The 57,671-nt window shown below is 41.9% G+C and carries 55 protein-coding genes and 3 tRNA genes (2 of these 58 cut by a window edge); 31 read left to right on the top strand and 27 right to left on the bottom strand.

Annotated features, from left to right (window positions below; translation table 11 throughout):
- The 5 genes from mdlD to M2419_RS06585 form a co-directional block, all read left to right on the top strand.
- Nucleotides 1-224 carry the 3' end of an NAD(P)-dependent benzaldehyde dehydrogenase MdlD gene (gene mdlD, locus M2419_RS06565; RefSeq protein WP_153848196.1) on the top strand. It extends 1,096 nt beyond the left edge of the window, so the window shows 224 of its 1,320 coding nt (coding positions 1,097-1,320); its start codon lies beyond the left edge, outside the window; the stop codon is at nt 222-224.
- 439 nt (nt 225-663) lie between these two features.
- A complete protein-coding gene (locus M2419_RS06570; RefSeq protein WP_153848195.1) occupies nt 664-1,419 on the top strand; it encodes an SDR family oxidoreductase in 756 nt (251 codons plus the stop codon).
- 185 nt (nt 1,420-1,604) lie between these two features.
- Nucleotides 1,605-2,447 carry an AraC family transcriptional regulator gene (locus tag M2419_RS06575; RefSeq protein WP_159726369.1) on the top strand — a complete coding sequence of 281 codons (843 nt, stop codon included), beginning with the start codon at nt 1,605-1,607 and terminating at the stop codon, nt 2,445-2,447.
- 392 nt (nt 2,448-2,839) lie between these two features.
- A complete protein-coding gene (locus tag M2419_RS06580; RefSeq protein ID WP_153848193.1) occupies nt 2,840-3,415 on the top strand; it encodes a Crp/Fnr family transcriptional regulator in 576 nt (191 codons plus the stop codon).
- A 63-nt stretch (nt 3,416-3,478) separates the two neighbouring features.
- The gene (locus M2419_RS06585; protein WP_259254588.1) at nt 3,479-4,489 is read left to right on the top strand and encodes an NAD-dependent epimerase/dehydratase family protein; all 1,011 of its coding nucleotides are present in this window, start codon (nt 3,479-3,481) and stop codon (nt 4,487-4,489) included.
- On the opposite strand, the gene M2419_RS06590 is transcribed toward M2419_RS06585, so the two are convergent.
- The 7 genes from M2419_RS06590 to M2419_RS06620 all read right to left on the bottom strand — a co-directional run bounded on the left by M2419_RS06590 (nt 4,486) and on the right by M2419_RS06620 (nt 10,608).
- The gene (locus M2419_RS06590; RefSeq protein WP_153848191.1) at nt 4,486-6,816 is read right to left on the bottom strand and encodes a GAF domain-containing protein; all 2,331 of its coding nucleotides are present in this window, start codon (nt 6,814-6,816) and stop codon (nt 4,486-4,488) included. The two genes, M2419_RS06585 and M2419_RS06590, sit on opposite strands and share 4 nt — an antisense overlap.
- A 20-nt stretch (nt 6,817-6,836) precedes the next feature.
- The gene (locus M2419_RS06595; protein ID WP_259254589.1) at nt 6,837-7,007 is read right to left on the bottom strand and encodes a hypothetical protein; all 171 of its coding nucleotides are present in this window, start codon (nt 7,005-7,007) and stop codon (nt 6,837-6,839) included.
- Nucleotides 7,008-7,013: 6 nt separating this feature from the next.
- Nucleotides 7,014-7,202 carry a hypothetical protein gene (locus tag M2419_RS06600; protein WP_259254591.1) on the bottom strand — a complete coding sequence of 63 codons (189 nt, stop codon included), beginning with the start codon at nt 7,200-7,202 and terminating at the stop codon, nt 7,014-7,016.
- Between the two features lie 306 nt (nt 7,203-7,508).
- A complete protein-coding gene (locus M2419_RS06605; RefSeq protein ID WP_182331810.1) occupies nt 7,509-8,180 on the bottom strand; it encodes a phosphatidate cytidylyltransferase in 672 nt (223 codons plus the stop codon).
- Between the two features lie 10 nt (nt 8,181-8,190).
- Nucleotides 8,191-8,901 carry a phosphatidate cytidylyltransferase gene (locus M2419_RS06610; RefSeq protein ID WP_182331812.1) on the bottom strand — a complete coding sequence of 237 codons (711 nt, stop codon included), beginning with the start codon at nt 8,899-8,901 and terminating at the stop codon, nt 8,191-8,193.
- A gap of 2 nt (nt 8,902-8,903) precedes the next feature.
- The gene (locus M2419_RS06615; RefSeq protein ID WP_182331814.1) at nt 8,904-9,485 is read right to left on the bottom strand and encodes a CDP-alcohol phosphatidyltransferase family protein; all 582 of its coding nucleotides are present in this window, start codon (nt 9,483-9,485) and stop codon (nt 8,904-8,906) included.
- Nucleotide 9,486: 1 nt separating this feature from the next.
- Nucleotides 9,487-10,608 (bottom strand): hydroxymethylglutaryl-CoA reductase, encoded by a 1,122-nt coding sequence (locus M2419_RS06620; protein ID WP_182331816.1) that lies wholly within the window; start codon nt 10,606-10,608, stop codon nt 9,487-9,489.
- A gap of 125 nt (nt 10,609-10,733) precedes the next feature.
- Here M2419_RS06620 and M2419_RS06625 point away from each other — a divergent pair, with 125 nt between their 5' ends.
- Entirely contained in the window at nt 10,734-11,687 is a 954-nt protein-coding gene (locus M2419_RS06625; RefSeq protein ID WP_259254592.1) for a hypothetical protein, read from the top strand.
- 141 nt (nt 11,688-11,828) lie between these two features.
- Nucleotides 11,829-12,425: an FMN-dependent NADH-azoreductase gene (locus tag M2419_RS06630; RefSeq protein WP_259254593.1), complete on the top strand. Its 597-nt coding sequence runs from the start codon at nt 11,829-11,831 to the stop codon at nt 12,423-12,425.
- Nucleotides 12,426-12,513: 88 nt separating this feature from the next.
- On the opposite strand, the gene M2419_RS06635 is transcribed toward M2419_RS06630, so the two are convergent.
- The 13 genes from M2419_RS06635 to pfkA form a co-directional block, all read right to left on the bottom strand.
- Nucleotides 12,514-13,749 (bottom strand): RNA polymerase sigma factor, encoded by a 1,236-nt coding sequence (locus tag M2419_RS06635; protein WP_259254594.1) that lies wholly within the window; start codon nt 13,747-13,749, stop codon nt 12,514-12,516.
- 5 nt (nt 13,750-13,754) lie between these two features.
- Nucleotides 13,755-14,093, bottom strand: coding sequence for a YciI family protein (locus M2419_RS06640; protein WP_259254595.1), 339 nt, complete (start codon nt 14,091-14,093; stop codon nt 13,755-13,757).
- A gap of 163 nt (nt 14,094-14,256) precedes the next feature.
- Nucleotides 14,257-15,165, bottom strand: a complete 909-nt coding sequence (locus tag M2419_RS06645) for an SMP-30/gluconolactonase/LRE family protein (protein WP_259254596.1) — start codon at nt 15,163-15,165, stop codon at nt 14,257-14,259.
- 45 nt (nt 15,166-15,210) lie between these two features.
- Entirely contained in the window at nt 15,211-16,284 is a 1,074-nt protein-coding gene (gene arsB / locus M2419_RS06650) for an ACR3 family arsenite efflux transporter (protein WP_259254597.1), read from the bottom strand.
- A gap of 22 nt (nt 16,285-16,306) precedes the next feature.
- Nucleotides 16,307-16,726, bottom strand: coding sequence for an arsenate reductase ArsC (locus M2419_RS06655; RefSeq protein WP_075992911.1), 420 nt, complete (start codon nt 16,724-16,726; stop codon nt 16,307-16,309).
- A gap of 15 nt (nt 16,727-16,741) precedes the next feature.
- On the bottom strand, nt 16,742-17,311 hold the full coding sequence (locus tag M2419_RS06660; RefSeq protein ID WP_259254599.1) for a DUF6428 family protein: 570 nt from the start codon (nt 17,309-17,311) through the stop codon (nt 16,742-16,744).
- A gap of 39 nt (nt 17,312-17,350) precedes the next feature.
- Nucleotides 17,351-17,680: a helix-turn-helix transcriptional regulator gene (locus tag M2419_RS06665; protein WP_075992909.1), complete on the bottom strand. Its 330-nt coding sequence runs from the start codon at nt 17,678-17,680 to the stop codon at nt 17,351-17,353.
- Between the two features lie 190 nt (nt 17,681-17,870).
- Nucleotides 17,871-17,955, bottom strand: a tRNA-Leu gene (locus tag M2419_RS06670).
- A 5-nt stretch (nt 17,956-17,960) separates the two neighbouring features.
- Nucleotides 17,961-18,033: transfer RNA gene (locus tag M2419_RS06675), tRNA-Gly, on the bottom strand.
- Nucleotides 18,034-18,083: 50 nt separating this feature from the next.
- Nucleotides 18,084-18,159 (bottom strand) — tRNA-Phe (locus M2419_RS06680).
- 176 nt (nt 18,160-18,335) lie between these two features.
- Entirely contained in the window at nt 18,336-19,334 is a 999-nt protein-coding gene (gap, locus tag M2419_RS06685; protein ID WP_070561154.1) for a type I glyceraldehyde-3-phosphate dehydrogenase, read from the bottom strand.
- 4 nt (nt 19,335-19,338) lie between these two features.
- Nucleotides 19,339-20,190: a hypothetical protein gene (locus tag M2419_RS06690; protein ID WP_153844740.1), complete on the bottom strand. Its 852-nt coding sequence runs from the start codon at nt 20,188-20,190 to the stop codon at nt 19,339-19,341.
- Nucleotides 20,191-20,207: 17 nt separating this feature from the next.
- Nucleotides 20,208-21,185: a 6-phosphofructokinase gene (gene pfkA / locus M2419_RS06695; protein ID WP_075994837.1), complete on the bottom strand. Its 978-nt coding sequence runs from the start codon at nt 21,183-21,185 to the stop codon at nt 20,208-20,210.
- 185 nt (nt 21,186-21,370) lie between these two features.
- On the opposite strand from pfkA, the gene M2419_RS06700 reads away from it, so the two are divergent.
- The 7 genes from M2419_RS06700 (at nt 21,371) to M2419_RS06730 (ending at nt 32,681) form a co-directional block, all read left to right on the top strand.
- Complete coding sequence (locus tag M2419_RS06700; protein ID WP_075992906.1) at nt 21,371-22,042, top strand: NrtR DNA-binding winged helix domain-containing protein; 672 nt, start codon at nt 21,371-21,373, stop codon at nt 22,040-22,042.
- Between the two features lie 169 nt (nt 22,043-22,211).
- Nucleotides 22,212-22,811: a TetR/AcrR family transcriptional regulator gene (locus tag M2419_RS06705; RefSeq protein ID WP_153844738.1), complete on the top strand. Its 600-nt coding sequence runs from the start codon at nt 22,212-22,214 to the stop codon at nt 22,809-22,811.
- A 28-nt stretch (nt 22,812-22,839) separates the two neighbouring features.
- Nucleotides 22,840-24,183, top strand: a complete 1,344-nt coding sequence (locus tag M2419_RS06710) for a TolC family protein (protein WP_153844737.1) — start codon at nt 22,840-22,842, stop codon at nt 24,181-24,183.
- A gap of 14 nt (nt 24,184-24,197) precedes the next feature.
- Complete coding sequence (locus M2419_RS06715) at nt 24,198-25,253, top strand: efflux RND transporter periplasmic adaptor subunit (RefSeq protein ID WP_153844736.1); 1,056 nt, start codon at nt 24,198-24,200, stop codon at nt 25,251-25,253.
- A 64-nt stretch (nt 25,254-25,317) separates the two neighbouring features.
- Nucleotides 25,318-28,500, top strand: coding sequence for an efflux RND transporter permease subunit (locus M2419_RS06720; RefSeq protein ID WP_153844735.1), 3,183 nt, complete (start codon nt 25,318-25,320; stop codon nt 28,498-28,500).
- Nucleotides 28,501-28,650: 150 nt separating this feature from the next.
- A complete protein-coding gene (gene glmS / locus M2419_RS06725) occupies nt 28,651-30,492 on the top strand; it encodes a glutamine--fructose-6-phosphate transaminase (isomerizing) (protein ID WP_182331832.1) in 1,842 nt (613 codons plus the stop codon).
- Nucleotides 30,493-30,500: 8 nt separating this feature from the next.
- A complete protein-coding gene (locus M2419_RS06730; RefSeq protein ID WP_153844733.1) occupies nt 30,501-32,681 on the top strand; it encodes a DUF4954 family protein in 2,181 nt (726 codons plus the stop codon).
- 167 nt (nt 32,682-32,848) lie between these two features.
- Here the strand turns inward: M2419_RS06730 and M2419_RS06735 are convergent, their stop codons facing one another.
- From M2419_RS06735 to lgt, 4 genes are all read right to left on the bottom strand, one after another.
- Nucleotides 32,849-33,415, bottom strand: coding sequence for an AraC family transcriptional regulator (locus M2419_RS06735; RefSeq protein ID WP_120334066.1), 567 nt, complete (start codon nt 33,413-33,415; stop codon nt 32,849-32,851).
- A 466-nt stretch (nt 33,416-33,881) separates the two neighbouring features.
- A complete protein-coding gene (locus tag M2419_RS06740) occupies nt 33,882-34,424 on the bottom strand; it encodes a murein L,D-transpeptidase family protein (protein WP_153844732.1) in 543 nt (180 codons plus the stop codon).
- Nucleotides 34,425-34,518: 94 nt separating this feature from the next.
- Nucleotides 34,519-35,709 carry a tryptophan synthase subunit beta gene (gene trpB, locus M2419_RS06745; protein ID WP_220801536.1) on the bottom strand — a complete coding sequence of 397 codons (1,191 nt, stop codon included), beginning with the start codon at nt 35,707-35,709 and terminating at the stop codon, nt 34,519-34,521.
- A 155-nt stretch (nt 35,710-35,864) separates the two neighbouring features.
- A complete protein-coding gene (lgt, locus tag M2419_RS06750) occupies nt 35,865-36,680 on the bottom strand; it encodes a prolipoprotein diacylglyceryl transferase (protein WP_120334068.1) in 816 nt (271 codons plus the stop codon).
- Between the two features lie 271 nt (nt 36,681-36,951).
- Between lgt and M2419_RS06755 the strand changes: the two genes are divergently transcribed.
- From M2419_RS06755 to M2419_RS06830, 16 genes are all read left to right on the top strand, one after another.
- Entirely contained in the window at nt 36,952-38,070 is a 1,119-nt protein-coding gene (locus M2419_RS06755; protein WP_088161775.1) for a M42 family metallopeptidase, read from the top strand.
- Nucleotides 38,071-38,106: 36 nt separating this feature from the next.
- Entirely contained in the window at nt 38,107-38,448 is a 342-nt protein-coding gene (locus M2419_RS06760; RefSeq protein WP_153844730.1) for a DUF3467 domain-containing protein, read from the top strand.
- Between the two features lie 418 nt (nt 38,449-38,866).
- A complete protein-coding gene (locus M2419_RS06765; RefSeq protein ID WP_075992894.1) occupies nt 38,867-40,375 on the top strand; it encodes a carbon-nitrogen hydrolase family protein in 1,509 nt (502 codons plus the stop codon).
- A gap of 29 nt (nt 40,376-40,404) precedes the next feature.
- Nucleotides 40,405-42,447 carry a M13 family metallopeptidase gene (locus M2419_RS06770; RefSeq protein WP_153844729.1) on the top strand — a complete coding sequence of 681 codons (2,043 nt, stop codon included), beginning with the start codon at nt 40,405-40,407 and terminating at the stop codon, nt 42,445-42,447.
- A 160-nt stretch (nt 42,448-42,607) separates the two neighbouring features.
- The gene (gene rplU, locus M2419_RS06775) at nt 42,608-42,919 is read left to right on the top strand and encodes a 50S ribosomal protein L21 (protein WP_028068281.1); all 312 of its coding nucleotides are present in this window, start codon (nt 42,608-42,610) and stop codon (nt 42,917-42,919) included.
- A 44-nt stretch (nt 42,920-42,963) separates the two neighbouring features.
- Nucleotides 42,964-43,227: a 50S ribosomal protein L27 gene (gene rpmA / locus M2419_RS06780; RefSeq protein WP_046672918.1), complete on the top strand. Its 264-nt coding sequence runs from the start codon at nt 42,964-42,966 to the stop codon at nt 43,225-43,227.
- 323 nt (nt 43,228-43,550) lie between these two features.
- Nucleotides 43,551-44,294, top strand: a complete 744-nt coding sequence (locus M2419_RS06785) for a hypothetical protein (protein ID WP_153844728.1) — start codon at nt 43,551-43,553, stop codon at nt 44,292-44,294.
- A 5-nt stretch (nt 44,295-44,299) separates the two neighbouring features.
- Nucleotides 44,300-44,890: a hypothetical protein gene (locus M2419_RS06790; protein ID WP_120334071.1), complete on the top strand. Its 591-nt coding sequence runs from the start codon at nt 44,300-44,302 to the stop codon at nt 44,888-44,890.
- Nucleotides 44,891-45,126: 236 nt separating this feature from the next.
- Nucleotides 45,127-46,095 (top strand): SUMF1/EgtB/PvdO family nonheme iron enzyme, encoded by a 969-nt coding sequence (locus M2419_RS06795; RefSeq protein ID WP_153844727.1) that lies wholly within the window; start codon nt 45,127-45,129, stop codon nt 46,093-46,095.
- Between the two features lie 26 nt (nt 46,096-46,121).
- On the top strand, nt 46,122-47,435 hold the full coding sequence (locus tag M2419_RS06800; RefSeq protein WP_153844726.1) for a Gfo/Idh/MocA family oxidoreductase: 1,314 nt from the start codon (nt 46,122-46,124) through the stop codon (nt 47,433-47,435).
- Nucleotides 47,436-47,546: 111 nt separating this feature from the next.
- Entirely contained in the window at nt 47,547-48,470 is a 924-nt protein-coding gene (locus M2419_RS06805; RefSeq protein WP_159726393.1) for an FAD:protein FMN transferase, read from the top strand.
- Nucleotides 48,471-48,485: 15 nt separating this feature from the next.
- Nucleotides 48,486-49,409: a hydroxypyruvate isomerase family protein gene (locus M2419_RS06810; RefSeq protein ID WP_075992889.1), complete on the top strand. Its 924-nt coding sequence runs from the start codon at nt 48,486-48,488 to the stop codon at nt 49,407-49,409.
- Between the two features lie 95 nt (nt 49,410-49,504).
- On the top strand, nt 49,505-50,749 hold the full coding sequence (locus M2419_RS06815) for an MFS transporter (protein WP_159727138.1): 1,245 nt from the start codon (nt 49,505-49,507) through the stop codon (nt 50,747-50,749).
- A gap of 42 nt (nt 50,750-50,791) precedes the next feature.
- Nucleotides 50,792-52,477, top strand: a complete 1,686-nt coding sequence (locus M2419_RS06820) for a GMC oxidoreductase (protein WP_153844724.1) — start codon at nt 50,792-50,794, stop codon at nt 52,475-52,477.
- Nucleotides 52,478-52,496: 19 nt separating this feature from the next.
- Nucleotides 52,497-53,930 carry a Gfo/Idh/MocA family protein gene (locus M2419_RS06825; RefSeq protein ID WP_182331844.1) on the top strand — a complete coding sequence of 478 codons (1,434 nt, stop codon included), beginning with the start codon at nt 52,497-52,499 and terminating at the stop codon, nt 53,928-53,930.
- A 19-nt stretch (nt 53,931-53,949) separates the two neighbouring features.
- Nucleotides 53,950-54,579, top strand: coding sequence for a gluconate 2-dehydrogenase subunit 3 family protein (locus M2419_RS06830; RefSeq protein ID WP_153844723.1), 630 nt, complete (start codon nt 53,950-53,952; stop codon nt 54,577-54,579).
- Between the two features lie 46 nt (nt 54,580-54,625).
- Here the strand turns inward: M2419_RS06830 and M2419_RS06835 are convergent, their stop codons facing one another.
- A complete protein-coding gene (locus tag M2419_RS06835; protein WP_153844722.1) occupies nt 54,626-55,351 on the bottom strand; it encodes an acyl-[acyl-carrier-protein] thioesterase in 726 nt (241 codons plus the stop codon).
- Between the two features lie 324 nt (nt 55,352-55,675).
- Here M2419_RS06835 and M2419_RS06840 point away from each other — a divergent pair, with 324 nt between their 5' ends.
- A complete protein-coding gene (locus M2419_RS06840; protein ID WP_172462508.1) occupies nt 55,676-55,942 on the top strand; it encodes a hypothetical protein in 267 nt (88 codons plus the stop codon).
- 121 nt (nt 55,943-56,063) lie between these two features.
- On the opposite strand, the gene M2419_RS06845 is transcribed toward M2419_RS06840, so the two are convergent.
- Together M2419_RS06845 and M2419_RS06850 are read right to left on the bottom strand one after the other, a co-directional pair.
- Nucleotides 56,064-57,365: a TolC family protein gene (locus M2419_RS06845; protein WP_259254601.1), complete on the bottom strand. Its 1,302-nt coding sequence runs from the start codon at nt 57,363-57,365 to the stop codon at nt 56,064-56,066.
- A 7-nt stretch (nt 57,366-57,372) separates the two neighbouring features.
- Nucleotides 57,373-57,671, bottom strand: partial view of an efflux RND transporter permease subunit gene (locus M2419_RS06850; RefSeq protein WP_120334078.1) — the final stretch only. The gene runs 2,785 nt beyond the window's last position; only the last 299 of its 3,084 coding nucleotides appear in the window; its start codon lies off the right edge, out of view; it ends in the stop codon at nt 57,373-57,375.

Consider the following 57,671-nt stretch of genomic DNA (forward strand, 5'->3'; position numbering starts at 1 on the left):
CCAAACCATTGGCGCTGTACGTGTTTTCTGAAAGTCAACAATTTGCAGATGATGTGATCGCAAGAACCACCAGTGGCGATGCGGAGATCAATAGTACATTGATCCACGTCGGATCGCATTACCTTCCTTTCGGTGGCGTAGGTGCTTCGGGAATGGGAAAATATCACGGCAGATTCAGTCTGGAAAACTTTAGTCACCAGCGTTCGATCCTGCAGGTAAAATAGCGATAATTTACGCAATGGCTATAATTTACGCACACAATTAATCAATTAATCAGGGGCCACCTCAACGGGTGGTCCTTTTTTTTGATATTTCCGGACGTTATATTTCCGTTTCATCCTCAGATCGGGTTAGTTAACTGTTTAATCCTCAGATCAGATTAGTTAAGTGTTTAATGAAAATCACTTCGACCGAGCTACTCTTTCTAGCTATCGAAGCATATGGATTGATAACCACGGGACTACCTGCTATTTTGATAAGTGTGATAGCATTGTGAAACCCTGTTTTTTTTGATTGGCAGCTCAATTATTGATATTTGGTTTGAGAGATTCTAGCGGGGTAAAATAGCTTTGAGAGGCCAGAATAAGCGCTGATAGAATCTAAACCTGTAATCCAGCGCATCCACGGCAAATCAGTGGGCGATGGATTCAAATTTTCAAATTTATGGCAAATCAAGAAGTAAATGGAAAAGTAGTTTTGATCGCAGGTGGTGCGAAAAACTTAGGGGGGCTGTTGAGCCGGGATTTTGCGGCAAAAGGAGCAAAGCTTGTCATTCACTACAATAGTGAGAGCACAAGAGCCGAGGCAGAAAAAACATTGTCGGATGTACAGGCGTTTGGTGCCGAGGGACTGCTTGTCCAGGGCGACCTTACACAGCTATCAAATATAAAAGCGCTATTTGACAAAGCCGAAGAAAAGTTCGGTAAGGTTGATATCGCAATCAATACAGTCGGTAAAGTACTGAAAAAACCGTTTGTAGAGACGTCAGAGCTTGAGTACGACAGCATGAGTGATATTAATTCGAAGGTCGCTTATTTTTTTATTCTCGAAGCCGGCAAGCGGATAAATGATAACGGCAAAATCTGTACTGTCGTTACGTCTTTATTAGCAGCCTATACAGGCCTTTATTCGACATATGCGGGAATGAAAGCCCCTGTAGAACATTTTACAAGGGCTGCGTCTAAGGAATTCGGACCGCGTGGAATTTCAGTTACGGCGGTAGCTCCTGGTCCGATGGATACACCTTTCTTCTACGGACAGGAATCTGAAGATGCTGTAGCCTATCACAAGTCGGCGTCTGCACTGGGTGGACTTACCGATATTAAGGACATTGCACCACTGATTGAGTTTCTGGTAACTGATGGCTGGTGGATAACCGGACAGACTATTTTCGCCAATGGCGGGTATACCACAAGATAAAATATGTAGGCAAAAGGCAGTCAAAGCTGACTGTCTTTTGATACACAGATAACAGCGCATGATAACATAGCACAGCTTCCAATCCGATTTGGGTTCCAAACAGGATCAGCTTATGATCTCAGACAAGTGAAGATGAACTGCAGGAGGTTTTAGTGCTGATAACTGTATAAACGCTTATCAAGACGATGATGAATAGTAAGGACCTAGAAATAGGGCTACAGGATTTTGGGATTTGTACACTCGCCGAATTCCAACAAACCGAAAGTGATATAGCAAGTGATACTTATTACATCATAAAAATAGATGAACCGATCGTCATTGCTGTAAATAGGGAGTTTTATACGCTGGATAGCGGACAGCTACTATTTGTAGGGCCGAGAAAGCGAATCAAATTCATGAACGATGCGCCAATAGGGGGCTATGTGCTATCATTTACCGCAGCGTTTTATCTGAGATCGAAATCCGACGTGAAGATTCTCAACTCCATATTGTTCTATGGCATTCAGAATGCCATACAGATTGAGGGTAAAATGGGAAATCAGGTCTATTTTGATACGGCTATTATTGAACGCATAAAAATGGCGCGGGTACAGGGACCGGAAATATTGGATCTGGTCGCTCATCACTGTGTCGAGTCAATTTTGCTTGAAGGGCATTACAGGCTCTCTCTTCAGGGGATCCTATCAAAGCTGTGCAGTTCATCGGAACAAATCGTGTTTAACAGCTTTAACATTTTGGTATACAAGTATTATCGTGAAAGTACCTCAGTCAGTTTTTATGCCAATAAATTAAAACTTACAAGCAGAAGGCTTTCCGAGCTCTGCGCAGCGAATAGCGGGAAATCTGCAAAAGCATTCATTTCTGGAATTGTAGTCGGGGAGGCTATCCGCTTGATCAGGCATTCGAATTTATCCATTTCGCAGATTTCTTTCGAAATAGGTTTTAGTAATGTCGCAAATTTCAGAAGTTTCATCAAGAAACATACCGGCAAACAACCCCATCTGCACCGTAACGAAAGAGATAAATAATTTTGGATAACGTATATCATTTGCGGTCTAAGGGCTGGGATGAGTATAAACCAGACAGACCGGTGAGGGTAGGCAACCGCAAACCCTAAGCGGCATTTCGCAAAGACTATTTTTTCAATGACGCAGCCCCCGGGCTGCGTTATTTGTTATGAAGCAATATCCACTGCTTCATAAAAGGCTCTCGCAAAGCGTGACTTTGCTTTTTCAAATCGTGATTCAAATCAAGTATTTATTTCAATAAATTGATATTTGTCTACTAATTTTATTAGTATGTTAATCGCTTTTAGTATATTTGTTTAGTCAACGAAACGTTTCCCCGGATGCAATATCACGCGCAAAGCATTAGGAATGTACATAGCGCAAGGGTGAGGGGCACGAATAAAATAGATACAATGCACGCAAAGTTTATTCAGCTTATCAAACAACACAGCAAGTTATCGGAGCCAGAAATTGATCTGTGTAAGAACTATATGGAGCCAGTGCGCTATGCCAAACATCAGATCATCGAAGAGGAGGGAAAGGTACCGGCTTACCTCTATTTCGTTGTGTCGGGCTTTGTACGTCTGTTCCATTACAACGATAAAGGCGACGAACTGACGACACATATCAACTGTCCCCCTGGATTTATATGCTCTTACCAGAATTTTAGCAATCAGACGCGTTCCGAAGAAAACCTGGAAAGCATCACCGACTGCGAACTGCTGCGTATCACCAAAGCAAACCTCGATATGCTAACTGCACAATCGTCTGCATTTAAAGATTTTAGTATGTATGTGTTTCAGCAGGCCTTAAGCTACAATGAGAAGAGATCGAAAGAGCTAGCCACGCTTACGGCCGAAAAACGCTACCTCAAGCTCATGGCCGAACAGCCAGATCTGCTGCACAACGTACCCATGCAATATATCGCATCCTTCCTCGGCATGAACCCCAAAAGTTTGAGCCGTATCCGCAAACAGATTATTAGGTAACATTTGTGAACTGGTTTTAAATGGGCGAAGCAGAACTTTGTGCTATCATTTAAAATCAGACACATGACAACAAAAAAATTGGTACTGGTATCGGGCGCAAATGGGCACCTGGGCAACAACTTGGTGAGACTATTACTTTCACGGGGTTTTCAGGTACGCGCTTCTGTGCGAAATCTCGACAATAGCGCTGCACTACAAGATTTGCCCTGCGAGCTTGTGGCGGCAGATATCACCGATAAGGCTTCTTTTATACGGGCGTTGCGGGGAGTGGATACCTTCTATGCCGTGGGCGCAGCTTTTAAACTATGGGCCCGGGATCCGCAAAAGGAAATCTACGACGTGAATATGCAGGGGACCCGCAATACCATCGAAGCCGCGGCGGCGGCAGGCGTCAAAAAAATCATCTATGTAAGTTCCATCGCTGCACTGGATTATACGCATACCCCCACACGGGAGAGCAATGGCTATAACCCCGACCGGAGGGATGCCTATTACAATTCCAAAAACGATGGCGAAAAGTTAGCCTTTCAGCTAGCACGTGAATTGGGGATCGAACTCGTGTCGGTCATGCCCGGTGCCATGATCGGCAGCGAAGCCGCTCTGCCCCTCAATGTATCGTACGATGTGCTACGCCTTATTCTGACCAGGCAGATTCCTGTCGATACGGGGATATCCCTCAATTGGGTAGACGTCAAAGATGTCGCCGAGGGCTGCTACCTTGCCGCCCTACACGGAAAACCGGGAGAACGCTATATCCTCGCCAATGAAAAGTGCATGAGTATTAGTGATACGACCCGGCTGGCACAAAAGCTATATCCACAACTTCAGCTCAAGATTCCGGCAGCTGTTCCCAAAATAGTACTTTATACGATTGCCGGCCTGATGCAATTTGCGGCACGGCTGCAAGGGAAAGCTCCGGTGATCACCACCAAAGATATTGCGATGTTTTCGGGGCTGCAACAGGATTTTAACATCAGCAAAGCGCGCACGGAACTCGGCTTTAATCCAAAAAGCAGCGAGGAAGCCGTACGTGAGGCATTGGCCTACCTGATGGAACACCAGGAATTACTTTAGTGCAGATCTTGAAAGTTGAATCCCACACGGATCGCTTTCAGGCCAACTAGTCCCTGCAGATCTTCCACCTCAAACTGCTCGATATTATCGTCTAGTAATCCTTTGTGCTGTAGTAGGTTGATGTATCCAAGATATTCTGTTTCTTCATGTACATTGGAGTAGACAATAACCAGTTTGCCTTTTTGTGTGATGCGCTCCGTCGAGCCCTTGATCTTGGCTTTATCAATGCGTTTCTTGGCAATCTCGTAGCGCACATTGTAGGAGCCGTCGATATCGAACTGCTTCTCGTCCATGCGAAAGCGGATGGAAATGGGGGTGGCAAAGACCAGCACCAATGAGGTCACCTCCAGCTGATGCGGAAGGGCGGGCTGGAGCTGCCTAAACTCGCGTTCCATCGCACACATCACCTGCAGCTGCCATAGCCGTAAATTGCGTAGGTAGTAGAGCTCAAAATTCCGACCGGGAGCGATGGAGGCCCCGATATACATGTTGTGCTCGATACCATCTGTCTTGTAGCGCTCGTAATAATGAGGAAAGTATTCTTGGGCTTCTACCTGCTTTTCGTCGAGGATGGCCACCAGCTTTTTGTTGATCAGCGTGATAGAGTTGTCATAATCCTGTCGGGCCTCGTAAAAACCGCCGATAGAGAGGTTGATCCGCTCAAAATAGCGGTCGATGGCTTCGGTGGCGACGCTATTTTTGTTGTTTTTCCTGAAATTCTCCAAAATAGGGTGAATATCCTGGTTAAAATAATCGAGCATAAGCTGTTCCGTATCCGTCAGCAGCGCTTGCTGCAGCGTCGTCAGGTTTCTTTCCAGGTCGAAGACCTTCTGCTCAAAGAGCGGTAATCGCTGCGTTTGGTTGACTGCTGTGAACAATGCGATCAGTTCCTTGCTCTGATTGATCAGGTCCTGACGGATGGCCTGATTGCGGGATTCTGAGGAGCCCTGTACGTCGATCTGCCCATAGAGCGGATAAACATGGTCAAAGACGATTTCCTGCAGGGCATAGTCTTTTCCAAAGGCGCGGTCGTTGAGGAAATGCATGGCTTCTTCCTGAAACCGCCATTTAACACTCGGGTGTATAGCGGTATATTCCTTTTGGATCACCGCTTCGATCTGATTTTCAGTTTCGGCAAAGGCTTTCGATACTTTATCTTTGATAAAGGGCAAGATGAAGTTGAGCTTGTTGGCATTGACCGAATTGAGTTCCCGCACCTTGGATGAGGACATTTCCAGTAGACCCAGCACTTTGTCGCCTTCGACCAGGGGAACAAAAATAAAGCTCTTCACCTTTTGCTGCTTGAGCTTGTTGATAAAATAGGCCTGCTTTGGATCATCCAGTGGCAGCTTGTCAATATCCGGTACAACAAAATATTCGTCCTTGGTGAGCAGGTTTTCCAAGGTCTCGCTGCAGAGCATGTTTTCACATTCCTCGATCGTCGAGTCGTAAAGCAGATGACTGTACAGCTGTTTTTCGACAATCCGTAAGTTGTACTCGTTCCTGACCTTTTCAAAGGAGGTCAATCCGATGCGCAGATCATTTATTTTATAAATCGACCTGAAAATGCTTTCTATTTCTGCCAGCTGGACAGCGCTTTTTTCGCGCAACAGATTGCTCTTGAAGCTGGATACCGCATTTTCAATGGTCGCATCAAAAAGCGTCATAATGGAAAAGCCTTTCAGGATCCAGCTCTGCTCAGGGAATTTGGACTTCCATAGGGCAATATCCGAAAAGTTGTCGACCAGTTCGGTAATATCTTCAGCCGTAAGATCGAGCGCCCGTTCTGTCGGAAGGACATCGATAAAATCGGCATTGAATAGGACGCGGTAATGATGGATGATATTATCCTTGTCTGGAATATCCAAAAAGAGGGGGGCATCCATGGCATCCACTTTAAAGCCATAATACTGGCTGATGATAACGCAGCAATTGAGAATATAATAGGTATCGGGCGAGATATCACGAAGGCTAAATTCATAGTGATCGCCGGCATCCGCTAATATTTTTTCCAGTCTTGCGGTATGGTTGAACGTATAGAGATGGAAGGGAATGGTAACGGCCTTGATCTCATTATGTGTCAGTGAGCTCGGGAACAGGTCGGCCAGCAGCACCTTGATAATAGGCTCATAGCGCAGCAGGTCTTCTGCTTTTTCGACCCCATCGATAAGTTCGGGGTATTTGCTGATTTCTTCCAGCAGCGATCGGGCATAGCTGGCCTGAAAGCCAACCGGCGATAGGGCCGCTGCTTCAAAGGATGGTATAATCTTATGAAAAGCGATCAGGGTTTTAAACGGACTGGAATCAAAGGCGAAGTTAAATTGCATAATGGTTGTTCCCGACTAAATTAGATTATTGCTGGAAGATGTACAAAAATATAAAATAATCGGCGAAAAGAAAACCCAAAGCGGACGGATAAAAACAGTTCAATGACATTGACGCCATTGAACTGTTCTGCTTTGCCGATACCGTCTTTGCTGCTGTTGGTCGGGTTGTTGCCACCAGCAATGGTGGTCACTACACCCTAACTATTGACAACCCGGATACTATAATAATGGTTGTTGTAGTCGTTATCACAGACGACAATATACTGGTCTGACCACAGGGCTATACCCATCGGATTGCCAAATAATGCGGCATTGCCCTGGCCATCCTTGGCGGGTTTATGGTTGTTATTATTGGCTCCGGCAAGCAGGTAAAAGCAAAACTGCACAAATTTGTTGTTGGACGGCGACGCTAGCTATTCGGTAAGCCAAGTCCGTGTGATGTTAGTACGTTTGAAACGAATTTGAATTGTGGAGTTTTAGCATATTTGTGAGCAGTGTATCCTTCAGTTCAGCTAATCTGTCCTGGCCGCTACTATCGTTTGCAAGGATGATAATAGCGGTATTCTTTTCGGGGTATAGGTAGCATAGTACAGTGAAGCCACAACCGTCGCGCCCCGTGTGCATAAGGTAGGAGATACCATTCGTATTCAATAACTCTGCAAATGAAATTAAGATTTCTGGACTGTTCGTTATCAGGGAAATAGAATATACAAACTGAGAATGCTACTGACCGGAATGCTTATATTGTCGTAACCGTCTTTGCTACATGCTTCGGCTATGGTCACGACGAGAGCCAGGGTACATATCATGGTGATTTCGCTCATGTGCAGGCTTGGCTCTTGCATATAGTGTCCAATTAAAACCACGGTAATCAAAGCGCATACAAAGAACACTGCGGACCCTAGTAGTGTTTTTCGCGCACCAAATAGGCGGTAAGAACCATAAGGCCATTTTTTGCCAGATAATGCTGCCATCGGATCACATATTGCCAAGGTGAGCAAAGGCAAATAATAAAAAATAGACCCTTTGTCCAACAATATCTGTGCGAGAAAGCAAAGATAGACTGCCGCAGGATAGGCCAGGCTACCGACAGATTTTCGGTCGATTGCATGGATAGAATTCAATAAATCGAACTTGATGGACAGCAATAAAATCAAAGTGAACAATCCGCATAGGATGAAAACAGACCAGTGGCTGCTAATCAAAATCGGGAATGACATGCAGATTATCCCCGTACCGACATGGACGAGTTTTCGGGTAAACTCTGCTTTGACCTTAAACTTTTGATACAATAGTTCAGCAAGTCCGAATAGCAGCAAGAAAAGGGTGCCTAATAGGAGCATACTCTCTAAATCGTTTTTCATAATCTTGTTTTTAAAGATAAATTAGTCCGTACATGGCTCCGCTGAATATAAAGCTGTCAAATCGATCCAGTATTCCGCCATGCCCTGGAATGAGGGGGGCGTAATCTTTAATTTGACAGCTTCGTTTGTACCACGAAGCCAATAGATCGCCCAGCAATGCGGAAAAGCAAATAAAAAGGGCGGTCTTTAAAGTTTGCGTGATGGACAGGTCGATGGATGGAAAGAGGAAAAGGCTGGTGCCAGTGGCAATGACCAAAGCGCCAATTAGACCCTCAACAGTTTTATTGGGACTAACCGAGGGAATAAGTTTTCTTTTGCCGAATAATTGACCGCAGAGCTGGCTGAATCCATCAAAAATCACCACCATAAAATAGATAAAACAAACCTTTTCTGTCGATGCCCTGTGCCCGAAGTTTATAAACGCAGCGATAAGAGCGACGTAAAGGACCACTACGGGACATAAGAATAGCAGTGGTCGTTCTGAATATAGGTGGGCCTTGACAATTTCGTAAAAACCGACTATTCCAATGCAAATAGCCAAAAGTCTGACATAGTCCATATAAATGGAAAAAAAGACAAGGATCAAAATCAGGAAGTAAAAACCCAGTTTTAACCAGCGTTCTCTGGCTTGCGCAACTTGACTATTCTTATTGAGATAGCCTGTGACCAATGCCCCGATGCAAAAAAATAACAACACTATATTCGCCATCAATACATACATAATCAAGCTTTTTTTTGTAATTGGATAAGGAATATACTTTTCAGATTGGATTGCAACTTCGGGAGAATAATCACGAGGACCAATTCTTCCAGATAGGCCAAATAACTTACGGTTAGCATCAGGTGGAAATAAAAGCTGTTAAAACCGAATACAAAATAGCTAAAGATAAATATGCCCTGGAGATAGCCCGTTAATTTATAGGACCATAAATGGAAGCTGGGAAAGCGTTTAAATCGGATAAGAGCATAGATCTGGGGAACAATCCATAGGGCAATAAGTAGGATAAATTCGACTTTATAGGCCATTACAAATCCTTTTTCCAATGTTATCATGCCGATGAATGCCATGAGGTATGTTCCGATATCTGCGATCGAATCTATTTTGGCGCCAAATTCCGTCTGAAGGTTAAATAGCCTGGCGATTAATCCATCGAGGATATCGCTAATCAGGTTGATGGACAGCAATAGGATAAAGAGATCCCTGTCTGCTGTTAAAAGGGCATAGCTGATAAAGGGTAATGCCAGTATACGGTAGGCGGAAAGTGCATTAGGCACATTCCATCTGTTTTCTTTTTTAGTTTCCATTTTATAGTGATTTTCTTCTGCCTAATTTTTGATGTGCCTGTGTAAAATGACCTGCCGAAAGGGCCGCGGCAATAGATAATTCTCCGGCGAGTGCAAGGGCTGCAGCTATTTCGGCATATTTTATGGCCTTCCCTTCGCCATAACAGTCCATCATTTCCAGGCACTCTCTTTGGGTCGGAAGTGCTGTTCCACCACCGATAGTGCCGACAATAAGATTGGGTAAAGTCACGGCTGCATAGAGTGATCCGTCTTTATTCTGCTCCATTCGCGTGATACCCGTTGCCGCTTCGGCGACGCAGGCGACATCCTGACCTGTTGCCAAAAACAAAGCGGCCAATCCATTGGCATAATGCCCCTGTGCACCTATAGCTCCACTTTGGATAACACCCATGGTGGACGTACGCCAATAGCGATCCATCAGCTCGGCTGAAGTTTTAAGGACTTCGGACACGATGTTGGCCGGTAATGTTATTTCAGCTGTTACCTTTTTACCCCTGACATGATTGAATGCTGCGGCGGTCGCTTTTTTGTCTCCCGAGCTGTTTCCCTCTATAAACCAGTGATTGGGCTTAATAGGACAAGAGTCAATCATAAACCGGCAGATGGCCTCTGTGCAGATGGTAACCATATTCTGGCCAGCCGCATCGGCAGTGAAATATTCAAAGGATATGGTTAAATGGTTGCCTTCAATCTGTATGCGGGTATCGGTTAACTTAGCAAATCTGCTTGTGCGTTTGACGATTTCCTGAAAGTTTTCTTTTTCTGCGAGGAACCAGGAAACAAAAAGACTTAAATCCTTGATGTTCTCAAATTTGAATACAGGACTTCTCTGAACCCCTTCTTGCAGACAGATCGATGTAATGCCGCCGGCGAGCAAACAGGCTTTAGATCCGCGGTGATAGGATGCAACCAATGCACCTTCAGTTGTGGCAAGTGGAATATGGTAATTTCCGTTGGCTGAAGTGCCATGAACTTTAAGGGGGCCGATGACGCCTGTAGGGATTTGACTCATACCGATGAAGTTTTCAATGTTGCCCTGGAAGAGTGATGGCGCTAGGCGGGTGTTTGTCAAGATCGGCAATTGGCTTGCGAATTCCTCTTGTTTATTTAATACGGTTTTCATAGTTGGCTTTTAATAAAATAAATGTGTATTGTCTTTCAAAGTTATTGTGATAATCGCAGTTAAAATTGTGAGAAACAATAATATAAATTTTTATTTTTGTGATTATCGCAAAAAATAATTGGCTTATGTATCAGGAAAAGTTGATTCAGGAAATACAGCGAAAAATTGATCCCTCGAAATCTCTTATTGAGGTGATTGCTGACGCGCTTGATATTAGTTATGATGCGGCGCACCGCAGAATTTCAATGAAGAGTAAATTTTCAATAGGAGAGACGGTGCAGCTTGCAAATCGCTTTTCACTTTCTTTGGATAAGCTATTTCAGCAAAGTGATCACATCTTAGTAAAAAAAACAGCGGAAATCCAGTCCTTTAATGATCTGTCAAATTATCTGGAGCATTCGTTTAAATCGTTAACGGAGTTTGAACCCAATCTTCAGACTTACCTGTATTACTCGGCAAAGGATATTCCGATCTTTTATACCATCAATACAGGGCTTTTGTCCATATTCAAAAAATATGTATGGCTCAATTTATTGAGTCCAGACGGTTTGGAGTTGTCTTTCGAATCTTTTTTGTCGAAAACACCCATCGATAGTAGGGGGCAGAAGCTTTATGATTATTATTCGTCCATCCGGGTGAAAGAGATCTGGAATGATACCACAATTAACAGTACACTCCAGCAGATCATCTATTTTTCCCAGGCCGGCTTACTGACCGCCGAAAACGGAAAGATGCTCTGTGAGCAGCTTAAAGAACTGCTGTTTTCACTGGAGAAAAGTTGTATGCCAAACAATGACCAATACCAGCTCTACTACCATGAGCTATTGATTTTAAACAATAACGTCCTAGTTGGAAATAACGGCAGAAAGTCATTATTCGTTCCGCATACGATGCTGGGCTATTTCATTACCAATGATAAAGACAGCTGCCGACACGCTTTCAATTTCTATCAGCATCAGCTCAAAAATTCCAGGTTGTTAAATACGGCCGGAACACGGGACAAGAAAATGTTTTTTAACAAAGTTTACCAAAAGATTGATCGCTATAAAGCACAGGTAAGTGCGGATAATGAAATGTAAGAAGAGAGAGCGATTGGTACATCGTTAAGGTTGAATTGGATAATCGGAACAAGAGTGATGATCGGATTGGGTGTTATTTCGAAGAATGGAGTGTCCCCTTTTGTTTTTCTTGGTCGTTAAGTCGTAAAATAGTTAAAACGAATGAAGACCATTTTACACATTACATCAAGTGCAAGAGCAGACAGCTCCTATAGCACAAATTTGGGCAAAGAAATTATCGATCGTATCAGAAAAAAATACGGCTCAATCTCCGTGATCACATGGGATCTGGTTGATACACCTCCGCCTTTGTATACCCATGAGATGGTTCAGGGATTTTATACTCCAGTAGATACGCCAGATTATTGTTCGATTAAGTCATTGGCCTATGCGAATGATTTAATTGAGCGAATTAATGCGGCAGACATGCTCGTCATCAGTACGCCAATGCATAATTTCGGCATTTCTGCTCACCTTAAAGCATGGATCGATCAACTGGTTCGTTTTGGTGTTACCTACACGTATGATGGCACCGGTAATCGTGTTGGACTTATCGCGGACAAAGATGTCTATTTGGCTATTGCTTCCGGTGGAATGCAAAGTTCATCGCCGGTACAAGACTACATAGCGGATTATCTAGCTGCTGTATTCCGAACCTATGTTGGGATAACGAAAATCCAGATGTATCGGATAGAAGGTACGGTCTTCCCTAATTTTTCACCCGATTACAACGCGATATTGGCTGACTTTCCCCACTAGGGTCAACACAAGGGAATAAAGCTGATACCTAAACCGTTGTTTTAAGCCCAGATCTCAAGACTTTTGCCTTGGGATCTGGTATCGATTATCACTGGAGTGCAAGGATTTGTTTTTGGTAAACATCCTGTTCAGTTAATGAAGAAGCTAAATTCAGCGCTTTAGTGTAGTTATCAATTGCTTCGGCTTGGTCAAGATCCCGATAGAGGTAGCCCAGTAATCCAAAATAATGGGACATTTTAATGAGATTAAGCTTTTTTGTTTCCTCGATACCTGCCTCTGTGCCATACACCTTGGCATAGGCAAATGCCCGGTTGAGGGCCGTCACGGGGGAGTATTCGATCAGAATCAACTGATTATAAAATTTTAAAATGTATTCCCATTTCGATTGGTTATCCACCACGGTGTGCCAATAAGCGATGGCTGCTTCGATATGGTATTTGGAGGTTTCCTGCGTATCGGTCGCCTGTACCATGTAGAAATTACCTTGATCGATCATATCGCTATCCCATTGTTGCACATCCTGTTGTTCAAAAAGTACGATTGCCCCATCCTTATCCATTCGGGCATCAAGCCGCGAGCTTTGGTAACACATTAACGCTATTAAAGCGTTGGTCTGTGGCAGGTTGGTTGTTTCATGTGCTGTCAACAGGAGAGCTAATCGTATGGCCTCCATGCATAGTTCTTTTCGAATGATGTGATTTTCATGTTGAGCATAATATCCTTCGTTGAAAAGAAGATATATCGTTTTCAATACTGCGGCTAGGCGAGCGCTTATTTGGCTATCGGATAATTCTTTTAGTTCAAATTTGCTATCCCTTAAGGCTGTTTTTGCTCTAAATATGCGCTTCTTTATGGTTTCTTTATTTGTGAGCAGCGCCTGGGCGACCTCTAGGATACTAAATCCGCATAAGATCTGCAATGCTAAACTAATCTGCCCCGCTATGGGTATTATCGGGTCACAGATGGCAAATAGCATCGCCAATTGGCTGTCGCTAATGGTACGTTGGTCTATGTCGTCTGGCAGCGTCTTTTCATTCAGTTCCTTTAAGATATTGTCTTTGACTTTAAGTTCAAAGACAGCCTTATGTTTAAAGTAATCTTTTACCTTGTTTTTGGCGACAGTGTAGAGCCAGGCCTGTGGGTTTGCTGGGATGCCGGTAACTGGCCAGACTTCCGAAGCTTTTAAAAATGTATCGCTGGCAATATCTTCCGCAAGCTGGATGTCGGACAATCCAAAATGACGGCATAATACAGCCGTCATTTTGGAATATAGGTCGCGAAACAGACCTGGTATCAACTCAGCTGTTGATGTAGGCTTTTCCAACGGAATTAGGATTTTAGGAGCTCACGCACTTCAATACTTCCGCCAATTTTAAATATTGGATTCTGTTTGGCAATTTCTACAGCTTCATCAATGTTTTCGGTCCGCACCACAATAAAGCCACTGACGTATTCCTTTAATTCGGTAAAGGGACCGTCGGTAACTACTTGATCAGCGGATATATGTCGTCCACTGTCGATCGTCGGTAAAAGTGTTTTTCCCTTATCCACCAATTTTTCCTGAGCAGCGATACTGGCCAGCCAGTTCATACGCTCCTGCATTTGTGCTGGAGAAGGCTTGAAATCAGCGTCGGCCTTTAGTCTGAAGATTAGCATAAATTCTTTCATCGTTTTTAAATTTTAGTATTTACCATCAAACGATCGAGCATTACAAAAGGGGACATCTGTGCTGATAATTGAAAAAATAACATTGGAAACAGTCCATTTTAAAACGCTGCGGTGTATGGCAAGTTACGAAATATCGAGTGCATGTTTTTTTCTTTTGTTGGTATTAATCCACTCCCCGGGTATGCATGGGGATCCTATAGATGGCTGTTGATGCGGTGATAAATAAAACCGTACGATCTTTACCCCCAAAACAGACATTGGATGTCCATGGTTCATTTACTTCAATATGGCCGATCAACAGACCGGTCGGACTATAAATAAAGACGCCTTTGCCCGTTAGGTAAATATCTCCTTGATGGTCCAATGTCATCCCGTCAGAACCTTTATCGATAAGCGCTGTCTGTCCGCTGAGCTTGCCGTCAGATTCAATGGTGTACCTATACGTTTTATTCCGTTCGATATCTGCGACATAGAGGTATCTTCCATCGGGCGAGCCGACAATGCCGTTCGGCTTGCTTACATCATCAGCTACTACGATGGGTTTTTTCGCTTTTCCTGGAGGAAGGTAGTAGACTTTCTGCCCCGCTATTTCTGGCTTTTTCCGGGTCCAATAATCGCGCAGATAAAAGGGGTCTGTAAAGTAGATGCCCCCTTTCTTGTCTGCCCAAAGATCATTTGGACCATTCAGTTTCTTTCCATCGATAGCGGTCAGCAGGACGGTAACCTGACCATCTTTGCTGATTGACCAGATTTCGTTCTTTTCGTCGGCACAGGCAAGGAGCAGACCCTGATGGTTAAAGTAAAGTCCATTTGCGCGGCCTGCAGAATCTTTAAAAAGCGAAAGTTGCCCTTTGGTGCTATATTTCCAGATTTTGTTATTGGGCTGGTCGGTAAAATAGATGTCTCCGGTCTTGTCCACTGCCGGCCCTTCGGTAAAGGCAAACTGTCGGGCTATTAATTTTAGGCTGTCCTGATGAAACAACTGTGCGCTGAGGTCTAAGCCATTTAAGGAGAAGAGTACGGACAGCAGGAGTGTAGGCCAGTGCCTGCGAGAATGAGCTGAATGGAACATATCAACTAATTTATCAATTTTCCGGCAATAAATAATTTTCTTGGGCTATACCACCTGGCCTTTGTAATATTTCTTTCTTAACCAAAAAGCTACATTGACCAAGGCAATCAATGCAGGCACTTCCACGAGTGGACCGATAACACCGGCAAATGCCTGGCCACTGTTGATGCCGAAGACGCCAATAGCAACTGCAATAGCCAACTCAAAATTATTACCGGAAGCTGTAAAAGAAATGGCTGCATTTTTGGAATAATCTGCGCCCATTCGTTTACCGATAAAAAAGCTCAGCAGGAACATAATGGCAAAATAGATCACCAAAGGAATCGCAATTCTGACAACGTCCATAGGAATCTGAACGATCAGTTCACCTTTCAGGCTGAACATGACTACAATTGTAAATAATAACGCGATTAAGGTGATGGGAGAGATCAGCGGCACAAATTTGCTTTGGAACCATTCTTCTCCATTTAACTTAATCAGGCCATAACGGCTGATTATGCCCAGTGCAAAGGGAATACCTAAATAAATTCCGACACTTTCCGCAATCTGACCGATCGAAATATTGACATCAAGACCTTTCATCCCAAATACTGGGGGTAGAACGGTGATAAAGATATAAGCATAGACGCTGTACAATAAAACCTGAAAAATGCTATTGAGGGCGATGAGTCCAGCGGCATACTCGCGGTTTCCTTCCGCCAGCTCATTCCATACAACGACCATTGCAATGCAGCGGGCAAGCCCGATAAGAATAAGGCCGATCATATATTCGGGGTAGCCCCGAAGAAATACAATCGCTAGGATAAACATTAGAATAGGCCCTATGATCCAGTTCAGGAGTAGGGAAGCCCCCAGTATCTTTGTGTCTTTAAATACTTTGCCCATATTTTCATATTTCACCTTGGCAAGTGGTGGATACATCATCAGGATCAGGCCAATGGCAAGTGGAATATTGGTGGTGCCGCTCGAGAAAGAATTGATAAAATCAGACGAAGACGGGAAAAGGAATCCAATAGATACTCCGATTGCCATAGCCAGGAAAATCCATAAGGTAAGGTATCGGTCGAGGAAACTCAATTTTTTCCTTTCATGTGCTGGGGCGCAGTTGTTGGCTGACATATTTTTTTGTTAGTGGGTATGTTTATTTATCGAGATTTTCCGCTACAAATTCAGCACTGTATGTTTTGATAAGATCACGTACCCTTCTGAATTCATTCATAACTTCTTCCTCCGTCCCGGTAGCTTTTGCCGGGTCTGGGAAATTGTAATGTAGTTTTTTAGCCCTTGAAGGAAAATATGGACAACTCTCTTTGGCATTATCACAGACCGTAATTACATAGTCAAAGTCTATTGCCGCATACTCATTGACATGATTAGAGGTGTGGGATGAGATATCAATGCCGGCTTCAGCCATAACCTGAATGGCTTTAGGGTTAACGCCATGCGTTTCTATGCCGGCACTATAAACCTCGGCTCGGCTACCTGCGAAATGTCTTAAAAATCCTTCTGCAATTTGGCTGCGGCAACTGTTGCCGGTGCAGAGTACCAATATTTTTTCCATTTTTTAATGTTTTGATTAGCAGCAGCCGCCACCAGGTTTACAAACGGGTCCATCAGCAGCCAGATTAACCATTTCCAGCTTTACAGGTTCGGCTTTAGCAACGGGTGCGCAGCATTCTTCTCCATCTGAAGTGGTGCCACAGCTTCCCCCGCGGTTAATGGCTTTGCACTGGGTATAATCTGGAGTAAGGTTAACGATTAAATCTTGTCCGGATACGGTAAAATTACCCGGATACATTTGGCGCGTATCGAACTGCGAGTTGCCAAATTCAATTTTTACAATAGCATTGGGATTAAGCGATAATTTCTTTTCAACGATATCTACGATAGACATCGCTTTACTTGCCTGCATTGCACGGCCTTCTTCTGTTTCCCTTGGTTCCCATACTTGGACAATGATTTCAGTCCAGGAGTTCATTACACCGCCACAATCGACGGATACGATCGGAGCCTGTTTGATTTCTGTAATATGGTAGGAGGGATCTACCCATTTACCTTCTGCATATTCAAATTGTAAAATTTGATTCGGGTTTTGCTGGAGCTGCGTTTTAAACGTTTCCCAGTTGATAAATGCGGAGTTGTTCATGTTATATTGCAATTTAACGATTGATTGATGTAAATTTTTTTAGCAACAGTTTGTGTTCTCTTTATAAGAGTCAAAGAAAGCTGCCAGGTTTGTTTTCAATAATTTCCAGGCTTTCGGTTCAATGCAATAGCATACCCGTACACCCTCAATGGTGCCCTGGATAATACCCGCATTCTTCAATTCTTTAAGGTGCTGGGAAATTGTTGGCTGTGCCAGTCCTAGTTCCTCAACCAGATCACCACAGATACACGAATTTGCGCGGATGATGGATTGAAGGATCGCAATACGGGCAGGATGGCCCAATGCTTTGAGCATTGTGGCGAGCTGATTCTGCTCTTCTGTGAATATTTCTGTCTTAGTAAGTCCCATAATGTTATTGCAATATTACGATTAATTTTTCTAAAATCCCAAATTGGAAACATAAAAATTATGCTACGATGATATTAATCGAAGTATTGCGCTCAAATCGAACTCGAAATGGCCTACTATTAACTTTTGGAGCAAAGGGTTTATATTGGTGAAAAAAAAAGAGACAACCGATATTCGGCGTCTCTTTTTGTACCTAGGGCGGGAATCGAACCCGCACTCCCTTAACGGGAACAGGATTTTAAGTCCTGCGTGTCTACCAGTTCCACCACCTAGGCAGGTGAGCGAAAAACGAGATTCGAACTCGCGACCCCAACCTTGGCAAGGTTGTGCTCTACCAGCTGAGCTATTTTCGCATTGGAATTATTATTCTTTCAATCTGTCAGAACCTTGCGTTCTTCCTTTTTGGTGGTGCCAGCTGGATTCGAACCAGCGACACAAGGATTTTCAGTCCTTTGCTCTACCAACTGAGCTATGGCACCTTTTCAATTTAGCTGTCTGCCTTATTGATGATGCAAATATAGACGGATTATTTGAATTACGAAAGCTAAAAGTGCTTTTTTTTGCGTTTAAACGCCAACCTACTGATTTTTAAGGGAAAAAAATAAGGGGCTATTCGTGTAGAATAGCCCCTTTATAGGATTACTGGTCGAGTTGATTAAGACAATTTACCAACTTCTAATACCAAGTCAACGATTTTGTTTGAATATCCCCATTCGTTGTCATACCAAGATACAACTTTAACGAAGTTATCATTCAATGAAATTCCTGCTTTTGCATCGAAGATTGATGTACGTGCATCACCTAAGAAATCTGAAGAAACAACTTCGTCTTCAGTATAACCTAAGATACCTTTCAATTCGCCTTCAGAAGCTTCTTTCATTGCAGTTTTGATTTCTTCATATGAAGCACCTTTGTTCAAACGTACTGTTAAGTCAACAACTGAAACGTCTGCTGTAGGAACGCGCAATGACATACCTGTCAATTTACCTTTCAATTCTGGAAGAACCAAACCTACTGCTTTAGCAGCACCTGTAGATGAAGGGATGATATTTTGGTATGCACCACGACCACCTCTCCAGTCTTTTACTGAAGGACCGTCTACAGTTTTTTGTGTTGCTGTAACCGCGTGTACTGTTGTCATCAAACCTTCAACGATACCAAATTTATCGTTTAATACTTTAGCGATAGGCGCTAAACAGTTTGTTGTACATGAAGCGTTTGAAACGATGTGTTGATCAGCTTTCAATTCTTTGTGGTTTACACCCATTACGAAAGTAGGGGTGTCGTCTTTCGCTGGAGCAGACATTACCACTTTTTTAGCACCTGCATCGATGTGTTTTTGAGCCAACTCTTGAGTCAAGAAGAAACCTGTAGATTCGATGATTACTTCAGCACCTACTTCATTCCATTTCAAGTTTGCCGGATCTTTCTCAGCTGTAACACGGATAGTTTTTCCGTTAACAACCAAATTACCGTCTTTTACTTCTACAGAACCGTCAAATTTGCCATGTGTTGAATCATATTTCAACATATAAGCCATATAATCTGGTTCAACTAAGTCATTGATACCAACAATTTCAATTTCTGGACGATTGATAGCCGCTCTAAATGCTAAACGACCAATACGGCCAAATCCGTTAATTCCAATTTTCATATTCTTAATTTTTATTGATATAATATTTAATTAAATTATGTATCGGCTCTTTTACAACAGTACCAATACTGATATTAAATTCGTCTGTGGCAACTTCCCGAAGCAAGTGCTCATAATTAAACGCTACTGAACCCGTAAAGTTTACATCACTGTCCGGATATTCTTTCATCAATGGCTTGATGTAGGTTTTTATAAACGTACGAAGCCCATTTTTAACCAATTGACTCATGAATAGATGATCCTTATTTTCGAGGACAAAGTCGGTAAATGAATTCAGAAAATTTGTCGGTTGTGGGGAAATATACACCCTTTCCAAAATGGTTTTCTTATCGATGTTAAATTCTCTTTCCAGTTTGTCCCGCAGATCAACAGGTAAGGTATCTGTCATATAATGTTTGAGCAACTGCTGGCTGTTCCAGTTTGTCGCCCCTTCATCGGCCAGAATATAACCTAGACCATAGTTATTGTCAATGATTTTTTTCCCTGTATAAAAAGCTGCATTTGATCCACTGCCAATGATGCCAATAATTCCTCTTTCGTCGCCGAAAGTCGAAATTGCCGAAGCAATGACATCATGATCAACCCGTACGCGCGCATTGACGAAAAAACGTTCGAGGACGTTTTTTATTTTATCCTTACGTTCCTTCGACGAAGATCCCGCACCAAAAAAATAGATCCGTCTGATTTTTTCGGCGTTGTTGATCAGGTTGGTGTTTTTATGCAAATGCTGTAGTATGGAGCGCTCATCTTGAAGATAAGGATTGATCCCGTTCATGCGGAACCCCGTGGTGATCCGCCCCTTGTCAGCCAATCTCCAGTCGGAAAATCGAGACCCACTATATACTACTGCTATCATGTCTGTTCAAATTATGATTATAAAATCTCAGCCATCTCCAATAAATCAGGGCTAAGTTTAATTTCCTTATTGCTGATTGCTTCTTCAATTGGAGTTGTCTTGATTTCATTACCACGAAGCCCAACAGTAACTCGTGTGTTTCCGGCCAATAATTCATTGACAGCAGCAAAGCCCAATCTACTCGCAAGCACGCGGTCGAAACTCGTTGGAGAACCACCGCGTTGCAAATGCCCTAATATACTAACTTTCGTGTCGTAATGATCAAACTTTTCTTTTACTTTTTTTGCGACATAATAAGCACCGCCGTTTTGGTCGCCCTCTGCGACAATAACAATAGACGACGATTTCTTCTTAATGGCACCGTCTTCTAAATGACGGATTAAATCGTCAATGGCGGTTTCTTTCTCTGGAAGTAAGATTGCTTCGGCTCCGCCAGCAATGCCTGCATTCAACGCAATACAACCTGAATCCCGGCCCATTACTTCAACAAAGAAAAGACGTTCATGTGACGCCGCAGTATCTCTGATTTTATCAATAGCTTCAATTACAGTATTGTTGGCCGTATCGTAACCAATGGTATAATCAGAACCATAAAGATCGTTATCTATCGTGCCGGGTATACCTATAATAGGTATCTCAAATTCTTTGGAGAAAAAATTAGCCCCTGTAAAGGTACCGTCACCACCAATGACCACCAATGCATCCACACCGGCAGCGATCAGGTTGTCATATCCTTTTCGACGGCCTTCCGGCGTCTTAAACTCCATGCAACGCGCTGTTTTTAATATTGTACCACCACGTTGTATAATATTGCTGACCGAACGCGTATCCATTTCTATGAAATTTGCGTCGATCAGACCTTGGTATCCTTGATAAATACCCGTTACTTGCAATCCCTTATGTAATGCTGTTCGAACAACAGCACGAATACAGGCATTCATCCCAGGAGCATCACCTCCCGACGTCAATACACCTATTTTTTTAATTTCTTTTATCACACGCTATATTTTAGGTTTTACGAATATAAGATTTTTATAGTGTATATTCTACACTTTGAATAAATTTTTCAATATTTTTTTGCGCATCACGTTTAGGAAGCGTATAATTGTTACAGATAACCCGATGATTAGTAACCGCTAAATTTAGCTCAGTATATTGCACATAAATAAATTTAGAAGTTTTGTATAGTAATTTTACCGTTGACTGTGTCATATTAGGCTTTCACGAAGGAGAATTAAAAGTTCTTTTGGCCGAAAGAAATGAATATCCTTTTAAGGATTGGTGGGCATTGCCAGGTTTTTTCGTGGATAATGACGAAGAGATGGAAGATGCCGTAAAACGAATTTTGTATGAGAATACAGGTTTGAAAGATGTATTTATGGATCAACTGCATTCCTTTGCCGGATTAAAACGGCATCCAAAGGGGCGGATTCTGACGGTGGCCTATTACGCCCTCGTGCAGCTGGATAATACCAAATTGAAAACCAAACCTGTTACAAATTATATGAAACAGGCGAAGTGGTTTCCCGTTCGGAATGTACCTGAACTGGCATTTGACCATAAGCAGATTTTGGACCTCTGTCTGGAGCGATTGCAGCGGCGCCTTGCTTATAAGCCGATTGCTTTTGAGCTGCTGCCCGAAAAATTTACCCTCACCCAGTTACAGCTGGTGTATGAGGGAATCTTGAATAAACCACTCGATAAACGCAATTTTAGAAAGAAAATGCAAAATTATGGCTTTCTAAAAGAACTCGACGAAGTGCAGACTGGAGTTGCCTATCGTGCAGCACGGCTCTATAAACTGGATAAACGAAAATTTTTAAAACATTTTCAGAACACGGTCGCATTCTAACAGATCTGTTCGTATAATAAAAGGCAAACTCTCGAGTTTGCCTTTTTTGTTGTCAGGTTAATATCAAAATTATTACAATTTCAAAATTTATTTTGCCCAACATGTTACTTTTTATATTTTTGAACAATTTTTGATAAAAGTCAGAAAGTAGAAAGGAGTTTTTTGAAGAATGGAAGATAGAAAAGATCAAATCATTCATGCGGCGATAAGACGCTTTATGCATTACGGTTTTAGTAAGACTACGATGAATGAAATTGCGGAGGATATAAAAATTACCAAAGCGAATTTGTACTACTATTATTCGGAAAAGAATGCACTTATACGGGATGTGATTGTGCGTTTGACGGATGAATATAGGGAAGAGGAGGAGAAGATGGTGGCTGTGCATGTGGGCACTACCTACGAGCTGATCATGAAAATACTGGAACTGCGCGATGCATTTGTCCGGAAATACTATATGCTGCACATGAACGAAAATCTGGAATGGATCAAGGGACTTTCCATGCAGGATTTTTTTCAGTGTCTCCACAATCGTGATGTACAGGCGCTGTATGAAATTCTTCAAGTGGGCGCTCAAAAAGGGGAACTGAATGAAGAGCATCTTTATGAAACGGCCGAAATCTATGTGGAATTGATGAAGAGCTTATCCTTGATGTGCAATATCTCGGATATCATTTCGGGGATTCCAAATCAGGATCGTTTTGATGAAGTGTTGCAAAAACAAAAGCTGGCTACCAAGCTGTTTTTTAATGGTATAAATAAAAAGTAGATATAAAATTAGGACAAATAAATTAGGAATGAAAACAATCAGAATACTAGCCAGCCTTTTATTAGGTACGATGGTTTTCCAGAGTCATGCACAGCAACAATTGAGCTTAAGTGATGCCATTAAATTTGCTTTGCAGAACAAAGCTGATGCGAAAAAGGCAGGGCTCGATGTCATAAATGCCGAACATAAAATCGCGGAAGTTAAATCAGGCGCATTGCCACAAGTGAATTTTAATGGTGGAATTACCTACAATCCAATGATCCAAAAAGTTGCTTTACCAGGAGAGCTTGTTGGTCAGCCAGGGACAACCGTTATGGCAGCTTTTGGACAAAAATGGCAATCCACAAATTCAATAAGTTTAAACCAACAGCTGTTTAATCAAACGGTATTTACTGGATTGAAGGCTGCTAAAACTACACGTGAATTTTATGTAGTCAACAAGACTTTAACAGATGAGCAGCTTATTGAGAAAGTGGCAAATAGTTATTATGATGTTTATCAGTCCAAATTGCAATTGAAAACTGTAGATAACAACTTGGAGAGCACAACAAAAACAAGGGATGTTATCGAGGGGTTGTTTAAAAATGGGTTAGCGAAGAAGATTGATTTGGACCGTACAAACGTTGCCGTGACGAATTTAAAAGCCTCTAGACAACAGCTGATAAATGCCGTTGAGCTAAAGGAAAATGCGTTGAAATTTGTGATTGGCATGTCCATGTCGGAGCCGATTTCCATGCCGAGCTCCACCTTTGAGACCGTTGCCTTAGATGCTGTATATAATCCGCTAGACGTTTCTGACAGGACGGAGATTCAGGTGTTGGCAAAACAAAATGAATTGCTTGAATTAAATAAAAAAGCAGAGATCTCCAAATATTATCCGACGCTGTCGTTGACTGCCAACTATGGAAGACAGGGTTTGGGACCTGTTTTTCCTTTATTTTCTAAAGCTGAAGGTGTAAATTGGTCCGGCTTTTCGGGTATCGGACTTAATCTGACCGTTCCTATTTTCAACGGATTCCTGACACGATCGAAAGTTCGTCAGGCGCAAATTGATATTGATAAGTTACAGGTGGATATTGCTGATACGAAACTGGCCTTAAGTATGGCAGCAGAGAATTCAAAGGTTCAGATCAAAAACTCCTTGTTGACGATCGAGTCGAATCGCAAAAATGTGGATTTGGCGAAATCGGTATTGGAAGATACAAACAACAACTATAAAAATGGTCTAGCGACATTGACTGATCTTTTGGATGCAGAAAACGCTTATGCAGATGCACAAAATAATTTAAACACTTCCTTGCTGGATTATAAAATTGCTGAAGTTCAGCTGATCAAAGCAAATGGAAAACTTAAATCACTCATTAACGAATAATTGACTAATACAATATGAAACGCGGAATTATTACCCTACTTATTATTGCTGCTGGTCTAGCAGGAATATTTTTTGTGTTAAATAAGAATAAAAAGAAAAACGAAGCCGAAACAGCAGAAGTAGCCAAGAAAAATGTGGCTATTGCTGTGCGTATCGATACAGCAAAAGTATCTTCCATGGATTTACGCTATACTGCTAACGGAACATTTTCTCCGAAACAGGAAGTAACTGTTTCGGCTGAAACTGCCGGCCGGGTAGTGAAAGTATTGGTTGATGAAGGTTCTCATGTGAGTGCGGGACAGACTTTGGCGATCATCGAGGGTGATAAACTGAATGTGAACGTGGCGAATGCGCAAGCCGCATATACCAACGCGCAGGCTGATCTGAATCGCTTTGAAAGTGCTTTTTCTACGGGAGGTGTAACCAAACAACAGTTAGACCAGGTGAAATTGCAATTTGAGAATGCGAAAAATAACTTAAGAGCTTCTAAATTGAATGCTGGCGATGTAACCATCAAAACGTCGGTATCAGGTATCGTCAATTCACGTAAAATCGAACCGGGAACTTACCTGAGTGTCGGTGCTGCGGCCTTCGATATTGTGAATGTTGCTACCTTGAAATTGCGTGTCAATGTAGACGAAAAGAATGTGGCGACCTTAAAGATCGGTCAATCTGTTGATGTGACAGCGAGTGTGTATGCAGACCAACGCTTTACTGGTAAAGTAACTTTTATTGCACCTAAATCGGATGGTAGCTTAAATTTCCCAGTAGAAATCGAAGTAAATAATGCATCGAACCAATTGCGTGCCGGTATGTATGGTACGGCCATCTTCGGCGAAGGCGTTGCCAGCAATACATTGATCGTACCACGAAATGCTTTTGTGGGTAGTGTGAGCGACAACAAGATCTTTGTGCTGAAAAACGGTAAAGCAATCGAAACAAATGTCAAATCGGGTAGAAACTTTGGTGATTACATCGAGATCTTAGGTGGTTTGCAAAATGGCGATCAGGTGATTGTTTCGGGTCAGATCAATCTATTTGACCAAAGCCCTGTAGAGATAATTAAATAGAGCATACTGTAATCAGTAGCAGATGGAACCCCGGTTGCATGGCTATTAAAAATAAATTATTCGAATGAAAATTACCGAAATATCGATAAAACGCCCCAGTATAATTATCGTATTATTTATAATACTGACATTAGGCGGGTTGTTTTCTTATACGCGATTGGGCTATGAATTGGTCCCTAAATTTGAAATTAACGTCATTACGGTACAGACGGTCTATCCGGGAGCTTCACCTGCAGAGGTTGAGAGCTCGGTGACCAAAAAAATAGAGGATGCAATTTCATCCCTGGAAAGTATCAAAAAGGTGGAGTCGACTTCGTTGGAAGGGGTATCGATTGTCATGATTACCCTCAACAACGGCGCGGATGTCAACTTCCTACTTACCGATGCTCAACGGAAAATCAATGCCGTAATCAACGATTTGCCGGATGATGTAAAGACACCTTCACTCTCCAAATTTTCCCTGGATGATGTGGCCATCATGAGTTTGGCCGTCACTTCCAACTTATCGGAGAAAGAACTCTATGATCTTTTGGATAATAAAATCCAGCCGGTCTTTGCGCGGATCAATGGTGTTGCAAAAGTAGACCTGATCGGTGGCGAGGAGCGTGAAATCCAGATCTCTGTAGATCCGAAGAAAATTGAAGGTTATGGACTGACAATTTCTCAGGTACAGCAAATAGTAGCTGCATCCAATCTCGATTTCCCGACAGGTAACGTAAGTACCCGCGATAACCGGACAACCATCCGTCTTTCGGGTAAAGTAACTTCGATCGAGGAGCTGCGTAACCTCCCGATCACAACGCCGGCAGGGGTGCAGATCTATCTGCGCGATATCGCCGATGTACGGGATGGTATCAAAGAGATTGAAAAAGTGGCCCGCCTGGACCGTCAGAATACGATCTTATTGCAGGTCTTTAAACAGTCTGATGCAAATGCGGTAGCGGTGTCCGAAGCGGTGAAGAAAACGATTGCTGTACACGATAAAAGTGGAAAAGTAATTAGTGGTGTAGAGAAGGATTATGCGGCACAGAATATTAAAATTCTGGTGGCCAATGACTCTTCAGAATTTACATTGAATGCGGCCGATAACGTGATCCACGACTTAATGATTGCCATTGCCTTGGTGGGCTTTATCATGTTGTTCTTCTTGCAGAGTTTACGTAATGCGGCGATCACCATGGTGGCGATTCCTTTATCTTTGATTGCAACCTTTATTGGCTTGCTTTTGATGGGCTATACCCTGAACTTGATGTCTTTATTAGGTTTATCTCTGGTGGTAGGTATTCTCGTGGATGATGCGATCGTTGTTATCGAGAATATTCACCGCCACATGGAGATGGGTAAAAACAAAGTGCGTGCGGCATTTGATGGTGCTTCGGAAATTGGATTTACGGTAACGGCGATCACCTTGGTTATTGTGGTGGTGTTCCTACCGATCGCGATGTCTACGGGCTTGGTGGCTAATATCCTGGCACAATTCTGTGTGACTGTAATCATCTCGACTTTATTATCCTTATTGGTGTCATTTACGGTAGTGCCTTGGTTATACTCGCGTTTTGGTAAATTGGAGCACTTGAGCAAAACTTCTTTCTTTGGCCGTATTATTCATGGTTTTGAAAGCGGTTTGAACAGCTTTACACATTGGGTTGCAGGATTGTTAGTTTGGGCCTTAAGAACCTGGAAAACCAAGTTGGCAGCTTTATTATTGGCCATTGGTTTGCTTGCGGCATCGTTTGTTTTGGTTGGTAAGGGGTATATCGGTTCGGATTTCTTCCCGAGTATCGACCGTAAGGAGTTTTTCATCCAGTTGGAACTCGATAAAGATGCTTCCCTGGAGAAGACCAACTTATTGACGCAGAAAGCGGAGGCTTATATTAAATCGAAACCCGATGTCAAAGAAATTATTACGACAGTGGGACAGTCTTCGGATGGTATGGCTTCGACAACGGGTTCGCGTTACAAATCGGAGATCCACGTGATCCTCGACAAAGAAAATTTTGAGGGCAACTCACAGGTGTATTCAGCGACATTAAAGCGTGAACTGGAAAATAAGCTGATCGGTGCAAAAATCAAAACCGTCAATGTGGGTATCATGGGAGCGGAGCAGGCACCATTGAAGCTGACCATCATCGGTGCTTCTGTCGAAGATGCACAGGAATTTGCAGAGAAGGCGGCAGATCAATTGCGCAAGATCCCTGGAGCAGCGGGTGTCAAATTGACTTCTGAAGCGGGTAATCCCGAGATCAATGTGAAGATCGACCGTGATAAAATGACCTCTTTGGGACTAAATGTCTCTACTGTGGGTATGACGATGCAAACGGCATTTTCAGGAAATACGGATAACAAATACAGAGCCGGCGATAATGAGTACGATATCAATATCCGCTATGCGGAAAATGGTCGTGCCAATATCGACAACGTGCGTGATCTGAAATTTATCAATAATCAGGGTGCTTCTATTTCTTTGGATCAATTTGCCAATGTTACTTTTGGTTCGGGACCTACTTTGTTGGAACGTCGCGACAAGTCGCCGGCAGTATCCATTCAGGGACAGGCGATCGGTAGACCAATGGGTACCGTAGCGCAAGAGTGGCAGGCACAGTTTGAAAAACTGCCGCGTAAACCGGGGATCGTCTTTATCTGGGGTGGTAATATGGAAAACCAAACCGAAGGTTTTGGTACTTTGGGAATTGCCTTATTGGCATCTATTATCCTAGTATATTTGGTAATGGTTGCTTTATACGATAGTTTTATCACACCATTTGTGGTCTTATTCTCGATTCCATTGTCGTTTATCGGAGCCCTGTTATTCTTGGCTTTGGGAAATCAGACCTTGAATATCTTTACGATTTTGGGTATCATCATGTTGATTGGTCTGGTGGCCAAGAATGCGATCATGCTGGTTGATTTTGCCAACCATCGTAAGGAAGCTGGCGATAGTACGCACGATGCATTGGTGGCAGCCAATCATGCACGTCTTCGTCCGATTTTGATGACGACAATTGCCATGGTATTTGGTATGATTCCTATTGCAATCGCTACTGGAGACGGTGCCGATATGAATAGAGGTCTTGCGATTGTTATCATCGGTGGTTTGTTATCTTCTTTATTTTTAACCTTGGTTATTGTACCGGTGGTATACTCCATTTTTGACAGTCTTCAACGTCGTTTTGGCAAGAAAGAAAAAACAAATTATGAAGCCTTGATGAAGGAAGATTATGACCATGTAGATGTGGCAGAACACTAAAAAATAATACATTTTACAATAGAAAAAGGCGGCTAATGTTTCATTAGCCGCCCTTTTTGTGTTAATTTTAGGTTAATCAATCGATTGCGTAGATATTTTTTATTACATTGCGGCGCATTAACAAAATATACACTTAAAATTGAGACATACATGTGTGGAATTGTAGGATACACAGGTTATCGTCAGGCGTACGGTATCGTCATTGACGGATTACAAAAGTTAGAATACCGTGGTTATGATAGTGCTGGAGTGGCATTGCATAAAGGTGAGCAGATCGATGTTTACAAAAAAACAGGTAAAGTCGCAAACTTGGAAGAGTTTGTGTACGACAAAGATCTGCAGTCGACCACAGGGATAGGCCACACGCGTTGGGCTACCCATGGTGAGCCTTCTGACCGGAATGCACATCCGCATTATTCCAACAGCGGACGCATCGCGATGATTCATAATGGCATCATTGAAAACTATGCTTCCTTAAAATCGGAATTAATCAATAAAGGTTATACGTTTAAAAGTGATACGGATACAGAGGTTCTGGTCAACTTTATCGAAGAAATCCAATTGCAGAATGAATGCTCTTTAGAAGAAGCGATTCGCATTGCTTTGAAACGGGTCGTAGGGGCCTATGTGATCCTCGTATTGGAGGCCGGTCATCCGGATCGTATTATTGCAGCGCGTAAAGGAAGTCCTTTGGTGATTGGTATCGGTAAAAATGAGCATTTTTTGGGTTCAGATGCTTCCCCGATGTTAGCATACACCAAAGAAGTTGTTTATATCAATGACTACGAACTAGCCATTATCACACCGGAGGAGTTGATCCTTAAAAATCTTGGTAATGAGCGCATCACGCCTTATGTCCAAAAATTGGATCTGGAGTTGTCGGCTATTGAAAAAGGTGGCTTTGATCACTTTATGTTGAAAGAGATCTTCGAGCAACCGCAAACGATCTTTGACTCCATGCGTGGACGTCTGGATCTGCAATCCCATCAGATTACACTGAGCGGCATTGAAAAATTTGCGAATGAGATCAGCAATACCAATCGCATTGTGATTGTTGCCTGTGGTACGAGCTGGCATGCCGGACTTATTGCAGAATATGTTATTGAGGAATTATGCCGTATTAATGTAGAAGTTGAATATGCGTCGGAATTCCGCTACCGTAATCCGGTTATTCATCCGGGGGATGTTATCTTGGCGATTTCCCAAAGTGGTGAAACGGCTGATACATTGGTTGCATTGGAAAATGCGAAAAAACAAGGCGCTATCATATTGGGTGTTGTCAATGTTGTTGGATCTTCTATCGCACGACTTTCTGATGCAGGTGCCTATACACATGCTGGACCTGAAATCGGCGTAGCGAGTACAAAGGCATTTACGGCACAGTTGACTGTATTGAACCTGATTGCCTTAAAGATTGCTTCTTTGAGAGGCTCGATCAGCGAAGAACGTTATCAAAAACTTGCGCAGGAATTAAATGAAGTGCCTGAAAAGGTGGAGTGGATTTTGGATACGCAGGTCGATAAAATCAAGGCCATTGCCAAAAAGTACAAAGATGCCCGAGACTTCCTTTTCTTGGGTAGGGGGTATAATTTCCCGGTTGCCCTGGAAGGCGCGCTTAAACTCAAGGAAATTTCTTATATCCATGCCGAAGGTTATCCTGCAGCAGAAATGAAACATGGACCTATCGCATTGGTTGATGAGAACTTGCCGGTTGTTTTTATCGCTACAAAAGATACTTATCACGAGAAGATTGTTTCAAATATTCAGGAGATCAAAGCGCGTAAGGGAAAGATTATATCGGTGGTTACCAAAGGCGATACCGTTTCTGAAAATCTATCGGATGATTTTATGGAAATTCCGGAGGCAGATGAGATCATTGCTCCATTGATTTCGGTTGTACCATTGCAATTACTATCGTATTATATTGGTGTAGAGCTAGGCTTGGATGTGGACAAACCACGTAACCTGGCGAAGTCGGTAACTGTAGAGTAAGGAGGCCGATGAGTGTATTGAAGAAGAAACCTTTGGAACAGCTGGGTTATGGATTTATCCCAGATGAGTTTATTCCAGCAGGACAGGACGAATATACCCTGCGCTTTCAGCAAAACCCGCGTAATGACTACCGTGACCTGACGGAAACGGAGGTTCAACAGTTGATTAACAATGGAAACTGGTCCAGCGACTGGTCCAAAGTCAAAGTATCGGCAATCTTTGATCCGAATCAGGTTCAGCACTGTAAATTCTATGGTTTGGTCCGTATCGGCAATTTGAGTCCGAGTTACCTGGATTACCGCAATTTGCAGCTGCCCATTGGCCTGTATCATTCGACGATCATCAGTTCAGACTTTGGCGACGATGTTGCTGTCCACTATGTCGGCTACTTGTCCTACTTTATTGTTGGTAATGAGGTGCTGTTGAGTCAGATCAAGGAAATGGAGACTGGTAGTACAGCCAAATTCGGGAATGGTATTCTCCGTGATGGTGAAGAGTCAGATAAACGGATCGAGCTGGAGCTCTGCAACGAAAATGGTGCCCGTTCGGTTTACCCTTTTGATGGTATGCAGGCTGCAGATGTATACCTTTGGACCCGCAATCGACATGATCATGCTTTGCAGCAACGATTTGGAGAACTGACTGATCAGAAATTTGGAAGTCAACGGGGCTATTACAGCCAGATTGGCGACCGTTGCGTCATCAAAAATACGTTAACGATCAAGAATGTCAAGATCGGGACAGATGTCTATATCAAAGGGGTCAGCAAGCTGAAAAATGTAACCGTCAATTCCTCACAGGAATCGTATACGCAGATCGGTGAAGGCTGTGAGCTTGTTAATGGAATTATTGGCTATGGCTGTCGTATATTTTACGGCGTTAAAGCTGTACGTTTTATCCTGGCGTCCTATTCACAATTGAAATATGGCGCGCGTTTGATCAACTCTTATTTGGGTGACAACTCGACAATTTCCTGTTGTGAAGTGTTAAATTCCTTGATTTTTCCAGCGCATGAACAGCACCATAACAACTCGTTTTTATGTGCGGCATTGGTGATGGGCCAAAGTAATATGGCTGCCGGAGCAACCGTAGGATCCAATCACAACTCCAGAGCTGCGGATGGTGAAATTATTGCGGGACGTGGTTTTTGGCCTGGGCTCTGCGTCAGCCTAAAACACAACTCCAGATTTGCATCGTATTGCCTTATTGTGAAAGGGGATTTTCTGCATGAACTGGATATCAAGTTGCCTTTTACCTTAGTGAGCAATGACGTGCAACATGATCAACTGGTCTTGATTCCGGGGTATTGGTTTATGTACAACATGTATGCATTGGTACGGAATGCCAATAAGTATGCGGCGCGGGACAATCGACATTTCAAAAATCAATATTTTGAATACGATATGTTGGCACCGGATACGGTGAACGAGATGTTTGAAGGGATGGATATGTTGGCCTTGGCCGTGGCAGATAGTCTCCACACCGCCGTGGGGAAGGATAAGCACGAACGTATTGTTGCCGGTCGGGCACTGCTTGCCAACAACATGGACCTAAAAGATCAGACAATTGTGCTGCAAGGAGCCGAAAATTCACGCAGACCGACTGTTATTCAGAAGGTTGGTGAAGCTTATCATTTATATCGCTCGTTTATTAAATACTATGGTGTACTGCACTTGATGGATGCCCTTGAGGAGGGGCTGTCACTGCAGGATATTATCGGGTCCTTATCGGGTAGATCGCGTACAAGCTGGGAAAATATAGGTGGACAGCTGATCGAAAGCAATGCCCTGCAAACTTTCCTGGATGATGTCAAATCAAAAAAAATAGATTCATGGGATGATATTCATGAATTCTATCATGATAAAAGTAAAGCATACCCCTTAGATAAACGTGTACATGCACTCTTGTCTTTAATAGAAGTCTTAAATTTGGAAGGTATGGTTTTATCAACAGATAAAATTGTATCTTTGTTGGATCAGGCGCTTGGACACCGGATCTGGATTGGTGAACAGATTTATAAATCCCGGGCCAAAGACTACAAAAATCAGTTCAAAAACATGGTTTATGCCAATGATGAAGAACGCGATATTGTGGTAGGAAAACTGGAGGAAAATTCTTTTATCAATCAACAACAAAAAGAATTAGAGATATTTAAGATAAGGGTTGCTAATTTGAAAGGGCAATTTTAAAAGAAAGGCTTCCGCTCGGAAGCCTTTTCTTTTTTTTGTGAATCACGTATTAGCGGTCTTGACAGTTGGTAATGTCCCAAAAGTGGCGTTGTAAATTCTTTTTCTGCGATAGGCAGAAGCGGTCAAACTTTGATTTCTTCCTGCGCTGTGAAGCGCATCGCAGGTCCTTAGTCGTTGATCTTATCAAGTGGTTTGCGTTTATTGTCTTTGATTTGCTTAAAGTGGCTTGGCGTCAATCCGGTTACTTTTTTGAATTGATTGCTTAAATAAGCAACACTGGAGTAATTGAGTTTATAGGCAATTTCACTCAGGGTAAGTTCGTCGTAAACCAATAATTCTTTGACATATTCAATTTTCTGGCCGATGAAGTATTTTTCGATGGTTATGCCTTCAACATCCGAAAAAAGATTGGAGATGTAGTTGTAATCATGGTGCACTTTCGTGCTGATGATTTCGGAAAGATTAAGGGTGGTATCGTTATGTTGATTACGGATAAGATCCAATACGACATGTTTTACCTGTTCGATGATGACGGTTCTTTTATCGTCAATCAGTTCAAAACCAAGTGCCGAAAAATTGGAAGCAAGTTGCTTGCTCTCCGCTTTGGTCAGCTCTTCTTCAATCTCAACCTGGCCCAAAGAAATATGCTTAACATGGAGATTGAGCTTAGCCAATTCATTTTCAACAACCATAATGCATCTATTGCATACCATATTCTTTATTGCAAGTTTCATATATAAATTATTACTGATTTGTGTCTGCATCCTATGGTTTCATGAATGCTTCGCATGTTGTCTTTTAGAGGTCCTATGGAATATCCTGTTGATTTTATGCAGGTATATTTAAATCTTGGATGCCGTGCATGCTGTGATGTGGTCATCGGTATTTGTGTTTATCACATTGGATATTCCATCGGAATTATTTTAAATACAAGTTACTAATGTAAACTCAAAAATCGATAATTTATTAGACATGGCGTTGTAATATTTAGGGTTTATCTTGTAGTATTTTGAAAACAGGGTGTAGGGTAAAATAGGGGGGAACGGCTAAGCGGCCAGCGGATGAGCGTAATGAGCGTAATGAGCGTAATGGGCGTAATGGGCGGGCCATTCGGCGCTTTAGCCTTGAGGTCGTTAGGGGTATGTTTCAGTCAAGAGTTATTTTAGTTAAGTCTTTATTCCAGTTAAGTCTTTATTTCAGTTAGGGTTTTATTTCAATAGCTGTGCCTATCGGAACAGCATAAAAAAGTTCGTCAATCTCTGCGTTTGTAAGTGCCATACAACCGAAAGTCCAGTCCATGTGGCGCTGCAATTTAGCGATAAAGCCTAGTCCGTTTCGAAGTCCGTGGATCTTAATGTCGCCACCGGCATCTTTTCCTAAACTTTTGGCGTGGGCGATATCCTGTTCATTCGGGTAGGAGACCCCCAGGTTTTTGTGATAGCTGCTATATTGATTTTTGTCGTTGATCGTGTAAAGCCCTTCGGGTGTTTTTAAATCGCCTTCAAATTCTTTGGAGCCCACAGGTTGGCCGCCCAATGAAATACGGTAAGATTTTAGGAGCTTTCCCTTATTATAGGCCAATAGTGTTCTTTTTGATTTATAGACGATAAGCTTGTCTACTTTGGCATGCTGATCCAACGTTGGTTCTGGATAAAGATTATAGCCTATCAGACCCAGGCAAAGCAAGACGAGGAGGCTGATTACTGTTTTTAAAACTATTCGACGATTTCTTGGTCGCTTCATCTTGGAGATTGTTAGCTAATGGATAAAATGTTTAGACCGACTGCCTAAACTAGGGCCCTGCACTCGGTCTAAACATGTATTTTGATGCTGCCGCCTAGAATTCGCGGTCAACATCTTTGTCGCCACGTCCCGAGAGATTCACAATAGCGACTTTGTTTTTGTCTTTTAACAATTTCACCGCGAGAGCAACAGCATGTGATGATTCAATGGCCGGAATAATACCTTCCAGTCGAGAAAGTAACTTGTAGGCATCGATCGCTTCTGCATCTGTCACGGGGTGATAGTTTGCACGATTGCTATCTTTTAGTTGGGCATGTTGCGGCGATATCCCCGGGTAGTCAAGGCCCGCAGACACCGAGGTTGACGGGATCGGATTGCCCTCATCATCGACAAGGCAGTACGAAAAGGTTCCCTGGAATACGGTTGGTTTGCCAAAAGAAAGTGTCGCAGCTGTTTTTGGATAAGTTCCGGTGCCACCGCCTTCGCCACCATGAATTTCGACCTCATGATCATCGAGAAAACCCGAAAATAAGCCAATAGCATTTGAGCCACCACCTACACAGGCGAAGATGCTGTCTGGAAGGCGCCCTTCCTGATCAAGAATCTGCTGGCGTGCTTCCTTACCGATAACGCTTTGAAAATAGCCGACCATTTTTGGATAGGGGTGTGGGCCAACGTGCGATCCCAGTAGATAATAGGATGTTGGATTTTCAACGTAATACATCAAGGCCGCATCGACGGCATCCTTCAATGTACGGCTACCTAAGTTGGTCGTTACAACTTCGGCGCCCAACAATTCCATGCGCTTGACGTTTAGGGCCTGGCGCGCAGCGTCGATTTCACCCATAAATACTTTACAGGGGATGTTTAACAATGCTGCTGCTGTTGCTGTTGCAACACCATGTTGACCAGCGCCAGTTTCGGCAATGATCTCTGTTGCTCCCATTTGTTTGGCCAGAAGAATTTGACCGATACAGTTGTTTATCTTGTGGGAGCCCGTATGGTTGAGATCTTCCCGCTTTAAATAGATTTTGGAACCGATATACTCGCTTAAATTCTTCGCGTAATATAAAGGTGAGGGGCGACCGACATAATGTTTTAAGATCGCAATAAACTCTTTCTGAAATTCTTCTTTTTGGACATGGCTATCGAAAAAAGCAGCCAGTTTATCTAATTGTTCTTCCAGTACCGGGGGGATGTAGGATCCGCCGTACGCTCCATATTGACCATTGTATTGAAGCATCTTTTCGTTTGCTTCGACAGATGCTGCTTGTGCTAGACTCATTTTAGGCTTAAGTTTCTTGTTGTAAAAGGATATATTATTTATTGAAGCCTAATATAGTAATCTTTGCAGGTATTGGAAAAAAAACAAGGCATCTTTTCTAGAAAAGATGCCTGTTAAATTTTGTATTTGCAAACAAGGACATATTGCGCCCTGTTTTAAGCTTTGGTTTTCCGGAATATAAAGTAGAAACCCACCAGAATAAAAGGTATACTCAGCAATTGGCCCATGTTTAAAGCCATACTTTGCTCGAAGGCTTCCTGGTCAATTTTAAAATGTTCCAAGACCATACGTGCACCAAATAATAAGACCATGAATATGCCAAATAATTGACCTTTTTGGCGATTGGGATTCGATTTGAATAGGGAACCAATGATAATAAAGATCAAAATATAGGCGATTGCTTCATAAAGCTGTCCCGGATGGCGCGGTACATTGTCGACACGTTCAAACACGATAGCCCAAGGTAGATCTGTAGGCGTACCAATTATTTCAGAATTGAAGAAATTTCCGATACGGATAAGTGCACCTGCAATAGGGACTACAACAACCAATCGGTCCGCTAGCCATAGAAAGTCGGTTTTTGTTTTTCTGCAGAATAAATATAGCGCGAGGATAATTCCGATGGCGCCACCGTGAGAAGCCAAACCTGCAAAGCCGGTGATATGAAATCCTGTTTTATCCCATTTAAATGGAAGGAAGATTTCAAGTATATGATCTTTGTAATAGTCAAAATCGTAAAATAGGCAGTGTCCTAATCGAGCGCCGATCAAAGTGCCCAGGAAAATATAAATTGAAAGCTGATCCAGCTGTTCTTGTGTGCGGCCTTCCTTTTTGAATATACGCAACATAATCACGTATGAAACAAAAAACGCTAATAACCAGCATAAGGCATAATAGCGAAGGGCAAAGGCGCCAAAGTTGAACATTTCCGGGTCAATATTCCAATGTATTGCACTTAATATTGAATTCATAAATTTTATAGCTGTTTAAATTACTTTGGAGTAAAGATAAGCTTTAATCTCATTTTTTATTCCTACAATTTGTTTTTAAGCATAATATCATTGGACTGCGAACCTAATTCATTCATCGTGAATGAAATATTGTCTTTTGCTGATCCTTTTTACTAAAATAGGGGGCTATGACCTAAAATAAATTGCACAAACAATATTTCAAAAAACATTTTTACTTTTGCATTTCATTGAAATTTTCATATTTTGACGAAAGTAAATAGAAAAGGAAAAGATGGCAGAAAAAAACAAGAAAAAAGAGCCGAAGCACAACGCGGTTGTGACTAAAGATTCGCTTTCATTTTTTGAGAAATATATCAATAATGCTTCTCCTACAGGATTTGAGTGGGAAGGACAGCGACTGTGGTTAGATTATTTGAAGCCCTATGTCGATGATACATTTGTTGACAACTACGGTACAGCTGTGGGGGTAATCAATCCAAAAGCAGAGTACAAGGTCGTTATAGAGGCTCATGCGGATGAGATTTCTTGGTTTGTCAATTACATTACCAAAGATGGACTGATCTATGTGATTCGTAACGGTGGTTCGGATCACCAGATTGCACCGTCTAAGCGCGTGAATATCCATACGGAAAAGGGCATTGTCAAAGCTGTATTCGGCTGGCCGGCAATTCATACACGTTCGGGAGAGAAAGAAGAAAATCCTTCGCTGAAAAATATCTTTTTGGACTGCGGCTGTAGTACCAAAGAAGAGGTTGAAGCCTTGGGTATACATGTGGGTTGTGTTATTACATACGAAGATACATTCTCTATCCTCAACGACCGTTATTATGTTGGGCGGGCTATGGACAATCGTGCCGGTGGTTTTATGATCGCTGAGGTTGCTCGTTTGCTAAAAGAGAATAAAAAGAAATTGCCATTTGGATTATATATCGTAAATTCGGTGCAGGAAGAGATTGGTTTACGTGGTGCCGAAATGATCGCAGATCGTATCAAACCGAATGTCGCTATCGTAACCGATGTGACACATGATACGCAAACTCCGATGATCAATAAGATCACGCAAGGAGATCTGTTTTCAGGAAAAGGTCCGGTATTGTCCTATGCTCCAGCGGTTCAGATTAATCTGAATAAACTGCTGGTTAAGGTTGCTGAGAAGAATAATATTCCTTTCCAGCGTCAGGCTTCTTCTCGTTTTACAGGAACTGATACGGATGCATTTGCCTATAGCAATGGTGGTGTACCGTCGGCATTGATTTCTTTACCTCTTCGTTATATGCACACAACAGTGGAGATGGTTCATAAAGAAGATGTTGACAACGTAATCAGATTGATCTACGAGACGTTATTGAATATTGAGAACGGACAAGACTTTAGAACATTTACAAAGTAGAATTTAAGAATATATTAACTTATCATTAGAATTATTATGGAAAATAACCAAAATCAAAACGAATTGAGCATTGAGTTGACAGAAGAAGTAGCAGAAGGAATCTACTCAAATCTTGCGATTATCACTCACTCTAATACTGAATTTGTGGTTGACTTTATCCGTGTGATGCCAGGAGTGCCAAAAGCAAAAGTGAAATCAAGAATCGTTTTGACTCCGGAGCATGCAAAACGCTTGTTAGGTGCATTGGTTGATAACGTGAACCGTTTCGAAGCATTAAATGGCCCAATTAAAATGGACTTAGGTGTTGCTGAACAACCTCAACAAGGTGGCGATCCTACAGTTGCATTCCCTTTTGGAACGCCACAAGGTCAAGCATAGTTGATAGCAGCTATCATTGAGATATCGAAGCGCCAATTGAACATTGGCGCTTTTTTTTATGTCCTTAATTTTAGAAAAGTCTTTCCGATACCCCGATTCGGTTCATGTATGAAAAAGACGATTGCCTAACTGCCTGTTAAGGGATAAGATCATCAAGATCTATATTAAAATTGAAACATCTGCATACCAGGTAGTTTCTATTAACATTTTTTAATCAATGTTTAGACAGTAATAAGTCAGTGCATATTCAGTCTACACTGAGCAAGCACTGAACGAGCACTGAACAATCACTGAGTAAGCACTGTCTAAAATATAAAATAGGGTGCCATCTAGTATTCGCTTGTTGCCTATTGCTAGTTTTGGACTTGGCCTTTACTTTTACTAAATTTAAATAACTAATTTCAAAAAGGAGATTTATATGGATATTCAAGTGCGTAACTTGACAAAGAAGGATTATGTTGATTTGAAAAAATCGATGGAACAGGCTTATGATGGTGTCGGCGAAACCTGGTCAAAGGAAAATATTCAGGATTTGATAGAATTATTTCCCGAAGGGCAGTTATGTGTGGAGATTGATGGACATGTGGTCGCTTGTGCCTTGTCGATTATCCTAAATTCAAAGAAGAATAATATTTACGATAGTTATTATGATATTATCGATGACGGTAAGTTTACCAAACATAGTGATGATGGAGATACACTGTACGGGATAGAAGTGTTTGTTCATCCGGCACATCGGGCGTTACGTCTTGGACGCCGTCTTTATGATGCACGTAAGGAGCTGTGTGAACAGATGAACCTCAAATGTATTGTTGCCGGGGGGCGTATTCCCAATTACCATAACTATGCGGATAAAATGAGTCCGCGGGTTTACATCGAGAAAGTCAAACGTAAAGAGATCTATGATCCGACGCTGACCTTTCAGCTTTCGAATGATTTTCATGTCAAAAAAATACTTAAGCATTATCTGCCCGAAGATGCTGAATCCATGGAATTCGCTACTCTGTTGGAATGGAATAATATTTATTATGAGTCAGAGACGCGCTCGATTTCGACGACGAAGCAGACGATCCGCTTGGGTCTGGTGCAATGGCAGATGCGTTTGTTTGATAACCTAGAGGCATTTTATGATCAGATCGAGTTTTTTGTGGATACAGTGAGTGATTATGGAACAGATTTTATCATGTTTCCGGAATTTTTCAATACGCCACTCATGAGCCCCTATAACGATCTCCCGGAGCGCCTGGCAATGGAAAGGCTTGCGCAGCATACTTCAGAGATTATCGATCGCATTCAACAGTTTGCCGTTTCCTACAACGTCAATATCATTGCAGGGTCGATGCCTTTGATGGAAAACAAAAAGCTCTATAATGTTTCCTACCTCTGTCATCGCAACGGTAAGCTGGATGAGTTTAAAAAAATTCACATCACACCAAATGAATTTAAATATTATGGTATGGTGGGCGGAAGTGAGGTGAAGGTGTTTGATACCGATTGCGGTAAAGTGGGACTGTTGATCTGTTACGACGTAGAGTTTCCTGAACTGAGCCGTATTTTGGCCGATCAGGGGATGCAGATCCTATTTGTGCCCTTTATGACGGATACCCAAAACGGATACATCCGGGTGCGTACCTGTGCACAGGCTAGGGCGATAGAAAATGAATGTTATGTGGCTATTGCCGGCTCTGTGGGCAATTTACCCCGTGTGAATAATATGGATATACAATATTCGCAGTCCGCTGTTTTTACCCCTTCGGACTTTGCTTTTCCCAATAATGCCATTAAAGCTGAGGCGACACCGAATGCCGAAATGGTGCTTATTGCCGACGTTGATCTTTATGCCCTGAGAGACCTGCATGAGTATGGTACTGTTAAAGTCAAGAAGGATAGACGGAAGGATTTGTATGAAGTGAAACTTTTGAAGTAAATTTAAATACTCTTTTAATCTCTTAAAATATGATACAAAAAGTCAAATGGGGAACGCTATCCATGGTCTTAATGATGATGTCATGTCAGTCAAATAAGAAAAGCGATACTGCTCAGGAGGTCCGCACAAATTTTTTTGATGTCTCAGGCATGGACACTACAGTGAATCCAGGAGATAATTTCTTCCAATATGCGAATGGAAGCTGGATGAAAAACACCCAGATCCCGGCTTCTGAAACTGGCTGGGGTTCATTTTATATTCTTGCTGATGAAAACCTAGCAAACCTAAAATCTATTTTGGAAGGTGCGGCAAAGTCTGACAACAAAAAAGGTTCCGATCAGCAAAAGGCCGGCGATTTCTATGCGAGTGGTATGGATACGGTGACGATTGATAAATTGGGCGCAAAACCGATCGAAGGGGCCATTCAAAAAATCAATGGGTTGAAAAGTATTGATGAATTGATCGCTTATGCTGCGGATGGATTTAAGGAGGGTGATGGTGATCTTTTTACATTTTATGTGGCCGCAGATGACCGGATCAGCACTAAAAATGCATTGCAATTTTTTCAGGGGGGACTCAACCTGCCTGAAGCGAGTTATTACTTGGATCAGGATGACAAAGCGAAGAAAATCCGGGAGGCTTATGTTGCGTATCTGGTAAAATTATTCGGGCTGATCGGCGAAGGGGCAAATGCGCAAAAGTCGGCAGAGGAAGTGCTGCGCTTGGAAACAGAAATTGCCAAATCGCATGCTACACCTGTGGAATTGCGGGATCCCATCAAAAACTACCATAAATTTGCGGTACAGGAATTTCAGAAGCAAACGCCAAACCTCAATTGGAAAGATATTTTGCAACGCTTGGATGTGAAGACCGATACCATTTTGGTACAGCAACCTAAATTTTATCTTGCTTTAAATAATTTGTTGAAATCACAGTCCTTAGATAGTTGGAAAACAAAACTAAAAGCAGATCTAGCGAACGCTTCTGCGACGGCACTGAGCAAAGGTTTCAGGGATGCAAAGTTTGAATTATTCGGAAAAACCCTGAATGGACAGAAACAGGAGAAAGAGCGTTGGAAGCTGATGGTGAGCTCGGCCGACGAGAACCTTGGCGAGATTGTCGGGAAGCTGTATGTGGATGAGTATTTCAAACCCGAGGCAAAAAAACGAATGCTCGAATTGGTCGACAATTTGCAAAAAGTCTATAAGAGCCGGATTGAGAAATTGGACTGGATGACGCCTGAGACCAAAAAGAAAGCAATTGAAAAATTGGAAGCGTTCACCAAAAAAATCGGCTACCCGGAGAAGTGGAAAGATTATAGTGACGTGGAAGTTGCCAAAGATACCTACTATGCCAATTTACAGTCTGCTGCAAAGCATGCCTATAAAGAAATGGCAGGTAAAATCAGCAAACCGGTTGACAAAGCGGAATGGCTGATGACAACTCCTACGGTGAACGCCTATTACAATCCACCGTATAATGAAATTGTATTCCCGGCCGGCATCTTGCAGTTTCCATTCTTTGATGCCAATGCGGACGATGCGATCAATTATGGCGCTATCGGTGCCGTTATCGGACACGAGATGACACATGGTTTTGATGATCAGGGGCGTCAATATGATAAAGACGGTAACTTGAACGATTGGTGGACCGCAGTGGATGCGAAACAGTTTACGCAACGCGCCAATCAGGTAGCAAAGTTATATGGTAGTTTTACCCTGTTGGACAATCAACATGTAAACGGTGAGCTTACTTTAGGTGAAAATCTGGCGGATATCGGCGGTTTAAATATTGCCTATGACGCTTTCAAATTAACCAAGCAAGGGCAGGGGCAGGATAAAATTGATGGCTTTACACCAGATCAACGTTTCTTTCTGAGTTTTGCGCAAGTGTGGCGCGTAAAGAGCAGCGATGAGCGCATGCGATTACGTTTAAAAGTTGATCCACATAGCCCCGAACAATTTAGGGTAAATGGTCCCGTATACAATATGGAGGCCTTCTATAAAGCATTTAATGTACAGCCTACGGCAAAAATGTATGTAGCACCTGAGAAGAGAATTTTGGTTTGGTAAGCGAAAACAGGGGTGAACAGCATTGTCCCGATACAGATTAAGACAATGCTGTTCAACTGATAACGTTTAAATGGAAACGAAAAAGTAAATTTGTCTTTGAATTATGATAAAAACTGATTACTTTTGCCCTTCATTTAATAACACATTTAATTAATTAACAATGTACGCAATAGTAAATATAGCAGGACAGCAATTTAAGGTTGCAAAAGACCAGTTCCTTTTTGTACACCGTTTACAAGGAGATGAAGGCGCTAGTATTGAATTTGACAATGTATTGTTAGCAGAAGACGGTGGTAAATTCACCATTGGTACACCTAGCGTTGCTGGTGCAAAAGTTTCGGCTAAAATTTTGTCTCATTTAAAAGGCGATAAAGTTATCGTTTTCAAGAAAAAACGTCGTAAAGGCTACAAAAAGAAAAACGGTCACCGTCAACAATTTTCTAAAATCCAGATCACTGGTATTACGTTATAATTGAATTTTTAATCAGACAAATAGTCTTAAATTAAGATAAAGAAATGGCACACAAAAAAGGTGCGGGTAGTTCTAAGAACGGCCGTGAGTCACATAGCAAGCGTTTAGGTATCAAAATCTTCGGTGGTCAACAAGCAATCGCTGGTAACATCATCGTACGCCAACGCGGTACACAACACAATCCTGACACAAACGTTGGTATTGGTAAAGACCACACATTGTTCGCTTTAGTAGACGGTAAAGTAGTTTTCCGTAAAAAAGCTAACAATAAATCTTATGTATCTGTAGTTCCTACAGAACAAGCATAAGGTTTTGCAACAATATTGGAGAGGCATCAAGAAATTGATGCCTTTTTTGTTGTTTATACTTTTAGCTACTGTTCCGATGTGCCTGCTACCGGGTGATTTTGGAGCGGTATAGCGGGCTGCTCTGCGGAATTGCTACCTAGTATGCTGAATTTATCGGGCTTGGTACTGAGCTTTTTAAGCTTTTTGGACTGTTTAAATTGTTATTTTCTGTTAAATGTAACCGCTTTGGTACAATTTTTATAAAGGATAGGTGTTTTTAAGACAATAGGCGAAGCATTCGTAAATATCACTGGATGCAAGCACGATTGAATAAATACTTACATATGAAATACAACAATTTTGGATATGGTTTGTGTGCCGGGTTATTTGCCTGTTCATTTTATTCCTGTAGTTCGATTTATATGCCCAATGTGCCTTCAGCGCCGATGTTTACAGAAGCTGGCGAGGTCTATGTTTCCGGCAATATCAATACAAAGGCCAATGTATCTGCAAATCTGGGGGTAGCTGTAACTGATCATGTGGCTGTCATTGCCAATGGTTCATATGTTGATAATAGATCCAATATCAAAGACTATGCGCAAAAGATGGGCGAAGCGGGGATAGGTTATTATACACGCTTTGGCAGAAAAAATAATCGTGTATTTGAGGTTTACGGGGGTTATGGGCTGGGTAATACCAGTGTGGTTGATAAGCGTTCGTCGACGATGGGACAGGCCGTTGTAGAAACGAAGGACATGGATTTTGACAAGGTGTTTGTGCAGGTAAACTTTTCATCGGAGAAAAAGGATGCCCTGAAATTGTTTGGCAACCGGCATGATATCGATTACGGTACCATCATCCGACTGAGCAATATGCGTATGAAGAATTTTGCTATTGATGGTCTTCCGGCAGAGAAAGAAGATAATATGCTTATTGAACCTGTATTTTATACAAGAATGGGGTTAGGGAAAGGATGGAAGCTGCAATATACGAACGGTATGGTATTCGGTTTTAAAAGTAATACCTATTTAAAAGCAGGGTACCCATTGTTTACACTGGGAGTTTTATATAAATTTGGAGGAAAATAGTGGCTATGAGCAAGAAAATTTTATTTGGATGTTTGGTTCTGCTGGGTTTGTTTATTTCCGGCTGTGGTGTGAATCGACAAAAGGCACAGATCGAAAATTTGGCGAAATGTAAATTCGATGTGGAATCGGTAGATAGTATTCGATTGGCCGGAACATCATTGCAACGACTGATCAGGAATAATCAAATTGACCTGGGAGCGGCGCCGAGCTTGGCATTGGCCTATTTGCGGAAAGATATTCCATTGGAAGCAGTTATTAGACTTAAAATTGATAATCCGACGCTTAAAAAAGCGTCTATCAATAAGTTCCAGTATATCATTCTTTACGGTGGACAGCAGCTTGTGGAAGGGATTGTGAATCAATCGTTACAAATAGAGCCCGGAGAATCTACAGTGGCCAATGTGCGTATAGCGACCAATATCTATGATTTGTTGAAGAATTCGGACCTGCAGGATTTTTTAATGTCAAGCGATGAGAATAAAAAGGGGATATTTACGTTAAAAGTTAAACCTTCTATCAATATCGCAGGGCAGTCGGTGTTCTATCCGGGGTATATTACCATAGATAAAGCGGTAAGTCGTAAGATTCTGCTTTAGACACACGCATGCTGTGATAAGATATCAAGGTTTTCCATGAAAATGGAAAACCTTTTTTATTGATCTTGATTTTCAGGCTAGTTAAGTTCCCCCGGGACCCTAATCAGTATCTTGCTAAATCGTTATTACGAATGGACTATTATGTTAAGAATTAAACTGTAATAAAAAAGTTATAGTGTCAAAGTGTAAAGTATACACCTTATTTTATATTTTAGTCTCTAATTACAAACCTAAATATGTTAAAAAGAATCTTTATTCCTGTTTTGTTATTTGCTGGCGTGCACGCTATGGCTCAGAAGACGTTCGAACCGTATGAGCAACCCATTGAAGGGACTAATCTGACGTTCAAAATGCTAGCAATCCCTGGTGGTAGTTTTAAAATGGGAACTACAAGCGGGGGGAAAGAGGATGAAAAACCTGCACATGAGGTGAAGTTGGACCCATTTTGGATGGGGCAGTATGAAGTAACCTGGGATCTGTTTGAGCCATTTCTGTATAAAGATTATGAGATTGCAAAGAGCAAGGACGGTAAAGTATCCAAAGAGATTGATGCTGTTACGCGACCTACCAAACCCTATTTGGATATGACTTTTGGTTTTGGAAAAGAGGGGCACCCGGCCTTGGCGATGACACATTACAATGCCATCCAATTCTGTAAGTGGTTGTATGTCCGTACCGGTGTGTTTTATCGTTTACCAACAGAGGCTGAGTGGGAATATGCAGCTCGAGCTGGTTCAAAGACAACTTATTTTTTCGGCGATCAAGCAACGCCATTAGCAGATTATGCCTGGTATAAAGATAATGGTGAACAGAAAACACATATTGTAGGACAGAAGAAACCGAACCCTTGGGGCCTTTATGATATTTATGGCAATGTTGCCGAGTGGACTTATGATCAATATAAGGCCGATAGTTACAATGAAGGCAAAGGAAAGGTATTGACCAACCCCGTAGTCGTTCCGACAACCCTGTATCCACATGTTGTACGCGGTGGTGCTTTTGACAGCGGGGCAGAGGACATGCGCTCTGCTGCGCGTGGTGCTTCAGATCCCGTGTGGAAACAGTTGGATCCACAAATTCCAAAAAGTAACTGGTGGTTTCCGGAAGCCCCATTCGTGGGTATGAGACTGGTAAGACCCCTTAATCCACCAAGTCACGAAGAAATTATGGCTTATTACGACAAACAGCCAATCAAAGACTTTTAATATAAAATAATCAATATAAAACTGTTATGGAAAATCTAGAAAGAAGAGATTTTATTAAAACTTCTGCTGTAGTTGCTGGGGGCGCTGTGTTGAGCTCAATGCCTTTATCAGGTGCATATGCCGCTGGCTCAGATGTTATCAAAGTTGCCTTAGTGGGCTGTGGGGGCCGCGGAACTGGAGCTACATTTGATGCGTTAAGTTCGGGAATGAACATTAAAGTGGTGGCACTTGCAGATGCTTTTAAAGATAATTTAGAGAGTACTTATAAAACGCTCAAAGAAAAATGGCAAGATAAGATCGATGTAAGTGACAACCATAAATTTGTAGGGTTCGATGCGTATAAAGATGCAATTCAATTGGCCGATGTTGTTATCTTGGCAACTCCTCCAGGATTTAGACCAATGCATTTTGAGGAAGCGATCCGTCAAGGTAAACATGTTTTCATGGAGAAGCCGGTAGCTGTTGATATCCCTGGTGTACAGCAGGTCATACGTGTAGCTGCAGAAGCTAAACGTAAAAAATTGAATGTTGTGGTTGGTTTGCAACGCCGTTATCAAACGAATTACCGTGAGGCTATCAAACGTATTCACGAAGGTGCAATCGGTGATGTTACCTCTGGACAAGTCTATTGGAACTCAGGAGGTGTATGGGTGCGTCCGCGTAAGCCAGAGCAAACTGAAATGGAGTACCAAATGCGCAACTGGTATTATTTTAACTGGTTGTGTGGCGATCATATCGTTGAGCAGCACGTGCACAATATTGATATCGCCAATTGGGTGAAAGGTGCTTATCCTGTATCAATCCAAGGTACGGGGAGCAGAGCACACCGTACCGGCAAAGAGTATGGTGAAATCTATGATAATTTCGCATTAGAATTAACGTATGCTGACAACAGTGTTGTTTATAGTCAATGTAGACACTTTGAGGGTATACATAACCGTGTAGACGAGCAATTCCAGGCAACAAAAGGACGTGCTTATCTTTCTGCAGGTGGACAGGCTGTATTGTACGACTGGAAAGGAAAAGAAATCTATCGCCATGATGCCAAGGGCAATCCAAATCCTTATCAACAAGAACATAAGGAACTTTTTACAGCAATTTCGAAAGGCGAATATAAATTTGATAATGCAGAATATGGTGCTTATAGTACGTTGACAGGTATTATCGGACGTATCGCTTGTTATACGGGTAAGGTGATCAAGTGGGATGAAGCCTTGAAATCGACCATCAAATTGGGACCAGATGTACTTGCTTGGGATGCTAAACCAAAGTTACTTCCCGATGCAGAAGGTTTTTACCCTGTAGCGATGCCTGGTCAAAACACAAACCTATATATTTAAGTTTTCGGGCCGATGGGATTAAGGTGGAATTTGTGTCTTCTATTTTTTGTCACGATTTGTTGCATTGATGTACAGGCGCAAATACCATCAACGAAACTCCATAAAATTCGGATGGAAGGACCCGCGCAGGGGACTCAATTCCATATCACTTACTTCGCTTCCGACAGTCTTGTTAGACGGTCGGAAGTTGACAGTATTTTAACGGCGATCGATTTGTCGATGTCAATTTACCGTAAGGACTCGAGAATATCCAAGTTCAATACAGATACGGTGATGTCTGTCGTGATGGATAGCCACATGGCCAAGGTGATAAAAGCTTCCTTTAAATATCATAAATTATCGAAAGGTCAATTCGATATTACTATTGCCCCGCTAGTCAACCTATGGGGCTTTGGTGCTAATAAGAGCCCGGTCGCTCCAGATTCGGCGACGGTGCTAAAAGCGAAGGAACTGGTGGGAATGCACTATCTGAAGGTTAGCGGCAATCGGCTGATCAAAAAGAAAAAGGGGATTAAAATTGATGTCAATGGTATTGCGCAGGGCTATACGGTGGATGTTTTGGCCGACTATCTTGGCCGGAAGGGAATTGCCAATTATATGGTAGAGGTGGGTGGTGAAATCAGGGCTTTGGGGACTCCGCCAGGTGGACAGGGTTTTTCCATTGGTATTGTTCAGCCCGATGATGCGGGTGGGGAGGAATTGATGACCGCTGTTGCGCAGCTCAAAGAAGGGGCGCTCACAACGGCCGGCAGTTTCGAAAAGTTTATTAAGTACAAAGGGAAAAAATTGGGTCATCATATCGACCCTGTTTCGGGTTTCCCATACATGACCGATATATTGAGTGTTAGCGTCTATGCGAAGACTGCTATGGAAGCGGATGCACTGGATAATTATTTTATGGGCATGGAACCCGAACAAATTAAGACAAAGGCCAAAAAATTGAAGGGTGTGGAGGTTTTTGTCATTTTTAAAAATAAAAATCAGTCCATTGAAGCGATTTATTCGGATGGATTTGGTAAATTATTTAAAAATTAATCAATTATAAATAAAATGAAGAGATCGGATTTTATTAAAGGTAGTCTTTTGGCCGCCGGGGCAGGACTAGCTGGACAGACTTTTGCGTCAACCACTCAAAATACAGCAAATACGATGGATAAAGGAAAGACATTCAACTTAAATTATGCCCCGCATCAGGGGATGTTCAAAAATCATGCAGGTGATAATTTCCTCGATGAAATTCGGTATATGTATGATTTGGGATTTCGCGGAATAGAAGATAATGGCTATTTGGGCAGAACATTGGACGAGCAGAAGAAGATTGGTGATTTATTAGCTAAGTTAGGCATGACCATGGGTGTATTTGTTGTGGATGGCGGACAAAACTGGATGCCTTCTTTAGCGACGGGTAAACAAGAGTATTTAGACAAGTTTGTCGAAACATGCAAGAAGTCCGTCGAAGCTGCCAAGCGTTGCAATGCAAAATGGCTGACTGTGGTACCTGGCTTTTATGAAAGAAAACTGCCTTGGGGTAATCAGTTCAGCAACATACTTACTGCCATGCGTAAGGGTGCGGAGATCTTTGAACCACATGGTTTAGTAATGGTGTTGGAAACCTTAAGTGATACACCAGATTTATTTTTGCAGCAAACACATGAGACCTATGCTTTATGTAAAGCGGTGAACAGTCCATCCTGTAAAATTTTATATGATATTTATCATATGCAGCGTACCGAAGGAGATTTAATTGCAAATATGAATCGTTGCTGGGATGAAATTGCTTATATTCAAATCGGCGATAATCCAGGTCGTAAAGAACCGACTACAGGCGAGATCAATTATAAAAACGTATTCAAACACATTCATAGTAAAGGATATAAGGGTATCATGGGAATGGAACATGGCATTTCCAAACCTGGTAAAGAGGGGGAGGATCGCTTGGTGGCCGCTTATCGCGAGGTCGATAGCTTTTTGTAATATTTTAATAGTGTACTATTGACAATTAGATTTAATTTCTTAAATTGAGCAGGTAAAACCAATTAGTAGTATTGTAAAACACCATTTTTTTTATGATTTCATCAACAATAAAATTTAAACTATCCTTCATGATGTTCCTCGAATTTTTTATTTGGGGGGGATGGTTTGTCACATTAGGTACTTTCTTGAGCAAAAATCTACATGCAACAGATTTTGAAATGGCCAATGTATTTTCAACACAATCATTGGGTGCGATTATCGCTCCTTTTATTGTCGGAATGATTGCAGATCGCTATTTTAATGCGGAACGTATTTTGGGTGTTTTACACTTGGTCGGTGCAGTATTAATGTATCAGATGTATGGTGCTGCAGACATGTCGACATTTTATCCGTATGTATTGGCTTATATGGTGCTTTATATGCCAACATTGGCTTTAGCCAGTTCGGTTTCCTTTAGACAATTGACCAATCCAGAAAAGCAATTTTCAGGTATACGTATTTGGGGAACAATTGGTTGGATTGTAGCAGGTTTAGCAATTAGTTATATCTTTAGATGGGATGCGGCAGCTTCAGAAGGTGCTTTGAAAAATACATTCTTAATGTCTGGTGTAGCTTCATTGGTACTAGGCGTATTTTCTTTTGCCTTACCTAAAACACCACCGGTTAAATTGGATGAAGGAGAAAAACCATCCTTTGCATCAATTATTGGTCTAGATGCTATTAAATTGTTAAAAGACAAGAACTTCTTTATCTTTTTCATTTCTTCGGTATTGATCTGTATTCCATTGGCATTTTATTATTCGAATGCGAACTTGTTCCTTACTGAAATAGGATTGGAAAATCCAACGGGTAAAATGACAATCGGTCAGGGGTCTGAGGTATTGTTCTTATTGGCCTTACCAATTTTCTTTACAAGATTTGGCTTTAAGAAAACAATTTTGGTCGGTATGTTGGCTTGGGTAATCCGCTACCTGCTATTTGCTTATGGCAATGCGGGCGAATTATCCTTTATGTTGTTGATCGGTATTGCATTGCACGGTATCTGTTATGACTTTTTCTTTGTTTCAGGACAGATTTATACAGATAGCAAAGCTGGTGTTAAATACAAATCAGCAGCACAGGGCTTGATCACTTTGGCAACCTATGGTGTTGGACAATTGATCGGTTTCTGGGTAGCAAGTTATGTTGGAGATAAGTACAAAGAATTGAAAGCAACTGATATGGCGGCATTCTGGAATCATACCTGGGTTGTACCTGCAATAATCGCAGCGGTTGTATTTTTTATCTTTTTAGCCCTATTTAAGGATGAAAAGATCGACAGTACAAATGCTGCACACTAAACAGAAAAAATAACTATTTAAAAACAAATAATTAGAAGAGAGATGGCAACAAATACTTATGACGCAATTGTAATCGGTTCGGGGATAAGTGGTGGATGGGCTGCGAAAGAATTGACAGAGAAAGGGCTGAAAACAATTATGCTGGAGCGTGGTCGTAACATTGAACACATCAAGGATTATACTGCGCCAAATAAAAATCCATGGGAATGGCCTCATGCTGGCGGTCGTACGCAACAAATGATCGAAGATTATCCGGTTTTGCGTAGAGATTATCCTTTGAATGAGAAGAACCTGGATTTTTGGGTAAATGAAAAAGAGAGTCCATATACCGAAGTAAAACGTTTTGACTGGTACCGTGGGTATCATGTTGGTGGACGTTCTTTAATGTGGGGAAGACAATCTTATCGTTTGGGCGATTTGGATTTTGAAGCTAACTTAAAAGATGGTCATGGTGTAGATTGGCCGATTCGTTATAATGAAATTGCTCCTTGGTATAGTTATGCTGAAAAATTTGCGGGTATCTCTGGAAATAGAGACGGTGTACCATCTTTGCCAGATGGAGATTATATGCCGGCAATGGCGATGAACATCGTTGAAAAAGACCTGGCTGAGCGTTTGAAAAAACAATACGGTGGTCAACGTCATTTCATCATGGGTAGAACAGCAAACATTACTGTTCCGCATCATGACCGTGTAAATTGTCAATATCAAAATCAATGTTGGTTGGGTTGTAATTTTGGTGCTTATTTCAGTACGCAATCGGCGACTCTTCCTGCAGCAAAAAAGACAAATAACTTAACATTACGTCCTTTTTCTATCGTAACAAAGATTATCTACGATAAAAACACGAAAAAGGCAAAAGGCGTTGAGATTGTTGATGCTGAAACAAACCAAACCTATGAGTTTTTCGCTAAAGTAATTTTTGTTTGTGCGTCTGCATTAAACTCGACTTGGGTATTGATGAACTCAGCTACAGATGTTTGGGAAGGTGGTTTAGGAAGTAGCAGCGGTGAATTGGGCCACAATTTGATGGATCACCATTTCCGTTGTGGTGCTGGTGGTAAGTTGGAAGGCTATTTAGATAGCTATGTATTTGGACGTAGACCGACAGGTTTGTATGTACCACGTTTTGTAAACGTAGAAGGTGATACCAAAAAACGCGACTATGTACGTGGATTTGGCTACCAAGGTGCTGCAGGTCGTGGACGCTGGTCTGGTGCAGTAGCAGAGATGGAAGTAGGTGGCGCTTGGAAAGATGCAATCTGTGAGCCAGGCGACTGGACGGTTGGCTTTACAGCCTTTGGAGAAACCTTGCCATATCACGAAAATAAAATTACACTTGACAAGTCCAAAAAAGATAAATGGGGTTTACCTGTATTATCATTTGACGCTGAGATCAAGGATAATGAATTGAAGATGCGTGGTGACATGCAAAATGAAATGAAAGAAATGTTGGAAAGCATTGGCGTAAAAGATACGTATACGTACGATAACGTATATGGTCTGGGCCAAGGTATCCACGAAATGGGAACTGCTCGTATGGGACGTGATCCGAAAACTTCGGTATTAAATGGTAACAACCAAGTTTGGGATGCATTGAATGTTTTCGTAACGGACGGTGCATGTATGACTTCTGCAGGTTGTGTCAACCCTTCATTGACGTATATGGCGCTTACTGCTCGTGCGGTTGATTTCGCAGTGAGCGAATTGAAAAAAGGTAACATCTAATAGCTAAAGATTGATAACAATGGAAAATAACTCAAATAAGACGAGTAGAAGAGGTTTTATAAAGAGCGCAGCAACTGCTGCTGCGGCTTTTATGATCGTCCCTCGCCATGTATTGGGCGGAAATGGCTTTACAGCTCCAAGTGACAAATTACAAGTAGCAGGTATTGGTGTAGGGGGTAAAGGTTTTAGTGACATCAATGCATTTCATGATTCAGGAAAAGCAGATCTAGCTTTCTTGTGTGATGTGGACGACCGTCGTGCAGCTGGTGCGTTGAAACGTTACCCGAAAGCAAAATATTACAAAGACTACCGTGAGATGTTGGATAAGGAGCACAAACGTATAGAAGCCGTTTCTGTATCAACTCCAGATCATCAACATGCGATTCAAGCGCTTGCAGCTATGCAATTGGGTAAACACGTGTACGTTCAAAAACCGTTGACTCACGATGTATGGGAAGCTAGAGCATTGACGCATGCAGCTAAGAAATATAGGGTTGTTACCCAAATGGGAAATCAAGGTGCATCGAATGATGGACCGCGTTTTGTACGCGAATGGTATGAAGCGGGTCTGATCGGTGATGTACATACGGTATATTGTTGGACAGATCGTCCGGTATGGCCTTCAGGTATTGCATGGCCTACAGGTAAAGCTGAAATTCCAAAAGAATTGGATTGGGACCTTTGGTTAGGTACAGCGCCGCATAAAGAGTATGTTGATAAATTGGTGCCTTTCAACTGGCGCGGCTGGTGGGATTATGGTACTGGTGCACTGGGTGATATGGGTTGCCACTTGTTGGAAGTTCCTTTCAGTACCTTAGGATTGACTTATGTACAAGATGTACAGGCAACTGTAGGATCGGTGTATGTGGATGAGTTCAAACGCGGATATTTCCCTGAAAGTTGCCCTCCATCGAGCCATGCGACATTAACTTTCCCTAAAACGCCACGTACAAATGGTCCTGTTACGTTACATTGGATGGATGGTGGTATTCAGCCTGCTCGTCCGGATGAATTAGGTCCAAACGAAATTTTTGGTGATGGTGGTAATGGTATTTTACTTGTTGGTACAAAAGGTAAAATCCTTGCTGATACCTACGGCCAGAATGCACGCTTGTTGCCAACTTCAAGAAAAGAGCAGGTGGTACAGAAATATGCCCGTGTTCAAGGACAAGAAGGCGGACACTATGCACAATGGGTTGAAGCTTGTCAAGCTGGATACGGCAAGAAAGAAGTGAGTTCACCTTTTGAAATAGCAGGTCCGTTGACAGAAGCTTTATTAATGGCTAACCTAGCGATCAGAGGTGCTGATTTACGTATTGATGGTAAATACCCTGGACGTAACTTAAAATTGTTGTGGGATAACGATAACATGCGTGTCACCAATTTTGATAACGTCAATCAATATGTAAAACGTAATTACAGACAAGGTTGGGAAATGAAATATAATTTCTAAAATTAAGATATTTAGTAGTATGAATAGAAGAGAAGCATTACAACGAGTTGCCTTAATTTTAGGAGGTACCGTTATCGGCGCTAATTTATTTTTGGAAGGTTGTACACGCTCAGCAACAAAAGATGTACAAGCCTTGTTTGAAGCGAAGACAACTGATTTATTAGGTGACTTGGCTGAAGCAATTTTACCAGCTACCGCAACTCCGGGTGCGAAAGAAGCAGGGGTAGGAAGTTTTATTCCGGTCATGGTTCGCGATTGTTATACGGAGAAGCAACAAAAAGCATTTTTAACTGGTTTGGGGAGCTTAGATGATAAAGCAAAAGAGGTGAAAGGAAAACCATTCCTGGAGCTTTCTGCTGAAGACAGAACAGCTGTTGCCGCTGCTTTGGATAAAGAAGCAAACGAGTTTAATAAAAAGCAAGCTGAAGATCAAAAAGATATTCTGGAGAAAAATAGAGAAAAACAAAATCAATTGTACAATTATGTTGAGAACGATCCACCACACTGGTTCACGATGTTCAAACAGTTGACATTGACTGGTTTCTTTAACTCAGAGCTGGGTTGTACAAAAGCATTGCGTTTTGTGAAGATCCCAGGAAGATTTGATGGCAACCTTCCTTACAAAAAAGGAGATAAGGCATTTGCATAACATTATGCTATATGTAAAATAGAAGGGAGGCTCAAAGCCTCCCTTTTTATTTTGTTTCTATAGCCAAAGCAAAGTGGATTCGTTGCTGTTTAGTAACAGTCATAAAGTAACCTTGATCTGTCGCATCGCCGTTAATTTCAACGGTATCATTATAGCGTAATTCACGCAGGTAATTCATCTCTAAAGATCTGATCTGATTGGTCAATACAAGCTCAATGGGCAATCTGTCCATACACCAGTCCAGGTATTTTACATTGTTGGCGTGATTGACAATATCCAGGTCAGAGAGCTTGACGCTATATTCATCAATATTTTTGACGGTCTGGGAAATATCCAATTTTGAAAATGGCTGTTGTGTTGCCGGGCGATCAGGATAGGTGGTAAAATCTTCGGTGGAAATTGCAAGTGTTTCAGAGCTCCTTTTCACGGTATTGATGACAGCCCAATAACTGGTTGCAGTAACATAGATCTGTCCATTGACTGTAATTTCAAAATTCCGCGTTGAGCGTGCGCCCTCCAATTCTTGAACCCAAGTTTTTACCTTGACATGATCCATCCATTTGGGCAACCGTACAATCTCTATGCGTATGCGGCTAAGTACCCAGGTTTGGTTATGTTTGGCCATTTCTTTAAAACCGAATCCGACAGCATTGGCATGTTCTCCGGCGGTAAGCTGCAGGATATTGGATAAATCGGAGAAACGAATGCGGCCGTTAGAATAGCATTGTGTGAAATAAATTTCCCACTCTTTTTCAAAAACAGATTTTTCCATTTACATATTATTTTGAGTAAAAATAGGCAATATGAATGATTTGGACTATAAATTCAAAATGAAATGACACTATATTTAGATATCTCGTTATAAATGCCTGTTGGGCTTGCTGGTGCCCCCCAAAGCGGAGCAGTGTGTCCAAAGTACAATCGTTTTTTTATTGTAAAATAAATGATAGTTTTCAAGTATTTAATTGATTTTTATCATGGGAATCGGTAGATTTAAATAAGCCAATGGCAGAAAGAGATAAAATAAGATTGGCTTTAAAGCGTTATAAAAGTAGTATAGCGCAAAACAATAATTTACACATTAAATGCTAGTATTATGGTTGGAGAACTAATAGCTAAAGAGGAAATTCCTCAATTTAAATTTATCCCGGCGAGTGAAGATAAGACAGCGACTTTTATGGATAAATTGAAAGGGGCACTTCGGTTGGGAAATGAGTTTAAATCCAAAACTGAAATCGCCTTTGAGACTGATTCCGGACCAAAGCGTATCGAGACCACTGTATGGTCGTTAACCGATAGATATATTCAGATTAAAAGTGGCGTTTTAATACCGCTGAAATCTATTATAGCAATTGACTATTAAATAGACAAACGAAAGGCTCCTCATTTAGTTAAGGAGCCTTTCGCTTTTAATGATAGATGCTGTTAAGAAGCGCATCAGTATTGTGTTCCTTTCTAAGAGGACCTCTTGTAAAAAGAAATTTCTAATACGTTTCGCCTGTTAATTCTTTTAGGCGTATCTCGGATACCTTCGCATCATATTGTGCTGTATAGCTACGTGTCATTACATTGATGTAGTTTAACTGCGCTGTTCTTACTTCTAAGGTTGTGATGGTACCGATACGGAATTTATCCATCGTGATGTTTAAATTTTCTTTTGCCAGCTCCTCATTTTTCCGTTCTACATTAGCCAGCTCCATATTGGTGATGTAGGTTTGGAATAGGGTTCTGACCTGAGCTTGGATATCTTGTTTTTGTTGCTGTATCTGTAGCTCTGAGCCTTTAATCTGAAATTTTGCTATCCGTTCGTTTCTATTTTGAAGAAATCCATTGAATATATTAAGGGAAGCCGATACGCCGTAGGTAAGACCTCTATTTTTGTTTTCTGTCGAGAAACCGAGGGAGGAGTGTGATTCGTTCCAGTTGTACCCACTATTTAAGCCAATTTTGGGATAACGTTCGGCCTTAACTGCTTTTAGGTTGAGTTCGGCCACCCGATTGTTGATGATGGCAAGCTGAATTTGCGGATTTTGTCGATCGGCAATTTCGATCAGATTACCAAGTTTAAGATCCGTATCAAGTTTCATTTCGTCTTCAATTTGAAAATCTAAGCTCAAGTCGCGCGTCATCAGCTGATTGAGGTAAGTCTTGGTATTTTTGAAGCTTTCCTGCTGTCTGAGCAGGTTTGTCTGATCGGTATTCAAATCGACTTTTGCATTCAGGAGATCAAGCTTGGAGCCTTTTCCGATCTCCAGGCGATTTTCGGCAAGCGTGACACGGTATCTCGATAAGGTGATGGTTGTATCTAGGGCATTTATCAGGCGCTTTTGTTGCACCAGATTGTAGTAGGTTGCCATGACTTCGCTGAGTTGGGTAATCACTTGATATTTAATCTCCGCTTCCCCTTGACGTTGTATTTCTTTGAAGCGGTCGCGACGGGCAAACATGCCCAGTCCATCGAATATCGTCCAGTTTAGGTTGACTCCATAAGACATGTTATCATTTTTTGCATTGGAAATCTGCTGTATTTGACCATCTGCTCTGACCTGTCTTGAATTCTGGATGGAGTTGCTTCTGCTGAACGTTCCAGTTACTGCTGGAAGCATACCAGCGCTTCCTAGACTGGTATTCTCCATATCAATGTTATTGTCATTTTTAGCCAAAAGAATATTGAAGTTATTGTTCAACGTTGTTTTTAGCGCATCTTCCAAGGTCAGTATCTCTTGTGCACGAGCTTGAAACATGATGGAGTAAAGTAATACTAGTAGGATGAAATTTCTCTTCATGTCTTTATTATTCGTAGCTTTTAATGTTATCAAATTCAGGTCTATGCTTTTTTTGTCTTGACCACATGTAATAGATCGCCGGGATAATGAACAAGGTTAGGATAAGGGAGAATATTGTACCACCAACGATAACAACCCCCATACCAATTCTGCTCGTTGAAGCAGCGCCAAGTGACATGGCAATTGGTAATGCACCCAGGGCAATGGCCAGACTTGTCATTAAGATCGGTCTGAGTCGTGATTCGGCGGAGTGCATAATTGCCTCAAATTTTTCCATTCCTTCTTCGCGCATTTGGTTGGCAAACT

The sequence above is a fragment of the Sphingobacterium sp. BIGb0116 genome, from assembly GCF_024808035.1.
GTDB classification, from domain to species: Bacteria; Bacteroidota; Bacteroidia; order Sphingobacteriales; family Sphingobacteriaceae; genus Sphingobacterium; species Sphingobacterium paramultivorum.

What these genes read in the sequence shown, in the direction of transcription:
- M2419_RS06840 (WP_172462508.1), top strand. Translation starts at nt 55,676, where the DNA reads ATGGTTGGAGAACTAATAGCTAAAGAGGAAATTCCTCAATTTAAATTT.
- M2419_RS06765 (WP_075992894.1), top strand. Translation starts at nt 38,867, where the DNA reads ATGGATATTCAAGTGCGTAACTTGACAAAGAAGGATTATGTTGATTTG.
- rpmA (WP_046672918.1), top strand. Translation starts at nt 42,964, where the DNA reads ATGGCACACAAAAAAGGTGCGGGTAGTTCTAAGAACGGCCGTGAGTCA.
- M2419_RS06810 (WP_075992889.1), top strand. Translation starts at nt 48,486, where the DNA reads ATGAAGAGATCGGATTTTATTAAAGGTAGTCTTTTGGCCGCCGGGGCA.
- arsB (WP_259254597.1), bottom strand. Translation starts at nt 16,284, where the DNA reads ATGTCAGCCAACAACTGCGCCCCAGCACATGAAAGGAAAAAATTGAGT.
- M2419_RS06845 (WP_259254601.1), bottom strand. Translation starts at nt 57,365, where the DNA reads ATGAAGAGAAATTTCATCCTACTAGTATTACTTTACTCCATCATGTTT.
- lgt (WP_120334068.1), bottom strand. Translation starts at nt 36,680, where the DNA reads ATGAATTCAATATTAAGTGCAATACATTGGAATATTGACCCGGAAATG.
- M2419_RS06570 (WP_153848195.1), top strand. Translation starts at nt 664, where the DNA reads ATGGCAAATCAAGAAGTAAATGGAAAAGTAGTTTTGATCGCAGGTGGT.
- M2419_RS06760 (WP_153844730.1), top strand. Translation starts at nt 38,107, where the DNA reads ATGGAAAATAACCAAAATCAAAACGAATTGAGCATTGAGTTGACAGAA.
- M2419_RS06800 (WP_153844726.1), top strand. Translation starts at nt 46,122, where the DNA reads ATGGAAAATCTAGAAAGAAGAGATTTTATTAAAACTTCTGCTGTAGTT.
- M2419_RS06735 (WP_120334066.1), bottom strand. Translation starts at nt 33,415, where the DNA reads ATGAAACTTGCAATAAAGAATATGGTATGCAATAGATGCATTATGGTT.
- M2419_RS06835 (WP_153844722.1), bottom strand. Translation starts at nt 55,351, where the DNA reads ATGGAAAAATCTGTTTTTGAAAAAGAGTGGGAAATTTATTTCACACAA.
- M2419_RS06630 (WP_259254593.1), top strand. Translation starts at nt 11,829, where the DNA reads ATGAAGACCATTTTACACATTACATCAAGTGCAAGAGCAGACAGCTCC.
- M2419_RS06710 (WP_153844737.1), top strand. Translation starts at nt 22,840, where the DNA reads ATGAAAACAATCAGAATACTAGCCAGCCTTTTATTAGGTACGATGGTT.
- M2419_RS06755 (WP_088161775.1), top strand. Translation starts at nt 36,952, where the DNA reads ATGGCAGAAAAAAACAAGAAAAAAGAGCCGAAGCACAACGCGGTTGTG.
- M2419_RS06645 (WP_259254596.1), bottom strand. Translation starts at nt 15,165, where the DNA reads ATGTTCCATTCAGCTCATTCTCGCAGGCACTGGCCTACACTCCTGCTG.
- M2419_RS06825 (WP_182331844.1), top strand. Translation starts at nt 52,497, where the DNA reads ATGGAAAATAACTCAAATAAGACGAGTAGAAGAGGTTTTATAAAGAGC.
- M2419_RS06770 (WP_153844729.1), top strand. Translation starts at nt 40,405, where the DNA reads ATGATACAAAAAGTCAAATGGGGAACGCTATCCATGGTCTTAATGATG.
- M2419_RS06580 (WP_153848193.1), top strand. Translation starts at nt 2,840, where the DNA reads ATGCACGCAAAGTTTATTCAGCTTATCAAACAACACAGCAAGTTATCG.
- M2419_RS06690 (WP_153844740.1), bottom strand. Translation starts at nt 20,190, where the DNA reads ATGATAGCAGTAGTATATAGTGGGTCTCGATTTTCCGACTGGAGATTG.
- M2419_RS06715 (WP_153844736.1), top strand. Translation starts at nt 24,198, where the DNA reads ATGAAACGCGGAATTATTACCCTACTTATTATTGCTGCTGGTCTAGCA.
- M2419_RS06655 (WP_075992911.1), bottom strand. Translation starts at nt 16,726, where the DNA reads ATGGAAAAAATATTGGTACTCTGCACCGGCAACAGTTGCCGCAGCCAA.
- M2419_RS06805 (WP_159726393.1), top strand. Translation starts at nt 47,547, where the DNA reads ATGGAAGGACCCGCGCAGGGGACTCAATTCCATATCACTTACTTCGCT.
- M2419_RS06740 (WP_153844732.1), bottom strand. Translation starts at nt 34,424, where the DNA reads ATGAAGCGACCAAGAAATCGTCGAATAGTTTTAAAAACAGTAATCAGC.
- M2419_RS06820 (WP_153844724.1), top strand. Translation starts at nt 50,792, where the DNA reads ATGGCAACAAATACTTATGACGCAATTGTAATCGGTTCGGGGATAAGT.
- M2419_RS06785 (WP_153844728.1), top strand. Translation starts at nt 43,551, where the DNA reads ATGAAATACAACAATTTTGGATATGGTTTGTGTGCCGGGTTATTTGCC.
- glmS (WP_182331832.1), top strand. Translation starts at nt 28,651, where the DNA reads ATGTGTGGAATTGTAGGATACACAGGTTATCGTCAGGCGTACGGTATC.
- M2419_RS06615 (WP_182331814.1), bottom strand. Translation starts at nt 9,485, where the DNA reads ATGGAAACTAAAAAAGAAAACAGATGGAATGTGCCTAATGCACTTTCC.
- M2419_RS06795 (WP_153844727.1), top strand. Translation starts at nt 45,127, where the DNA reads ATGTTAAAAAGAATCTTTATTCCTGTTTTGTTATTTGCTGGCGTGCAC.
- M2419_RS06790 (WP_120334071.1), top strand. Translation starts at nt 44,300, where the DNA reads ATGAGCAAGAAAATTTTATTTGGATGTTTGGTTCTGCTGGGTTTGTTT.
- M2419_RS06625 (WP_259254592.1), top strand. Translation starts at nt 10,734, where the DNA reads ATGTATCAGGAAAAGTTGATTCAGGAAATACAGCGAAAAATTGATCCC.
- M2419_RS06575 (WP_159726369.1), top strand. Translation starts at nt 1,605, where the DNA reads ATGATGAATAGTAAGGACCTAGAAATAGGGCTACAGGATTTTGGGATT.
- M2419_RS06610 (WP_182331812.1), bottom strand. Translation starts at nt 8,901, where the DNA reads ATGTATGTATTGATGGCGAATATAGTGTTGTTATTTTTTTGCATCGGG.
- M2419_RS06605 (WP_182331810.1), bottom strand. Translation starts at nt 8,180, where the DNA reads ATGAAAAACGATTTAGAGAGTATGCTCCTATTAGGCACCCTTTTCTTG.
- M2419_RS06660 (WP_259254599.1), bottom strand. Translation starts at nt 17,311, where the DNA reads ATGAACAACTCCGCATTTATCAACTGGGAAACGTTTAAAACGCAGCTC.
- M2419_RS06640 (WP_259254595.1), bottom strand. Translation starts at nt 14,093, where the DNA reads ATGAAAGAATTTATGCTAATCTTCAGACTAAAGGCCGACGCTGATTTC.
- M2419_RS06730 (WP_153844733.1), top strand. Translation starts at nt 30,501, where the DNA reads ATGAGTGTATTGAAGAAGAAACCTTTGGAACAGCTGGGTTATGGATTT.
- M2419_RS06665 (WP_075992909.1), bottom strand. Translation starts at nt 17,680, where the DNA reads ATGGGACTTACTAAGACAGAAATATTCACAGAAGAGCAGAATCAGCTC.
- gap (WP_070561154.1), bottom strand. Translation starts at nt 19,334, where the DNA reads ATGAAAATTGGAATTAACGGATTTGGCCGTATTGGTCGTTTAGCATTT.
- M2419_RS06620 (WP_182331816.1), bottom strand. Translation starts at nt 10,608, where the DNA reads ATGAAAACCGTATTAAATAAACAAGAGGAATTCGCAAGCCAATTGCCG.
- M2419_RS06590 (WP_153848191.1), bottom strand. Translation starts at nt 6,816, where the DNA reads ATGCAATTTAACTTCGCCTTTGATTCCAGTCCGTTTAAAACCCTGATC.
- M2419_RS06585 (WP_259254588.1), top strand. Translation starts at nt 3,479, where the DNA reads ATGACAACAAAAAAATTGGTACTGGTATCGGGCGCAAATGGGCACCTG.
- M2419_RS06830 (WP_153844723.1), top strand. Translation starts at nt 53,950, where the DNA reads ATGAATAGAAGAGAAGCATTACAACGAGTTGCCTTAATTTTAGGAGGT.
- M2419_RS06705 (WP_153844738.1), top strand. Translation starts at nt 22,212, where the DNA reads ATGGAAGATAGAAAAGATCAAATCATTCATGCGGCGATAAGACGCTTT.
- M2419_RS06720 (WP_153844735.1), top strand. Translation starts at nt 25,318, where the DNA reads ATGAAAATTACCGAAATATCGATAAAACGCCCCAGTATAATTATCGTA.
- rplU (WP_028068281.1), top strand. Translation starts at nt 42,608, where the DNA reads ATGTACGCAATAGTAAATATAGCAGGACAGCAATTTAAGGTTGCAAAA.
- trpB (WP_220801536.1), bottom strand. Translation starts at nt 35,709, where the DNA reads ATGAGTCTAGCACAAGCAGCATCTGTCGAAGCAAACGAAAAGATGCTT.